45 protein-coding genes (1 of these 45 cut by a window edge) are annotated in these 49,314 nt (G+C 55.7%); 23 read left to right on the top strand and 22 right to left on the bottom strand.

What is annotated here, in order from left to right; all coding sequences use genetic code 11:
* Nucleotides 1-545: 545 nt before the first annotated feature.
* The gene (locus SADFL11_RS20280; protein WP_008196821.1) at nucleotides 546-2,399 is read left to right on the top strand and encodes a peptidoglycan DD-metalloendopeptidase family protein; all 1,854 of its coding nucleotides are present in this window, start codon (nucleotides 546-548) and stop codon (nucleotides 2,397-2,399) included.
* 93 nt (nucleotides 2,400-2,492) lie between these two features.
* Here the strand turns inward: SADFL11_RS20280 and clpB are convergent, their stop codons facing one another.
* The 6 genes from clpB to SADFL11_RS20250 all read right to left on the bottom strand — a co-directional run bounded on the left by clpB (nucleotide 2,493) and on the right by SADFL11_RS20250 (nucleotide 11,956).
* A complete protein-coding gene (gene clpB / locus SADFL11_RS20275) occupies nucleotides 2,493-5,090 on the bottom strand; it encodes an ATP-dependent chaperone ClpB (RefSeq protein WP_008188875.1) in 2,598 nt (865 codons plus the stop codon).
* Nucleotides 5,091-5,322: 232 nt separating this feature from the next.
* The gene (locus tag SADFL11_RS25775; protein WP_370735166.1) at nucleotides 5,323-5,991 is read right to left on the bottom strand and encodes a DUF4167 domain-containing protein; all 669 of its coding nucleotides are present in this window, start codon (nucleotides 5,989-5,991) and stop codon (nucleotides 5,323-5,325) included.
* Between the two features lie 391 nt (nucleotides 5,992-6,382).
* The gene (gene prmC, locus SADFL11_RS20265) at nucleotides 6,383-7,225 is read right to left on the bottom strand and encodes a peptide chain release factor N(5)-glutamine methyltransferase (protein WP_008196178.1); all 843 of its coding nucleotides are present in this window, start codon (nucleotides 7,223-7,225) and stop codon (nucleotides 6,383-6,385) included.
* 16 nt (nucleotides 7,226-7,241) lie between these two features.
* Nucleotides 7,242-8,315, bottom strand: a complete 1,074-nt coding sequence (gene prfA, locus SADFL11_RS20260; protein WP_008196788.1) for a peptide chain release factor 1 — start codon at nucleotides 8,313-8,315, stop codon at nucleotides 7,242-7,244.
* A 53-nt stretch (nucleotides 8,316-8,368) separates the two neighbouring features.
* Complete coding sequence (gene ptsP, locus SADFL11_RS20255; RefSeq protein WP_040451050.1) at nucleotides 8,369-10,636, bottom strand: phosphoenolpyruvate--protein phosphotransferase; 2,268 nt, start codon at nucleotides 10,634-10,636, stop codon at nucleotides 8,369-8,371.
* 69 nt (nucleotides 10,637-10,705) lie between these two features.
* Nucleotides 10,706-11,956 carry an aspartate kinase gene (locus tag SADFL11_RS20250; RefSeq protein WP_008196107.1) on the bottom strand — a complete coding sequence of 417 codons (1,251 nt, stop codon included), beginning with the start codon at nucleotides 11,954-11,956 and terminating at the stop codon, nucleotides 10,706-10,708.
* A 191-nt stretch (nucleotides 11,957-12,147) separates the two neighbouring features.
* On the opposite strand from SADFL11_RS20250, the gene ubiG reads away from it, so the two are divergent.
* The 3 genes from ubiG to SADFL11_RS20235 all read left to right on the top strand — a co-directional run bounded on the left by ubiG (nucleotide 12,148) and on the right by SADFL11_RS20235 (nucleotide 14,304).
* On the top strand, nucleotides 12,148-12,909 hold the full coding sequence (gene ubiG / locus SADFL11_RS20245; RefSeq protein WP_040452575.1) for a bifunctional 2-polyprenyl-6-hydroxyphenol methylase/3-demethylubiquinol 3-O-methyltransferase UbiG: 762 nt from the start codon (nucleotides 12,148-12,150) through the stop codon (nucleotides 12,907-12,909).
* Nucleotides 12,909-13,604, top strand: coding sequence for an alpha/beta fold hydrolase (locus tag SADFL11_RS20240; protein ID WP_008192389.1), 696 nt, complete (start codon nucleotides 12,909-12,911; stop codon nucleotides 13,602-13,604). Before ubiG ends, SADFL11_RS20240 begins: the two co-directional genes overlap by 1 nt.
* Before the next feature lie 205 nt (nucleotides 13,605-13,809).
* Nucleotides 13,810-14,304, top strand: a complete 495-nt coding sequence (locus tag SADFL11_RS20235; RefSeq protein ID WP_040451051.1) for a phasin family protein — start codon at nucleotides 13,810-13,812, stop codon at nucleotides 14,302-14,304.
* Nucleotides 14,305-14,385: 81 nt separating this feature from the next.
* Here SADFL11_RS20235 and SADFL11_RS20230 read toward each other — a convergent pair whose 3' ends face one another.
* The 4 genes from SADFL11_RS20230 to SADFL11_RS20215 form a co-directional block, all read right to left on the bottom strand.
* Entirely contained in the window at nucleotides 14,386-14,910 is a 525-nt protein-coding gene (locus SADFL11_RS20230) for a DUF1178 family protein (RefSeq protein WP_008193593.1), read from the bottom strand.
* Nucleotides 14,907-15,761, bottom strand: coding sequence for a carbon-nitrogen hydrolase family protein (locus tag SADFL11_RS20225; protein WP_008193828.1), 855 nt, complete (start codon nucleotides 15,759-15,761; stop codon nucleotides 14,907-14,909). Before SADFL11_RS20225 ends, SADFL11_RS20230 begins: the two co-directional genes overlap by 4 nt.
* Nucleotides 15,762-15,803: 42 nt before the next feature.
* Nucleotides 15,804-16,061 (bottom strand): glutaredoxin 3, encoded by a 258-nt coding sequence (gene grxC, locus SADFL11_RS20220; RefSeq protein ID WP_008195292.1) that lies wholly within the window; start codon nucleotides 16,059-16,061, stop codon nucleotides 15,804-15,806.
* Between the two features lie 113 nt (nucleotides 16,062-16,174).
* Nucleotides 16,175-16,918, bottom strand: coding sequence for a ComF family protein (locus tag SADFL11_RS20215; protein ID WP_228198293.1), 744 nt, complete (start codon nucleotides 16,916-16,918; stop codon nucleotides 16,175-16,177).
* A gap of 216 nt (nucleotides 16,919-17,134) precedes the next feature.
* Here SADFL11_RS20215 and SADFL11_RS20210 point away from each other — a divergent pair, with 216 nt between their 5' ends.
* The gene (locus SADFL11_RS20210) at nucleotides 17,135-17,989 is read left to right on the top strand and encodes a class I SAM-dependent methyltransferase (RefSeq protein WP_008190934.1); all 855 of its coding nucleotides are present in this window, start codon (nucleotides 17,135-17,137) and stop codon (nucleotides 17,987-17,989) included.
* Nucleotides 17,990-18,009: 20 nt separating this feature from the next.
* Here the strand turns inward: SADFL11_RS20210 and SADFL11_RS20205 are convergent, their stop codons facing one another.
* The 4 genes from SADFL11_RS20205 to SADFL11_RS20190 form a co-directional block, all read right to left on the bottom strand.
* Entirely contained in the window at nucleotides 18,010-18,228 is a 219-nt protein-coding gene (locus tag SADFL11_RS20205) for a Flp family type IVb pilin (RefSeq protein WP_008193098.1), read from the bottom strand.
* Between the two features lie 27 nt (nucleotides 18,229-18,255).
* The gene (locus tag SADFL11_RS20200) at nucleotides 18,256-18,657 is read right to left on the bottom strand and encodes a (deoxy)nucleoside triphosphate pyrophosphohydrolase (RefSeq protein ID WP_040451053.1); all 402 of its coding nucleotides are present in this window, start codon (nucleotides 18,655-18,657) and stop codon (nucleotides 18,256-18,258) included.
* A 71-nt stretch (nucleotides 18,658-18,728) separates the two neighbouring features.
* Nucleotides 18,729-19,970 carry a bifunctional glutamate N-acetyltransferase/amino-acid acetyltransferase ArgJ gene (gene argJ / locus SADFL11_RS20195; RefSeq protein ID WP_040451054.1) on the bottom strand — a complete coding sequence of 414 codons (1,242 nt, stop codon included), beginning with the start codon at nucleotides 19,968-19,970 and terminating at the stop codon, nucleotides 18,729-18,731.
* Nucleotides 19,971-20,119: 149 nt separating this feature from the next.
* On the bottom strand, nucleotides 20,120-20,983 hold the full coding sequence (locus SADFL11_RS20190; RefSeq protein WP_040451055.1) for a peptidylprolyl isomerase: 864 nt from the start codon (nucleotides 20,981-20,983) through the stop codon (nucleotides 20,120-20,122).
* Between the two features lie 269 nt (nucleotides 20,984-21,252).
* Here SADFL11_RS20190 and secA point away from each other — a divergent pair, with 269 nt between their 5' ends.
* The 7 genes from secA (at nucleotide 21,253) to SADFL11_RS20160 (ending at nucleotide 29,278) form a co-directional block, all read left to right on the top strand.
* Entirely contained in the window at nucleotides 21,253-24,021 is a 2,769-nt protein-coding gene (gene secA / locus SADFL11_RS20185; RefSeq protein WP_008188738.1) for a preprotein translocase subunit SecA, read from the top strand.
* A gap of 245 nt (nucleotides 24,022-24,266) precedes the next feature.
* Complete coding sequence (locus SADFL11_RS20180) at nucleotides 24,267-25,226, top strand: glycosyltransferase family 2 protein (protein ID WP_208981532.1); 960 nt, start codon at nucleotides 24,267-24,269, stop codon at nucleotides 25,224-25,226.
* The gene (locus SADFL11_RS20175; RefSeq protein WP_040452578.1) at nucleotides 25,216-25,647 is read left to right on the top strand and encodes a GtrA family protein; all 432 of its coding nucleotides are present in this window, start codon (nucleotides 25,216-25,218) and stop codon (nucleotides 25,645-25,647) included. The genes SADFL11_RS20180 and SADFL11_RS20175 overlap by 11 nt, the downstream gene beginning before the upstream one ends.
* Nucleotides 25,648-25,664: 17 nt before the next feature.
* Complete coding sequence (locus SADFL11_RS20170; RefSeq protein ID WP_008189082.1) at nucleotides 25,665-27,185, top strand: glycosyltransferase family 39 protein; 1,521 nt, start codon at nucleotides 25,665-25,667, stop codon at nucleotides 27,183-27,185.
* A 43-nt stretch (nucleotides 27,186-27,228) separates the two neighbouring features.
* Nucleotides 27,229-28,281 carry an adenylate/guanylate cyclase domain-containing protein gene (locus tag SADFL11_RS20165; RefSeq protein WP_008196789.1) on the top strand — a complete coding sequence of 351 codons (1,053 nt, stop codon included), beginning with the start codon at nucleotides 27,229-27,231 and terminating at the stop codon, nucleotides 28,279-28,281.
* Nucleotides 28,282-28,315: 34 nt separating this feature from the next.
* The gene (locus tag SADFL11_RS25880) at nucleotides 28,316-28,450 is read left to right on the top strand and encodes a hypothetical protein (RefSeq protein WP_008194511.1); all 135 of its coding nucleotides are present in this window, start codon (nucleotides 28,316-28,318) and stop codon (nucleotides 28,448-28,450) included.
* Nucleotides 28,451-28,480: 30 nt separating this feature from the next.
* A complete protein-coding gene (locus SADFL11_RS20160; protein WP_008194046.1) occupies nucleotides 28,481-29,278 on the top strand; it encodes an alpha/beta fold hydrolase in 798 nt (265 codons plus the stop codon).
* Between the two features lie 87 nt (nucleotides 29,279-29,365).
* Here SADFL11_RS20160 and SADFL11_RS20155 read toward each other — a convergent pair whose 3' ends face one another.
* Both SADFL11_RS20155 and SADFL11_RS20150 read right to left on the bottom strand, forming a co-directional pair.
* Complete coding sequence (locus SADFL11_RS20155) at nucleotides 29,366-30,550, bottom strand: NAD(P)/FAD-dependent oxidoreductase (protein WP_008196945.1); 1,185 nt, start codon at nucleotides 30,548-30,550, stop codon at nucleotides 29,366-29,368.
* A 116-nt stretch (nucleotides 30,551-30,666) separates the two neighbouring features.
* Nucleotides 30,667-32,673: a methyl-accepting chemotaxis protein gene (locus SADFL11_RS20150; protein WP_008197102.1), complete on the bottom strand. Its 2,007-nt coding sequence runs from the start codon at nucleotides 32,671-32,673 to the stop codon at nucleotides 30,667-30,669.
* 141 nt (nucleotides 32,674-32,814) lie between these two features.
* Here SADFL11_RS20150 and SADFL11_RS20145 point away from each other — a divergent pair, with 141 nt between their 5' ends.
* Nucleotides 32,815-33,690: a DMT family transporter gene (locus tag SADFL11_RS20145; RefSeq protein WP_008188641.1), complete on the top strand. Its 876-nt coding sequence runs from the start codon at nucleotides 32,815-32,817 to the stop codon at nucleotides 33,688-33,690.
* On the opposite strand, the gene SADFL11_RS20140 is transcribed toward SADFL11_RS20145, so the two are convergent.
* Nucleotides 33,687-34,571, bottom strand: a complete 885-nt coding sequence (locus SADFL11_RS20140; RefSeq protein ID WP_008193495.1) for a YihY/virulence factor BrkB family protein — start codon at nucleotides 34,569-34,571, stop codon at nucleotides 33,687-33,689. The two genes, SADFL11_RS20145 and SADFL11_RS20140, sit on opposite strands and share 4 nt — an antisense overlap.
* Before the next feature lie 155 nt (nucleotides 34,572-34,726).
* Between SADFL11_RS20140 and SADFL11_RS20135 the strand changes: the two genes are divergently transcribed.
* A complete protein-coding gene (locus SADFL11_RS20135) occupies nucleotides 34,727-36,415 on the top strand; it encodes an acyl-CoA dehydrogenase family protein (RefSeq protein WP_040452581.1) in 1,689 nt (562 codons plus the stop codon).
* A 33-nt stretch (nucleotides 36,416-36,448) separates the two neighbouring features.
* On the opposite strand, the gene SADFL11_RS20130 is transcribed toward SADFL11_RS20135, so the two are convergent.
* Nucleotides 36,449-36,856, bottom strand: a complete 408-nt coding sequence (locus tag SADFL11_RS20130) for a DUF4399 domain-containing protein (RefSeq protein WP_008194593.1) — start codon at nucleotides 36,854-36,856, stop codon at nucleotides 36,449-36,451.
* Between the two features lie 199 nt (nucleotides 36,857-37,055).
* Here SADFL11_RS20130 and SADFL11_RS20125 point away from each other — a divergent pair, with 199 nt between their 5' ends.
* Nucleotides 37,056-37,436 carry a YkvA family protein gene (locus SADFL11_RS20125; protein ID WP_040451057.1) on the top strand — a complete coding sequence of 127 codons (381 nt, stop codon included), beginning with the start codon at nucleotides 37,056-37,058 and terminating at the stop codon, nucleotides 37,434-37,436.
* On the opposite strand, the gene SADFL11_RS20120 is transcribed toward SADFL11_RS20125, so the two are convergent.
* On the bottom strand, nucleotides 37,431-37,895 hold the full coding sequence (locus SADFL11_RS20120; protein WP_209002660.1) for a hypothetical protein: 465 nt from the start codon (nucleotides 37,893-37,895) through the stop codon (nucleotides 37,431-37,433). The two genes, SADFL11_RS20125 and SADFL11_RS20120, sit on opposite strands and share 6 nt — an antisense overlap.
* Before the next feature lie 305 nt (nucleotides 37,896-38,200).
* On the opposite strand from SADFL11_RS20120, the gene infC reads away from it, so the two are divergent.
* On the top strand, nucleotides 38,201-38,740 hold the full coding sequence (gene infC, locus SADFL11_RS20115) for a translation initiation factor IF-3 (RefSeq protein ID WP_081450511.1): 540 nt from the start codon (nucleotides 38,201-38,203) through the stop codon (nucleotides 38,738-38,740).
* Between the two features lie 50 nt (nucleotides 38,741-38,790).
* On the opposite strand, the gene SADFL11_RS20110 is transcribed toward infC, so the two are convergent.
* Nucleotides 38,791-39,705, bottom strand: coding sequence for a GlxA family transcriptional regulator (locus tag SADFL11_RS20110; protein ID WP_008195034.1), 915 nt, complete (start codon nucleotides 39,703-39,705; stop codon nucleotides 38,791-38,793).
* A 94-nt stretch (nucleotides 39,706-39,799) separates the two neighbouring features.
* On the opposite strand from SADFL11_RS20110, the gene SADFL11_RS20105 reads away from it, so the two are divergent.
* Nucleotides 39,800-40,639: an MBL fold metallo-hydrolase gene (locus SADFL11_RS20105; protein WP_209002659.1), complete on the top strand. Its 840-nt coding sequence runs from the start codon at nucleotides 39,800-39,802 to the stop codon at nucleotides 40,637-40,639.
* Here the strand turns inward: SADFL11_RS20105 and SADFL11_RS20100 are convergent.
* Together SADFL11_RS20100 and ppk2 are read right to left on the bottom strand one after the other, a co-directional pair.
* The gene (locus tag SADFL11_RS20100; protein ID WP_008193951.1) at nucleotides 40,636-41,655 is read right to left on the bottom strand and encodes a Gfo/Idh/MocA family protein; all 1,020 of its coding nucleotides are present in this window, start codon (nucleotides 41,653-41,655) and stop codon (nucleotides 40,636-40,638) included. The genes SADFL11_RS20105 and SADFL11_RS20100 overlap by 4 nt on opposite strands.
* A gap of 71 nt (nucleotides 41,656-41,726) precedes the next feature.
* A complete protein-coding gene (ppk2, locus tag SADFL11_RS20095) occupies nucleotides 41,727-42,632 on the bottom strand; it encodes a polyphosphate kinase 2 (RefSeq protein WP_008196635.1) in 906 nt (301 codons plus the stop codon).
* A gap of 187 nt (nucleotides 42,633-42,819) precedes the next feature.
* On the opposite strand from ppk2, the gene SADFL11_RS20090 reads away from it, so the two are divergent.
* From SADFL11_RS20090 to SADFL11_RS20065, 6 genes are all read left to right on the top strand, one after another.
* Nucleotides 42,820-43,464 carry a TetR/AcrR family transcriptional regulator gene (locus SADFL11_RS20090; protein ID WP_008190540.1) on the top strand — a complete coding sequence of 215 codons (645 nt, stop codon included), beginning with the start codon at nucleotides 42,820-42,822 and terminating at the stop codon, nucleotides 43,462-43,464.
* Entirely contained in the window at nucleotides 43,461-45,068 is a 1,608-nt protein-coding gene (locus SADFL11_RS20085; RefSeq protein WP_008196175.1) for a carboxyl transferase domain-containing protein, read from the top strand. The genes SADFL11_RS20090 and SADFL11_RS20085 overlap by 4 nt, the downstream gene beginning before the upstream one ends.
* A gap of 4 nt (nucleotides 45,069-45,072) precedes the next feature.
* Nucleotides 45,073-45,495, top strand: coding sequence for an ASCH domain-containing protein (locus SADFL11_RS20080; protein ID WP_008190270.1), 423 nt, complete (start codon nucleotides 45,073-45,075; stop codon nucleotides 45,493-45,495).
* Nucleotides 45,496-45,497: 2 nt separating this feature from the next.
* Complete coding sequence (locus SADFL11_RS20075; protein WP_008196454.1) at nucleotides 45,498-47,492, top strand: acetyl-CoA carboxylase biotin carboxylase subunit; 1,995 nt, start codon at nucleotides 45,498-45,500, stop codon at nucleotides 47,490-47,492.
* Nucleotides 47,479-49,125, top strand: coding sequence for an acyl-CoA synthetase (locus tag SADFL11_RS20070; RefSeq protein ID WP_008197141.1), 1,647 nt, complete (start codon nucleotides 47,479-47,481; stop codon nucleotides 49,123-49,125). Before SADFL11_RS20075 ends, SADFL11_RS20070 begins: the two co-directional genes overlap by 14 nt.
* Nucleotides 49,126-49,300: 175 nt before the next feature.
* Nucleotides 49,301-49,314 carry the 5' portion of a hydroxymethylglutaryl-CoA lyase gene (locus SADFL11_RS20065; RefSeq protein WP_008192893.1) on the top strand. It continues 847 nt past the right edge of the window, so only the first 14 of its 861 coding nucleotides appear in the window; it begins with the start codon at nucleotides 49,301-49,303; its stop codon lies beyond the right edge, outside the window.

Below are 49,314 nucleotides of genomic sequence, written 5' to 3'. Positions count from 1 at the left end.
AAAAGATTCATAAAAATCAGAAATGCCAGAATTGTGATATTTTACAATATTTTATGAAAATACACGGAGGTCTTTCCGGCTCGTTTCACATGTATATACCGCAGACTGCTTTCACACCCGGCAAAAGCCCAGCCCCAGGGACCTATATAAATAAAGTCGGGCCTGTTCACCACCTATCGGCCTAATTGGATTTTCCGGTTTCGCCACACAAGCGCCGGTTTTCTTGTAACATATTTATGCCGGATTTCAGACATAGGCCCTTAATTTCTCGGGCAAGCAGGTTAGTCTCTAAAGATGAATGTTTGACGTTTTTGCCGAAAACCGGCATTTAGCGTCTTCAGCTGTTCACCTGCAGGGCGCAAACCGCTTAATATTTGCAGCACCGCTTCATTGAGCGATTGAAAGGACCGGACCGGTTACAAATGCATCTTGGGCCCTTCCATAACCATCATCGATCGCAAATCGACCTCGGAAATGAACCTCCCCTTCGTTCCTATGAGGCAGGGCAAGGTTTGCCGGACCGTCGGCAAGTCTCTTTCAGGTGGTTGACCGGAACTGTTCTGACCGGCGTGACATCACTGGTTTTGATGGGCGGCGCCCTTACGGCCGCATTGGACGGTCAATACAGTGTTGCGGCCACACCGTCATTTGAACTTGGCGCGAACGGGTATCTCGAAACTGGTGGCCGTGGGTCGAAAGGTGACCGGGTGCTCCGATCCGCCACCGAGTACTCCAACAAACAGGTGCTTGATGTAAATGTGGTGACCCGCGTTGGGGAACGCGAAAATATCCGGGTGCAACCACATATTTTCGTAAGTGCCAGCCTCGCGACACGGTCCGATCCGGATCTCGCCCAACTCATCCCCGATTTCAATCCGATGGCGATGTTTGCAGACAATCAGGATTTGAACGAAGAAGGCGGGGTGCCCGGAGCTGAAACGTTACTCTTGGCCGACTCCAGCTATGGGGCAAAACTTGAAAGTGAAGTCAGCATCAGCCTGACCGCATTCCCATCACAAAGTCGCTCGATTGCCTTGGACGCAACGCCCACTGAAACCGAGATTGAACTTTCCGTGCGCGAAATCGCAAGGACAATGTCGATCGACACGGTTGAGATGGCCGCAAAGACACTGGTTGATCCGGGCCGATTTGACTTCAACCTTGCGCTTCAGCCCGATCTTGAACGGTTCGCCGTGCGCATCACACCGGAGAACGTCTCCTTCGTCTCAAAACGAGAGGAAGAAATCCGGTTTGCCGGCATGGATGAAAAAATCATCCCGTTGAACTCGGGCCAAAACATTGCTGATCTGTTGCTGGATCACGAGGCCACTGAAACGGAAGCAGCCATCATCAATGATGCATTCCGAGATGTTTTCGGCTTTACAGAAATCGAGGATGGTCAACGGCTGCGGATCGCGTATGCACCGGATCCGGAAAACCTGGAACGGATGCGTCCGGAACGGATCAGCCTTTACACCGATACCGAACACCAGGCGACTGTGGCCCGCTCCGACAGTGGATCCTATATCGAAGCCAAAGAACCCGACACGTTTTTGGCGAACGCCTTTGAAGAAGCCGACCGTATTTCCTATGGCGGCCCGACGCCGGCAATTTACGACAGCCTCTACCAGACGGCCCTCGAACAGGAAATGCCGGAAGCAATCATCGACGATCTCATCCGGATGTTCTCCTTTGATGTCGATTTCAATGCCCGCGTCCAGCCTGGTGACGCACTAGAGCTGTTCTTTACGGAAAGCGAAGCCGGCGGCCCTCCGAAGATCCTTTATGCATCTTTGAAAACCGGAAATACCAGCCGCGAATTTTACCGCTACCGGACACCGGATGACAATGTGATCGACTTTTATGACGACTCTGGCCAGAGCGCGAAGAAGTTCCTAATCCGGAAACCGTTGAACGGTGGCAAATTCAGGTCCGGCTTCGGAATGCGCCGCCACCCGATCCACAGATATACCAAGATGCACCGTGGTGTGGACTGGGCAGCCCCACGTGGCACCCCGATTTTCGCAGCTGGCAATGGAACAATAAAGAAATCTGGTTGGAGCTCCGGATACGGGCGGCGTATCGAGCTGCAGCATACGAACGGCTATGTAACCACATACAGCCACTTAACCGGTTTCGCGAAAGGGATACGAGAGGGGGCCAGGGTCAACCAGGGCACCGTTATTGGATATGTCGGCTCCACTGGCCTGTCGACCGGTCCGCACCTGCACTACGAAGTTCTCGTCAACGGCCGCTTTATGGACCCAATGCGGATCAAGCTGCCTAAGGGGCGGACCTTGGACGGCGAACTGCGCACAACCTTCGAGGCGGAACGCTACCGGATTGACACCTTGCTCGACAGAGCCCGCAAGCCTTCCCGGATCGCATCATTGAATTAATACGGCCTTCTTAAAAAGCTGGGTTCGGATAAATGAAAAAGCCCGCGGAGCAGCTGCTTCGCGGGCTTTATCTTACCTCAAGCTGCGCTTCGGTTATGCAGCCTGGCTGTCAGCTCCTGCCAACTGAAACAGCAGGCGGTCCGTACCGGCGGACACATTCACTGTTTGCCCATCCAGTACATCACCGGCGAGAAGCTTTTCCGCCAATGGATCCTGGACATCTTTTTGGATCACCCGCTTCAGCGGGCGCGCACCATAAGCGGGATCGTACCCTTTTTGAGCCAACCAGCCGAGGGCTCCATCGTCCAGATTGAGTGTAATCTTCCTGTCAGTCAGAAGACCGCGCAAGCGCTCAAGCTGAATTTTGACGATCGCCGACATCTGGGACCGCTGCAGCCGATGGAAGAGAACAATCTCATCAAGCCGGTTCAGGAACTCCGGACGGAAATGCCCGCGCACCACAGACATCACTTCAGTGCGAACCGCATCGCTGTCTTCGCCTTCAGGCTGATTAACCAGGAACTCTGATCCGAGGTTCGAGGTCATGATGATCAGCGTGTTCCTGAAATCCACAGTCCGGCCCTGACCATCAGTCAAGCGACCATCATCAAGGACCTGGAGGAGCACGTTGAAGACATCGGAGTGCGCTTTTTCGATCTCATCAAAGAGCACGACCTGATAGGGGCGCCGCCGAACCGCTTCGGTGAGGGCACCACCTTCCTCGTATCCGACGTATCCGGGAGGGGCACCGATCAACCGGGCAACAGAGTGTTTCTCCATGTATTCCGACATATCAATGCGCACCATTGCGCTGTCATCGTCGAACAGAAAGCTGGCCAGAGCCTTGGTGAGTTCGGTTTTGCCAACCCCGGTAGGTCCAAGGAACATGAACGACCCGATTGGCCGGTTCGGATCCTGAAGGCCGGCCCGCGCCCGCCGCACAGCGGTCGACACTGCATGTATCGCTTCACTCTGACCAATTACACGGCCAGCGAGAACGTCTTCCATCCGGAGCAGCTTTTCACGCTCGCCTTCAAGCATCTTGTCGACCGGAATACCCGTCCATTTGGATACGACCTGGGCGATGTGTGATGGGGTGACCGCCTCATCGACCATTGCGTCACCGTCCTCGAACGCTTCTGCGTCAGCCAGTTTGCGTTCAAGATCCGGGACAACCCCGTAAGCCAGCTCTCCGGCCTTCGCCAAATCACCTTGACGCTGTGCAATCTCCAGATCGATCCTGGCTTGTTCCAACTGCTCCTTGATCTTCTGCTCAAGGTTCAGTTTTTCCTTTTCGCCAAGCCAGCGGCTGGTCAAGGTCTGGGATTGCTCTTCCAGATCGGTCAGTTCTCTTTCAAGTTTCCCTAGACGGTCTTGGGCAGCTTCGTCGCTTTCTGTCTTGAGGGCTTCCCGTTCGATCTTGAGCTGGATAATCCGCCGGTCCAATTCGTCGAGTTCTTCCGGTTTGGAATCCACCTGCATGCGCAAGCGGCTTGCCGCCTCATCGACAAGATCAATTGCCTTGTCCGGCAAGAACCGATCTGTGATGTAACGGTTAGACAGAGACGCCGCCGAAACGATTGCCGAGTCGGTGATGCGCACACCGTGGTGCAATTCATACTTCTCCTTGATACCGCGCAGGATCGAAACCGTGTCCTCCACGGTCGGCTCTGTCACGAAAACCGGCTGGAAACGGCGGGCAAGCGCTGCATCCTTTTCAACGTGTTTGCGGTATTCATCGAGCGTCGTGGCCCCGACACAGTGCAGCTCTCCGCGGGCGAGCGCAGGTTTCAGGAGGTTTGATGCATCCATAGCACCATCCGCCTTACCGGCACCCACAAGCGTGTGCATCTCGTCGATGAAGAGAACAATGCCACCCGCTGCGGCCTCAACCTCAGACAAGACGGACTTCAAACGCTCCTCAAACTCGCCGCGGTACTTCGCACCGGCGATCAGAGCGCCCATGTCGAGTGCCAGCAGCTGCTTGTCCTTCAAGGACTCAGGAACATCGCCGTTGACGATCCGGAGCGCCAAACCTTCAGCAATCGCGGTTTTGCCGACGCCCGGCTCACCAATCAAAACGGGGTTGTTTTTCGTCCGCCGTGACAAGACCTGCATTGTGCGGCGGATTTCCTCGTCCCGGCCAATTACCGGATCAAGTTTTCCGTCCCGTGCCACCTCAGTCAGGTCCCGGGCATATTTTTTCAAAGCTTCATACTGGTTTTCAGCCGTCGCACTGTCAGCCGTACGGCCTTGCCGCAACTGATTGACAGCCTCGTTCAAGGCATTCGGTGTGATGCCGTGACGCTTGAACAACTTGCCAGCTTCGCTGTCTGCATCCATGGCCAGGGCCAGCAACAAGCGCTCAACAGTCACGAAACTGTCGCCAGCTTTGTCAGCTATCTTTTCCGCCTGATCGAACAGCCGCGCGGTCGCCTGGTGCATGTAAAGCTGACCAGTGCCACCAGAGACTTTCGGCATTTTGTCGAGAATGCCTTCAAGATCGCCCTTGAGCGCCTTCGCATCTCCGCCAGCCCGGCTGATCAAACCGCTCGCCATACCTTCCGGATCATCCAGAAGGACTTTCAGAACATGTTCTGGAGTAAACTGCTGGTGGCCACGGCCCAATGCAAATGTCTGAGCGGATTGAACGAATCCGCGGGCCCGTTCAGTGTATTTTTCAAAGTTCATGTGCAATCCCCTTCCCGTCCACACCACCCGAAGCGTGGGGAACGTTTTTGAGTTTCAGACCCCTTAGCGGGCATCTGCGCAGCCTCGTAAAGCACTGCCTACTCAATATAGTGTTGCATTTTCACCACAAAAGACCCTTGCACCAATTTACCGCCCGATTGCCGGGCAAAATAAAAACGGCGCCCGTATGGGCGCCGTTTTCTTATCGTTGAGAGCTTGTTTGACGCTGGCGTCATTCACCAGCCGCAGCCGTTTCGGAAGGTGTATCTTCCGTTGCTTTGGTACGGCGTGTCCGGGTCGTCCGGCGGCGCGGCTTGGGTTGCTCTTCGCCCTCATCCGCAGCTTCAGGACCGTCAGCACCAGCTTGTGCTTCACTTTCGGATCCAGCTTCTGATGCAGCTTTGCGCGGGGACCGGGCCCTTGGTGTCCGGGTCTTACGGCGCGGCTTCTCTTCAGCTTCGCCAGATTCGTCAGACGACTGAGCTGCCCCGTTCACCTGACCTTCCTGGTCAATCACCGGCATGTTGTCGATAAACGGCTGCGGAGCATCCCCATCAACAACGGTGTTGTCTGCGGTTGGCTTTGACGGCTGGTCACTGCCTTGAGATCCGCCAGAGCCATTTACGGCTGCCTGATCCTGATTGTCATCCGCCTCATTACGCGCAGTGTGCTGCGTGTTCTGCTGCGGCGGCTGTGCAGCCGCTACAATACGGAGATAATGCTCAGCATGCTGATTGTAATTCTCGGACATCACCCGGTCGCCCGATGCCTGTGCATCGCGGGCAAGCTGCTGGTACTTCTCCGCGACATGCATCGCTGTGCCGCGGATTTTCACATCAGGACCGTTGGATTCATAAGTCCGGGTTAGCGGATTAGGTCCCTTACGGCCCCGTCCGCGCATACGCTTATTGCTTTGATTTCCTGGTCTCATCCTGCCGTTTTCTCTTAAGGAACGGCGGTCAGCCCATGGCCGACCAAACATCGGAATATCTTTAAACCGATACGAAATACGCGCCGAAACCAACCCGTGATGGCCTGCAGCTGCCAATGAAAAGTCAGACGCTGGGAGCCCGGCTAAAGCCAGTGCCCATGTCTTTTTCTCCGACAGTCCAAAAACCGGTTTGCCCGATTGACAACTACATTCACTGCGCAAGTCAGCACATATTGTGAAGTTGCCGGATGCGTGTGCCCCGCTTAAACGCTTATCACATCTCCGGTCTCGGCAAGCAGAACGTACCCCGTTCCGCTACGATTTCCAAGTGCTTTTTCACAGCAAGATTAAATCATGATCATTAAACCCGGCGGGCTGTTGCAACCCGGTCACGCCTGCCAAGATCCTGAATGATATCAATTGCCTCAAAGCCATGATGACGCAGCTGGTTTTTCAACTCTTCGCCCTGATCACGGCCTATTTCCAAAGCTATTCGCCCACCCGGCACCAAAACGGAAGCCGCCTGCGAAACGATCTGCCGATAGCCTTCCAGACCGTCGGCACCGCCATCCAAGGCAAGAATCGGATCGTGCTGCAGAACTTCCTTGGAGAGTTCGCGCAAGACTGGCGTGCGGATATAAGGGGGATTGCTTATCACCCAGTCAAATCCGTGCTGAAGCGCGGCAGCATAATCGCTGCGAACGGGAAGAAAGCGCGCGCCAACCCCATGATTTTCGGCATTGCTTACTGCACAGCCCAGCGCATCTTCGGAGATGTCGACCGCAACCATGACCGCTTTTTGCAACTCGGCAAGCAGGGTCACGGCAATGGCCCCGGTTCCCGTCCCAATGTCACACATTGTCAGAGGCCGAGTTGGATCGCAGTCTTTTAGAACAGTTTCAATCAGTGTTTCCGTGTCCGGACGCGGCTCAAGGGTTGCATGATTTAGCCGGAAGGTCCGGCCGTAGAACTCACGCTCTCCAAGTATCCGGCCAACCGGTTTTCCGTTCAACCGCTGCGCTGCGTACTCCAACGCGATACCAGCTGCTGCATCCGGGACTTCGCCGCTTTCTCTGAGCAACAACTCGGAGACAGAAATCCGCAAAGCGGCGCTAACCAAGAGTTTCGCATCCAGCTCAGGTGTTTCCAGTTTACCGGTACGGAACTGATCGCGAATCTGCCGATAAAGCGCTCCGGTATTCATAAACTGCCCTCTTGAATCAGGCTTCTTCCGACGCCAAAAGATTCGCCTGATAATCCAGGATCAAGGCTTCGATCACTTCATCGAGGCTTTCTCCGGCGATGATCTGATCAAGCTTATAGAGCGTCAATCCGATCCGGTGATCGGTGACCCGGCCTTGCGGGAAGTTGTAGGTGCGGATGCGCTCTGACCGATCCCCGGACCCAACTTGCAAACGGCGCGCCTCGGTGCGCTCGCTCGCAGCCCGCTCACGCTCTTCGTCATAAATCCGGGCGCGCAGAAGCTGCATTGCCCGCGCCTTGTTCTTGTGTTGCGAACGTTCGTCCTGAACCGCAACTACGATCCCGGTTGGGATGTGCGTTATCCGGACTGCAGAATCCGTCGTATTGACGTGCTGGCCGCCCGCACCGGAAGCCCGGAAAGTATCGATCCGTAAATCGCTATCCTGAACGTCGATATCAACGTTTTCCGCTTGAGGAAGAACCGCAACAGTAGCAGCAGAGGTGTGAATCCGCCCGCCGGATTCGGTCGCAGGCACACGTTGAACGCGGTGAACCCCAGATTCGAATTTCAGCCGGGCAAAAACATTCTCGCCGGAAACGGAAGCAATGACTTCCTTGAAGCCGCCAACCTCACCTTCACTGGCGGAGAGAATTTCAACTTTCCATCCGCGCAATTCGGCATAGCGCTGATACATGCGGAAAAGATCACCGGCAAAAAGCGCGGCCTCATCACCACCGGTACCGGCACGGACTTCCAGGATCGCATCGTTGGTATCGGCTTCGTCCTTGGGAAGTAAACCGATGCGCACATCCTGGGTCAAACGCTCAACGTTCTCGGAGAGCTCGTCGCGTTCGAGTTCCGCAAGCTCCCGCATCTCGGGGTCGGTGGCCGGATCTTCGATCAGATCCTCAGCGCCCTTCAGGTCTTCCTCTGCCTTGACCAAAGCCCGGATTTTCAAAACCAACGGCTCAAGCCCGGCATATTCACGGGACAGTTTGACATAAGATGCCGGGTCCGGATTGGCGGACATCATATGCTCAAGTTCGGCAAACCGATCGAGCAGGTTATCGAGTTTATGACGCGCCAGCATACGCGCTGTGTCTCCTGATTTCCCAAAATGGGGTGGCTAGGTTCGGCAAGCTGCTAAAGCGCAACATCCATTTCTTCGGCAAAGCGGGTCAAAAATGCCCGAATATCGCTATCACGATGCCCAGGCTCCATTCTTGACAGCAGCCGCGCGCTCAATCTGCCGGCATCCAAGGTCCGAAGCATGGCTTTGACAGGCCCAAGGGATGCGGGCGACATCGACAAGTTTCGATATCCGAGCCCGATCAGTGCCATGGCCGCCAGCGGATTACCAGCCATTTCGCCGCACAGTGTCACCGGTACATGTGCTTTATCTGCCGCATCCACAATTTGTTTCAAGGCCCTCAAGAACGGAGGGCTCAAGGGATCAAAACGATCCGCAACGCGGGTGTTGCCGCGGTCCACCGCGCAAAAGAACTGGAACAGATCGTTGGAGCCAACGGAAATGAAGTCCACATGGCCCAGCAGTTCCTCAAGCTGGAACAGAAGGGATGGCACTTCCACCATCACTCCAAGACGGATGGTTTCCGGCACCGGGTGTCCGTGACGGCGCAGGTGTTTCAGTTCTTTCTCGACCAAACCGCGGGCTTGGAGAAATTCATCGACTTCCACAACCATTGGAAACATCAGCTTCAGATCACGGCCGGCTGCCGCGTGCAGCAGCGCCCGGATCTGCGTGCGCAGTAGGCCTGGCCGGTCGAGGCCAAGCCGCAGGGCGCGCCAGCCCATGGCCGGGTTTTCCTCCAAGATGGAACGGAGATACGGAAGAACCTTGTCGCCGCCAATATCGAGCGATCGGAACGTGACTGGTTTGCCGCCGGACGCATCCAGAATTTGCGTATATTGAGCTTGCTGATCGCGCATCCTGGGAAACGACGAAGCAACCATGAACTGGAGTTCTGTGCGAAACAGCCCAATCCCGGCAGCACCGGCCTCTTCCAGATGCGGCAGATCCACCAGAAGGCCCGCATTCATTTGAAGGGCGACTTCAACGCCGTCTTTGGTGACCGACGGTTTGTTTCGCAACCGCCGGTATTGAGCCTGACGCCGGGCGCGGAAGCGGACCTTCTCTGCATACGCATTTTCAAGATCAGCGGCCGGGCGCAGATGAACCTCACCTGTGTCCCCATCAACGATGATTGCATCACCGCCGTCAGCGAGGCTAACAATATCATCGACCAAACCGACAGCTGGAATGCCGAGCGCTCTTGCGACAATTGTCACGTGGCTGGTTGGACCACCCTCTTCAAGAACGAGGCCCCGGATCCGGTCGCGGCCGTAATCCAGAAGCTCGGCGGCGCCCATGTTCCGGCCGATAATGATGGCATCCTGCGGCAGCTCGTCGATCCCGGGGCCGTGCTCACGGCCCATCAATTCACGGATCAGCCGATGCGCAAGATCATCAAGATCATGTAGGCGCTCGCGAAGGTACGGGTCCGTCTGCCGCAACATCCGGGCGCGCGTGTCGCTCTGCACTTTTTCAACGGCGGCTTCCGCCGTCAGGCCGTTTTTGATCGCTTCTTCAATCTTCCGGATCCATCCGCGGTCGTATGCAAACATGCGATAGGCTTCGAGCACTTCCCGGTGCTCGCCGGTTGCCGCGATTTCGCCGCTGGCCAAAAGGTCGTCAATCGATAACCTCAGACGGTTTATTGCACCGTCAAGCCGTTGCTTTTCCTTGTCCGAATCTTCTGAGATGAGATTGGTGACAACAACTCTCGGCTCATGAAGAACAACGTGCCCCAAGCCGACACCTTCGGCCAAACCAACGCCTGACGAGGCGATCGGCCGGGACATATCCAACCCGGTCGCCTTCTGTGAAATCGCCTCAAGCTCTCCAGCCGCGACCATCTCCGCGATCACCATGGCCGTGGTCTGAAGGGCTTCTACCTCGTCTTCGAGATATGTGCGGTGGGACTGATTCTGGACAACGAGAACGCCGAGCGTCCGCCCTGCCCGCAAGATCGGCACACCCAGGAAGGAATTGTAAGCCTCTTCCCCCGTTTCAGGCAGATAGGCAAAGCCGGGGTGCGCACTTGCATTTGGGAGATTGAGGGGACGGGCCTCTGCCGCAATCAGACCAACCAGGCCTTCCCCAACGCGCAATGAAGCATTGTGGACAGCTTCGCGCTTCAGGCCCTCGGTAGCGTAGAGCTCAAGAACCCCATCAGCGCGCAGAATATAAACGGAACACACTTCGGCGACGACGTTCGACGCGATCAGAACAACGATCTTGTCGAGACGCTCCTGCGCCTTGATGGGCTCCGCCATGACTTCCCGGAGCCGGCGAAGCAATAGGCGCGGTCCTGCTAGGTTGCTTCGCATTCCGCCCCCGAGTAATCCCGCTAAGCAAAAATCCGATCTCGACTACGCCAAGACCAGACTCACAGATTCTTATCCGTCCAACCCGTATAGCGAATGGAGAGTCCGGACTGCAAGTTCCGCATAGGCGGAATCAATGAGAACGGAAATCTTGATTTCCGAGGTTGTGATCGCACGAATGTTGATGCCCTTGCTCGCCAAACCGCTAAAGCACTGGGCAGCGACACCAGCGTGTGACCGCATCCCAATGCCGATGACGGACACTTTCACGACGTCAGCTGCGCCTTCGAGGTTCTGGAAGCCGATCTCATCGCGATTGTCTTCCAATACTTTTTTCGCCCGGGCGAAATCCGCCTCAGGAACAGTAAACGTGATGTCGGTCGTCTTGCCATCTGGAGAGATGTTCTGAACGATCATGTCCACGTTGATGCTGGCATCCGCCAACGGACCGAAAACGGATTGAGCGACCCCCGGCTTGTCCGCCACGTCACGGATAGAGATCTGAGCTTCGTCCTTGGCATATGCAATGCCGGTGACAACCTGCTGTTCCACGAGTTCATCCTCGTCGCAAATAAGAGTACCTACCGGAAGGCCGTCCTGGCCAGTCTGCGGCGCATCCGGGTCATCAAAGCTTGACCGGACAAAAGTGCGAACACCATGCACCATCGCCATTTCAACGGACCGCACCTGGAGAACCTTCGCTCCAAGAGACGCCATTTCGAGCATTTCTTCAAACGAAACACGATCAAGGCGTTGTGCCTGCGGAACGATTCGTGGGTCGGTCGTGTAGACCCCGTCAACATCTGTATAGATATCACACCGGTCAGCTTTAATGGCTGCTGCTATCGCAACCGCGCTGGTGTCAGAGCCGCCCCGGCCAAGTGTCGAAATCCGATTGTCCGGCGAAATGCCCTGAAAGCCAGCGAGAACAGCCACCTGCCCTTGCTCAAGCCGCTCGGTCAAAAACGCGCCATCAATCTCACGAATGCGGGCGGCACCGTGATTTTCGTCCGTCTTGATCGGCACCTGCCATCCCTGCCAGGAGCGTGCATTCACTCCCATGTCCTGCAGGACAATGGCCAGGAGGCCGGATGTTACCTGTTCGCCTGAAGCAACGACCGCGTCATACTCGCGGGCATCATGCAGCGGTGAAGCGTCACGGCAGAACTGAACCAGCTTGTTGGTCTGCCCGGACATTGCTGACACAACAACAGCAACCTGGTGACCTGCGTCCACTTCCCGTTTGACGTGGCGCGCGACATTGCGGATGCGATCGAGGTCAGCAACCGATGTCCCGCCAAATTTTAAAACCAGTCGGGCCATACCACTCGTATTCTAGTTATGACTTCCCGGGGCGCCGCTCGCGCCTGTTGGATCGGCGGACATGCATACAGGGTGCGTCGCGATGCTGCAACAGGTTGGCTTGACAAATAGGCTGCGACCTTGGAACCACAGAGAATACTTTTGAGATGTACGGAGTGGCGCTCTTCGGCACTCTGATGAAGGGTCTTCATATGACAAGTACGGCACAAAAAACCAATGGAACGATCGACAGTGATGAAGTTGCCCGGTTTTCAGCGTTGGCCGATCAATGGTGGGATCCGACCGGCAAATTCAAACCACTGCACAAATTCAACCCGGTACGGCTGTCCTACATCAAACAGGAGGTCTGCCGCCAATTCGACCGAGATCCAAACTCACCGGACGCGTTTAAGGGCCTGAGGTTTCTGGACATCGGATGCGGCGGAGGTCTGTTGAGCGAACCCATGGCCCGGCTCGGTGCCGATGTCGTCGGCGCAGACGCGTCTGAAACCAACATAGAGGTTGCCAAACTCCACATGCAATCATCGGGCTTGGACATCGATTACCGCGCTGAAACAGCGGAAGCATTGGCCGAGGCCGGGGAAAAATTCGACGTCGTTCTGAATATGGAAGTCGTTGAACACGTCGCCGATGTCCCGCTTTTCCTCAACGCGACGAGCCAGATGGTCCGCCCAGGTGGCCTCATGTTTGTTGCGACAATCAACCGGACTATGAAGGCTTATGCTCTGGCGATTGTGGGGGCGGAATACGTTTTGCGTTGGTTGCCGAAGGGCACGCATTCCTACGAAAAACTGGTCAAACCGTCCGAAATCGAGTCTCCTCTCAATGCGGCAGGTTTGACCATCATCGACCGGTCCGGTGTTAGTTTTAACCCAATCACCGACACCTGGGCCCGTTCACGCGACATGGATGTCAATTACATGCTGCTCGCCGAACGGCCCAAGGCGTCCTGATGTGTGACCCAATTCTGTTTGTCCCGGGTCTTCTGTGCACCGAAGCCCTGTACGCACCACAAATTGTTGCGTTTGCGGACCGCCCGATCATGGTTGCCAATCACCGCGAGCATGACAGGATTGAAGCGATCGCGGCCGACATCTTGAAACATGCGCCCGAGCGGTTCTCTCTGATTGGCCTGTCCATGGGCGGTTACATCGCCATGGAAATCATGCGCGAGGCACCGGAGCAGGTCAGCAAGCTCGCACTGCTGGATACGAACGCGCGTGCCGACACTCCGGAACAGACAGAACGGCGCGAGTTCCTGATCAAACTGGCCAGGGAACGGAGCTTTGAGAAGGTTCCTGAACTGCTCTTTCCCGGTTTTGTCCATGAGAGGCGGCAGGACGACCACGATCTCAAACAAATCGTTGTCGAGATGGCATCAGACACTGGTCCAGAAGCCTTTGTGCGCCAGCAAACAGCGCTGATCCATCGACCAGATGCACGGCCACGGCTTCATGAGATATCCTGTCCGTCGCTCGTTTTGGTCGGAGATGGGGACACACTGACCCCGCCTGAGCTTGCGCATGAGATACATTCGCTCATTCCGGAAAGCGAACTCGCCGTTATCGAAGGTAGCGGACATCTTTCCACGTTGGAAAAACCGGATGAAGTGACCGGCGCACTGCGCAGCTTCTTAAAAAATACCTGAGAACCAGTTCTGGCCTTTGCTCAGTGTCCAAAATGCCGCAGTGAAAAATTGACCTGCATCAAAGTTAGGCCGCATATCTGCCGTAAGGTCAAGGAACGTCACGGCGCTGCCCACACTGCAGTGTCCACGAACCGGAACTGACGCCGGCTTAGAGAAATTGCCCCGCCGGCGTTCGCGGAACAGCCATTCTCAAGCGGAGGGTCCAATGCCAACCAAACGGAATACCACAAGTTTCGACTTCACCGGCATGATGCCGGAATGGCCCATGCCTGCATTTTCCAATTGGGCTTTTGCCGAACGTGAAGACCGTATGGAAGCCAAGGCCGTCGCCAGTTTCCAGAAAATGGGAGAAACCATGTGGACACATGCCGGAAAGGCCTTCGAAGGCCATATGGATTTTGTAAACCACCGGCTTCATGAGGATTTTGAATGTGCGAAATCACTGAGCCAGTGCACGGCACCAGAGGAAACCTTTGCCACGCTGCAGGCTTTTTATTCAAAAATGACCAGCGAGTATCAGGCACACTTTGAGAAGCAAGCCACTTTGATGCGTGAGAGCTTCACCGAGAACGCTGCGGCCGCTGAAGAGTTGAACGAAACAGCGATGGAGACCGTGAGCGAACTCAGCAAGGCGGTCGAAGAAAGCATGCAGGAGGTTGAGAAACCGAAGGCACGCCGGAAAACAGCTGCAACATTATAAAACTGAGGTTTCGGAGAGGTTCAGCGCAACAGCGGCCTCTCCGGTTCTGAGGACCGCCGAGTTTCGCGGCAGATGGCCCTGTCAATTTTTTTCGTCAGGCAGCTCAGGCAGAGGAAGAACAGAAATTCCTTCGTCGATGAGGTCCATCGCTTCCTTAGGTGATGTTTCACCGTAAATGTTGCGTTCTTCGGATTCGCCGTAATGGATTTTCCGCGCCTCCGAGGCGAATTTCGTACCAACGTTTTCCGAGTTTTCGGTCATTTTCGCCCGAACGAGCCGCAAAGCTTCCACGATCTCCTTCTGACGAACGTCGTTGGGCAAAAGTGCAGACACTTGGGATTTGCCGCTTTCTGGTTTTGCCGGGGCCGGTTCTGGAGCCGATTGTGTCTCGATTACATCTGCGCTTGGCATCTGCGGAACCACCATGGCGTCCTTTTTCCGCGACGTTGACACAGCAGGCGCCATCAAACCCTTCTTGATATCTGTGCTGTTGCAAACCGGGCATGTCACAAGGCCGCGGCCGCATTGCACTTCGAAGTCTTCCGAATTACGGAACCAGCCTTCAAACGTATGCGGTGTATCGCAAACAAGCGTGTATTTGATCACGCAGGTATCTCCTTCAAGCCATCGGCAATACGAGACGTGAATGCCCGCTCGTTTGTGATGGCGGGAATACGCGTTCGTGCCTTGGCGACATTCTCAGTCTCAACTTCTGCGACAACGAATCCCGGCTCGTCATGATCCAGCTCTGCAATAACCTCTCCCCAGGGATCGGCCATCAGACTGTGCCCGTAGGTCTCACGGCCGTCTTCGTGGACACCGCCTTGGGCCGCGGAGATCATGTAGGCGCCGTTTTCGATTGCGCGGGCGCGCTGTAGCACATGCCAGTGCGCTTCACCAGTCTGCCGGGTGAAAGCTGCCGGTGCAGTCAGGATCTCAGCACCGCGCCGTGCTTGTTCCCGAAAGACGGCTGGGAAGCGGACATCGTAACACACAGCCATGCCGACACGCCCAAAGGGCGCGTCCGTCAGTATCGCTTCCTGACCCGGGTCATAAGTTGCCGACTCCCGCCAGCTCTCGCCATTCGGCAGATCCACATCGAACATGTGTATCTTGTCATAGGACGCTTGAATTGCGCCATCTGTGCCAATGAAATAAGCCCGGTTGGCGACTTTGCCGCTGTCTTTCAGGACCGCCAAAGATCCGAGATGAAGAGACACATTAAGCTCCGAAGCCACAGTTTGCGCCATCTTCAAGAACGGATCGGCAGAACCAGACCCGATCCGTGCCATCAACTCATCGCGGCTGCGGACCAGAACATTCGACATTTCAGGTGTCTGAATGTAGATCGCTCCAGCTTCGGCTGCTTGCCGGATCAGCTCCTCAGCAACGCTTGCATTTTGCTCAATGGACTTACCGCTGCGTAGCTGAATACACGCCGCTTTGAAGGTGGCCATTCGTTCATCCTCAAAAGGAAATCAGTCACTGCTCCTTTGAAGTCAGGAAGCCAGCAACTGGTCCAGTTTGCCTGCACGTTCCAGGTCATGCAAATCATCGCACCCACCAACGTGTTTTGATCCGATAAAGATTTGCGGGAATGTGGCCCGGCCATTGGCCTTCTGGACCATCTCCTGGCGCAGTTTTGGGTCAAAGGTGGCGTCATGCTCGGTGAACGAAACACCCTTCTTTTCCAGAAGGCGCTTCGCGGCCGTACAGAACCCGCAGAGTTGCCGTGTGTAAATCGTGACGTCGGACATTCCTGATTTCCTTTTCTCGCACAGTAGATCGTCTCCATAGTGCGCAATGGAAGTTGCTTGCAGCGGTATATGCGTTTGATAGCCCGAAAACTCAAGAATTTCGGGCGGCTTGCTTAATCTGAACGGTCAACGTCTTCGTGATTGGCAGGGTCTGCCAAGGCAAAAGTCAGGACGTCAACGGTGCCAGCACCTGCGGATTTCAGCACTTTGGTACACGCGCTGACTGTCGACCCGGTCGTGTAAACATCGTCGACAAGAACCACACGTCGCCCAGCGAGCTTTTGCAGTTGATCGCCCGACACTTGAAAGGCCCGCCGCACGTTACGTATGCGTTCTTTGGCGGGCAGCCCGACTTGCTGCTGCGTCCGTTTCGTCCGTTTCAGCACGAACGGTGCATACTCTGCACCTGAGATATCCGCGGCGACGCGCGCAAGATCCGCAGCTTGATTAAACCGGCGCTGCCAAAGGCGCGTCCAATGAAGTGGAACCGGTATGACCAGGCTATCACCCAGAAATTCATTGCCTGAACGCGCCATCCATATGCCCATGGCTTCTGCCAGCTCTCTACGCCGTGCAAACTTTAACGCCAAAACCAAATCCTTTGCCGGCCCTGAGTAGAAAGCAACCGCTCGCAAACGATCGAACTCTGGCGGGTCGGCAATGGCTCGCGGGCTCAGTGCGTTCTCGCCGACATCATGTGTAAACGGTGTTCCCATCCTCTGACACCACGGCCGTTCTAAAAACCGGATTTGCCGCCAACAGGTGCCGCACAAACCCAGACCACTGGCCACACCTCGATCGCAACAAGGGCAGCGCCTCGGCAAAAGGGCATTCAGGAGGTATTCTCCTACTGCCATCACAGGCAAAGTCACAACGGTTTTGACGGTCATGGACACCTCACTCAATCAAAAATTGAGCATAATGCACTAAGCTACACAAGATGGAGACTAGCCCCAGACCTGCCGATGGTTTTGACGCATCTTGGCAATTGACCTATGTCGACGGAGAGAAAGCACAAGAAGGCGAAATCCGTGACCGCGCAACCCGAATTGTTTGACCGCGAATTGCTGAGGATGAGACGCAGAACCGCTCTGGTGAATGCAAACCCCGGTTCCGACTTTTTGTTGAAGGCGGTCGCCGAAGATCTCGGCGAGCGGCTGTCTGCGATCACACGGACCTTCGAAACGGCGATTGATCTGGGCGGACACTGCGGTCATGTCGAGGCACTGCTTCAAGCAACCGGAAAGGTTAAAACGCTATATAGGGCTGACCTCTGGCAACCGGACCCGCAGCTGACCGCTCCGGCATTTGTAGCAGATGATGCCGTGCTTCCTTTGAAGGATCAGTCGGTGGATCTCATCGTGTCAGCGCTTTCACTTCAGTTCGTCAATGATCTGCCTGGCACCCTCATTCAGATCCGAAGAGCATTGCGGCCCGATGGATTGTTTCTGGCGACACTCGCCGGTGCCGGCACGCTGACGGAATTGCGTGATTGCCTGACCCGTGCGGAACTGGAGCTCAAGGGCGGAGCAGCAGCCCGTGTGCTGCCTTTTGCAGATACCAGAGATTTGGGCGGCCTTATGCAGCGTGCCGGTTTTGCCTTGCCAGTGACTGACATGGATCCTCTGACCGTCCGCTACAATTCCATGTTTGATTTGATGGCTGACTTGAAGGCGATGGGAGCGATAAACATCCTGAGAGAGCGCAGTAGAACACCTCTACCTAAGACGGTGTTTTTGAGGGCTGCTGAGTTGTATTCCCAGGACTATGCAGACTCAGATGGGCGGGTCCGCGCAACCTTCAACATGGTCACATTGCTCGGATGGGCACCGCATTCAAGCCAGCAAAAGCCGCTCAAACCAGGGTCAGCCCAAACCCGGTTGGCAGATGCTTTGGGGACAGAGGAAGTTGGGTTGAAACAGGATTGAAAATCAGGAATTCACCGGTTTTAGTTTTGCGCGGCTTCGTTTGCTCCCGTCAGCATTACATTGGAAATAACTTGGAAAATGTCATCCCGGACCGTTTCTCCAATGCTACCAACAGTCAGAAGGATTGCGATACTAAGTGTTGCGACAAGCAGGCCATACTCAACCATTGTTGCACCGCTACGATCATGGATTAGCCGGGTGAACTGGTTGACTAGGAACTGCTTGGTCACTGAATACATTTCGCTAATCCCAAAAATTCACCGGTACTAGACTGCGTCCATAATATGCGGGATCAAAGGTTCATCCGCTGCTGGCATCGGATAATCCCGCAGCCTCAGGGCACGAACCCACTTGAGCGCCTGATTTTCCCGGCCGCGGGGAGTACCTTCCCATCTTCGGCATATGTAAAGTGGCATGAGAAGATGAAAGTCCTCATAAGCGTGGCTCGCGAAAGTCAAAGGGGCAAGACACGCTTCGTTAACCTCGATGCCGAGTTCTTCGCCGAGCTCACGGATCAAAGTCTCCTCTGGGCGCTCACCAGTTTCCACCTTTCCGCCCGGAAACTCCCACAAACCCGCCATCGATTTACCTTCAGGACGCTGCGCAATCAGGATACGTCCATCAACGTCGACAAGCGCACAAGCAGCAACAAGTACGATCTTGGTCATTGTTCTTTGTCCGATTTTGAAACAGTTCTGGCGGGAATTGATAAATCCGTCGCAAGTCAATTAATCGACGATCAACTTCTATAATCGCCGTTTATCTCTACATATTGCTTCGTCAGATCGCATGTCCAAACGATTGCTTCACCTGTTCCGATGCCGAGATCTACGCGGATCGGAATCGTTTCTTCTTTCATTACTGCGGAGGCAGCCTCTTCGCTGTAACCCGGGTCGCGCTCACCCTCCATGGCGACACGGACATCGCCAAACCAAATCGCCAGCCGGTCGCGATCGGCCGGTTCCCCTGCTTTGCCAACAGCCATAACAACCCGCCCCCAATTGGCGTCTTCACCAGCAACGGCGGTTTTCACGAGTGGGGAATTGGCAATCGAAAGGGCAATACGCTTTGCCGACTGGTCGCTCTCTGCGCCTTCAACAGAAATTTGAACAAACTTGCGCGCGCCTTCACCATCTTTGACGATTTGGTGCGCCAGATCTGTCATCACATCTGCGAGCGCTGCCCGGATCACGTCAGTCCTGGGGTCATCGATCTCGGAAACTGCTTCCACGCCCCGTTTTTCTGCGGCGCCGGTCGCAAAGAACAAAACGGTGTCAGAGGTCGATGTGTCACTGTCGACCGTAATCGCATTGAACGAAGTCTCGGTGTTTTGCCCGAGAATTGTCTGAAGGACACCAGGCGCTATGGGCGCATCAGTAAAAACAAATGACAGCATCGTCGCCATATCCGGCGCGATCATGCCCGCACCCTTGGCAATGCCGTTGATCGTCACGGTCTCGCCATCGAGCTCCACGGTAGCTGTCGCAAGTTTCGGATAGGTATCCGTTGTCATTATGGCCTTGGCCGCATCCAGCCAGCTTGCCTGTCCCTGCGCTGCCACCAAGTCATCTGCAACCCCTGCAAACTTTTCTGCTGGGAGCGGCTCCCCGATCACTCCGGTCGATGCCAGATATATTTCGTTCTCAGGACAGGACATAGCGCTGGAAACAATCTCAGCAGATCTGGCAACCGCGGCCTTACCCTTTTTTCCGGTGAACGCATTGGCATTTCCTGAATTGACCAAAAGTGCCCGGGCATGCCCTTCACTCAGGATCCCTTTGCACCAGTCAACTGGAGCGGATGAACATTTAGACTTCGTGAAAACGCCTGCAACTGCAGTCCCTTCAGACAGCGACGCGAGCAATACGTCCGTCCGGCCGGAATACTTGATACCAGCGCCAGCTGTCGCAAAAGTAACACCCTCGATGTCCGGCATATCCGGATAGGATTTAGGCGCAAGAGGTGAAACGGTTGTCGACATTGGATCGGCTCCAGACTGCGTAAAAAAGCTGTCGTTGTCCCTAGCCAGAGGCAAGCGGGTCTGCAAGCCTTTTCAGAAACACGCCATTGCAGGCAAACAATAACCCGGCGGCCTCGAGGCCACCGGGTGTTCCTCAATGACAGCTCTGTTTACTCAGCTGCTGGCTTCTCAGCGTCAGCGTTGGCGAGTTGCTCATCCAAGATCTCGACAGCATACTCGTCCTTCAGCTCAACCATACGGGCTTCGTAACGCTCCCGCGCAAGCTGCTGACGCAGGTTTGCCTCAACGGTATCCAAAGCAGGTTTTTCCTGCCGGCGCTTGTCTTCCACTTTGATGATGTGCCATCCGAATTGTGTTTCAACTGGCTCTTTGGTGAAGGAACCCGGCTCCAGAGCGAAGGCAGCCTCCTCAAATGGCGGCACCATTTGGCCTTTTGCGAAATAACCAAGATCACCACCGTTTGGCCCTGAAGGTCCTGTGGATTTTTCCTTGGCGAGCTCAGCGAAATCTGCACCGCCATCCAGTTCAGCAATCAGAGCCTCGGCCGCAGCCTTGTCCTCGACCAAAATATGACGGGCATTGATTTCTTCCGGGCCTTCAAACTCCGCGAATTCTTTGTCGTAGGCGGTCTTTACGTCAGCATCGGTAATGGAGGCATTGATCTTCTGGCCAAGGTAGGCATTACGCAGGGCGCGAAGTTCCAGAAATTCCAGCTGTTTCTTGAAATCAGGGTCCTGATCAAGTCCATCGTTCTTGGCGGCCAAAGCCAGCAGCTCCATATCAATCATGACGTCGAGCAGCAACTGGCGCCATTGTGCCGCCGGAAAACGTTGCAGCTCTTGACCCAAGTCCTGAGCGGCAAACGCAATATCGGCTTCCGTGATGACCGCATCGCCAACCTTGGCAACAACATCGTCCGGCTCGGCCGCCGACAAAGAAGCCGATCCGAGCGTCAGGGCCATGATGGAAACGGCAAGAGCCTTGATTGGCCTGCGCATCGAATTTCGGAGCATGAGAAAACCTTTACCTATGGGAACATATCTCTTTTATCCCTCTGAACTCGAGGGCTCGGGTACATTGCCTATTCCAGCAGCGTTGACAAGCATTCACCCCCCTCTTATCTCTCGGGCGGCCCTGCTGCGAGGCTGGGATGGCATCTTTTCGGCCACATGAGTTGGCCAACGCATTGCGCTACGTGTGCAACGTGTACAACAAATTGAGACGATTTCATGGGCAGGTGTCAGATTGCCAGTGACACCGACCGTAAAGGAAGGACCGCCACATGGCTGGCCTCGGCGCAATAGCACGTAAGTTATTCGGATCTTCAAATGACCGGAAAGTAAAGTCATTCCGGGCAGGAGTTGAGCAAATCAACGCTCTGGAAACAGAGATCCAGGCTTTGTCGGACGAGGACCTTCGCGCCCAGACGGAGAAATTTCGCGAACAACTGAAAAATGGCGCGTCTTTAGATGACATTCTTGCGCCAGCTTTCGCAACGGTTCGCGAAGCGGCCAAACGGGCGCTCGGACAACGTCATTACGATGTCCAGCTGATTGGCGGCATGGTGCTGAACTCCGGTCAAATCGCGGAAATGCGGACGGGTGAAGGTAAAACCCTTGTCGCGACGGCCCCGGTCTACCTGAACGCCCTGTTGGGCGAAGGGGTTCACGTGGTCACTGTGAACGACTACCTTGCACAGCGCGACAGTGAATGGATGGGGCAGGTCTACAAGTTTCTGGGACTGTCTGTTGGCTGCATCACACATGGCCTGTCGGATGAAGAGCGCCGTGCAGCCTATACCGCTGATGTCACCTACGGAACGAACAACGAATTCGGCTTCGATTATCTTCGCGACAATATGAAACACGACCGTGCCTCAATGGTGCAACGTGGGCATGCCTTCGCAATTGTCGATGAGGTCGATTCAATTCTAATCGATGAAGCGCGGACGCCGCTGATTATCTCCGGCCCCCTGGAAGACCGGTCCGAATTCTACAACACCGTTGACGCCTTCATTCCCAGCCTCACGGAAGAGGATTACGAGCTCGATGAAAAGGCGCGGTCAGCGACATTCACCGAGGCTGGCAACGAGAAACTCGAAGGACTTTTGGCGGAAGCCGATCTTTTGAAAGGTGATTCGCTGTATGATGTCGAGAACGTCTCAATCGTTCACCATCTCCAACAAGCTCTGAAAGCTCACAAACTCTTCCAGCGGGACAAAGACTACATTGTCCGCAACGGTGAAGTGGTCATCATCGATGAGTTCACCGGCCGCATGATGCCGGGCCGCCGATTCTCGGAGGGTCTTCATCAGGCACTGGAAGCACGCGAGAAGGCACGCATTCAACCTGAAAACCAGACGCTCGCATCTATCACGTTCCAGAACTATTTCCGGATGTACGGCAAACTCGCTGGCATGACCGGCACGGCTTCTACTGAAGCAGATGAATTTGCCGACATCTACAAGCTGGAAGTTGTTGAAATCCCAACCAACGTCACCGTTCAGCGGATCGACGATGACGACGAGGTGTACCGGACTTTCCAGGAAAAGTTCAACGCCATCGTGAAACTGATTGATGAGTGTAAGGAACGCCGCCAGCCGATCCTCGTCGGCACGACGTCAATCGAAAAGTCGGAGATCCTGGCCGAACTGCTCAAGCAACATGGCTACAAGCAAATTGATTTGAGTGATCCCGCGGCTTTTGCCGCCGCGCAAAAGACTGACGACGGCAAGTCCAAGGTCTTCGCTGTTTTGAACGCACGTTACCATGAGCAGGAAGCCTTTATTGTTTCACAGGCCGGCCTGCCAGGTGCAGTGACGATTGCCACCAACATGGCCGGCCGAGGCACCGACATTCAGCTGGGCGGCAATGCCGACATGCAGATTGAAATGACCCTCGGCGACATGCCGGCCGGTGAAGAACGTGCAGCGAAAGAGGCGAAAATTCGCGCGGAAGTCGAAGAGCTGAAGAAAGAGGCCCTTGGCGCTGGCGGCCTCTACGTAATCGGTACGGAACGGCATGAAAGCCGCCGCATCGACAATCAGTTGCGCGGCCGTTCTGGCCGTCAGGGCGATCCGGGCCACTCCAAGTTCTTCCTGTCGCTTGACGACGATCTGATGCGGATTTTCGGCTCAGAGCGCATGGACTCAATGCTGCAGAAGCTGGGCCTGGAAGAAGGCGAAGCGATCATCCATCCGTGGATCAACAAAGCCCTTGAGAAGGCGCAGCAGAAGGTCGAAGCGCGAAACTTCGATATCCGTAAAAACCTCCTGAAGTTCGACGACGTCATGAACGACCAGCGCAAGGTCGTCTTCGATCAACGTATCGACCTGATGGACAGCGACGCGATTCAGGATGCTGTCACTGACATGCGGCACGACGTGATCGATAATCTGGTCGCAAGCCACATTCCAGAACGCGCTTATCCGGAGCAATGGGATACCGAAGGACTTCAGGAGGAAGTCCGTAAGTACCTGAACCTTGATTTGCCGATCAAGGATTGGGCCGCCGAAGAAGGTATCGCGGATGAAGAGGTCAAGGAACGGCTGACACGGACGGCTGACGAGGCCATGGCCCAAAAAGTCGCCAAGTACACGCCGGAAGTCATGCGCCGCGTCGAAAAGGCGATCCTGCTTCAAACGCTTGATAATTTGTGGCGGGAGCATCTGGCCAACCTCGACCATCTGCGCTCGGTCGTCGGGTTCCGCGGATACGGCCAGCGCGATCCTTTGCAGGAATATAAGACCGAGTCCTTCACCCTGTTTGAGTCGATGCTGGCACAACTGCGCCAAATCACGACAGCCCAGCTGCTTCGCGTAGAGTTAGTGACCGAACAGCTGCCGGAAATGCCGCAGATGCCGGAGATGCATGAGCATCACATCAACCCGCTGACCGGCGAAGACGAGATGTCGCAGCCGAGTGCTCACCCCCAAGCAAGCCGGGAGCGCGATCCAAACAACCCTGCGACTTGGGGAAAAGTTGGCCGTAACGAAGCTTGCCCGTGCGGGTCTGGCAAGAAATACAAGCACTGTCACGGAGCGCTGGTCTAACCGCACGCAATTTTAACGTATAACAAGGGCCGGCGCTCATAAATGAGCGCCGGCCTTTTGCGCTCTGAAGCCCAACGCAAATGCCAAAGCACTATTTTGCTTCCGCAGATTTCTAAAAGCTGGTGTTTCCCTGTCTTTTCCGGCAGGTTGCCGCGAACAACCAAACAGCCGTCATAGCAATGCAACCGAAAAAAGCCCCCAAGATATACATTTCCCGCCGGAGAGAACTCCGAACGGAAACCCCAATGGTCAGCGTCATAGTCCCGGTCTACAACGAAGAAGACGTTATCGGCCACTTTCTGGAGGAGACCGGACGCGTTCTCGAAGAGACAGGGCTGCAATACGAGTACGTTTTTATCGACGACGGCAGCCGCGATACAACGGCCGACATCCTGACGGATAGGCTCGCCAATGGCTTACCGGGGCGGCTGCTCGGCCTTTCTCGGAATTTCGGCAAGGAGGCGGCCCTGTCAGCCGGTTTGGAGGCCGCCAAAGGAGACATTGGCGTCATCATCGATGCGGATCTTCAGGATCCACCCGAATTGATCCACCAAATGATTGACGGCTGGCGGGCCGGCTATGATGTGGTATATGGCCTGCGGGTAGACCGAACATCCGACACGCTCATGAAGCGGTCGACTGCAGGCATGTTCTACAAGGTCTTCAACAAACTCTCGAACGTCGACATGCCGCCGAACGCCGGCGATTTCCGCTTAATCGACCGCGCGGTCATTGATGCGCTTTTGCGGTTGCCGGAAAGAAACCGTTTCATGAAAGGTCTGTTTGCCTGGGTGGGTTTTCCCTCCATGGCGGTTCCTTATGAACGCCCCCCGCGGAAGGCAGGCGACGGCAAGTTCAACTACTGGAAACTCTGGAACTTCGCACTCGACGGCATCACGGGCTTTACAACGATGCCCTTGCGGATGTGGTTTTACGGTGGCGCACTGGTGTCAATCCTCGCCTTCGCCTATGCCATCTATCTCACGATCAGGGGGATAATTTTCGGTATCGATGTTCCGGGTTACACCTCCATCATGGTTGCAGTGCTGCTCTTTTCCGGTATCCAGCTGCTCTCAATCGGAATGATCGGTGAGTACGTCACACGGCTGTTTAATGAATCAAAACAACGGCCGGTCTACCTGCTGCAGGATGTCATTGAGAGCACTCCATTGAAAACCCATCAGCAAGATGATCATGATCACTGACCGCAAACGTCAAACACTGAAAACGGAAGCCAATGCTGCCGGGAAATTTGCGGTGGTCGGCGTTGTTGCAACGCTCACCCATGCCGCAGTGGCCGGCTTTCTCCTGGAAAGCGGGCTGCTTCCGCCAATGCTGGCAAATTTCGCCGGCTTTCTGGTTGCGTTTGGCGTTTCCTTTTCAGGCCACTTTTACTGGAGCTTCTCGCATCTCCGCCAAGAAAAGACCGCATTGAAGGCAATGCTGAGATTCTTATTGATCGCGGCATCAGGCTTTGCGCTCAACTCAAGCGTATTGGCTCTGTGGCTGAACCTTACGCCATGGCCGGATCTGCTCGGTTTGATGTTTTCAATCGCAATTGTTCCATCCCTTACATTTATTGGCACCCGCTTCTGGGCTTTTTCGCACCCCGAAGTTGATCCGTGATTGGACTGGAGTAATTGATGAACGCCAGCCGCGCTGCGCTTCTGTATGGTGGAACCCTGTGCCTTCTTTATGCTCTGCTCCCAAGCTTGAGCTTCCCCAATCCGCCGCTGGATGTCGTTGAGGGATTTGCATGGGGCAGAGAATTTCAACTCGGCTATACCAAACACCCGCCCATGCAGGCTTGGCTGCTTGAGTTGAGCTATCACCTGACCGGTGGGTACGCGTATGGCGCCTATTGGCTGAGCGCAATAAGCATTGGCATCGGGTACTGGTTCATCTGGTTGATAGGAAAAGAGCTTGGCTTCTCAGAACAACAACGGTTCTGGGCAATCGTGCTTACAAGTGTAACGTTTTACTTCACCCTCCCCGTGCCAGAGTTCAATCCAAACATCCTCCAGATACCGGTCTGGGCCGGGATGATCTATTTCTTCTTGCGCGCGTTGAACTCAGGCGCAGCCCGGTACTGGATCCTGTTGGGGGCACTCGCCGCAATTGGCTTCTACACAAAATACTTTGTCTTCCTATTGATCGGCACAATTGGACTGTACACCCTTGTTTACGCAGACGGTCGCAGGTATCTCGCAACCTCCGGGCCATGGATTTGCTCAGTTTCGTTTCTTCTTCTCGTGGCCCCCCATTTATACTGGCTTTATGAAACCGACTTTCTGACCTTCCGTTATGCCATCGGCCGAAGCAATGCAGCAGGCTCGTTGTTCGACCACGTCTACAATCCGGTAAACTTCCTTTTGGCACAGGTCGCCAATCACGCCGGGCTTTTGATGGTCGCGTTGCTTGGTCTTAGCTGGCAAAAGTTGAAAACGGCAAAGACGTCATGGTCCTTCAGCCGCGGATCTGTACCCACGCTTGAGGCCGACAGATTCCTTATCTGGTTCGCTTTTGTGCCCCTTTTCGTGGTGCTTCTGGCATCTGCTGTAACCGGTAATGAATTCAAACACATGTGGGGCACGCCACTCTTCGTGCTGTCCGGGTTGGTGGCAGTCCGGTATTTTCATCTTCCGGCTTTTTGGTCTGCGCCCAAACGCGCATTTGCAGGTGCTGTCGGCATACAGGTACTATTTCTTGGCATTCTACTTGGCCAGGCTGTTCTGGAGCCCTTCTGGAAGACCAAACAGTCCCGTATTCATTACCCAGGCAAGGCAACAGCGGAAGTTCTGTCTGATGTCTGGAAAAAGGAAACAGGGACGGAGCTGGCATATGTCGCCGGAGATGAGTGGACGACAGCCAATGTGACCCTTCATGCCCCATCGCGGCCTTCGATGTTCTTAGAGCACAATGCCAAATTGAGCCCTTGGATTGATCTAGATGACGTTCAGAAAAAGGGCATGATGATTCTCTGGCGCGGCGAGAACTCGGCACCTGCCGGACAGATCCTGGAGCTTTACCCAAATGCAGTCCTTCAAGGACAGCAAACCCTGCCGTTTCACTCGTATGGCACATTTCCAGACCTGACGATCAATTGGATTATTGTACTGCCAGGAAGCGTCGCCACATCTGTAGACGAAGAACTCGCTGACTAGAAAGCCTGATGGCACAAGCACGAAAAGGGTCTAACCTCCCCGCATGATCGACATGATGGAAATCGATGGCATCGAGGATTGGCTGATCGGCGAGGCACTCGGCGACCCTGATATGACCAATCTGTTTGCAGAGTTGTGTGAGCGTTTGCGCCAATGCCATGTTCCAGTCGATCGCGCCATTCTTGTCTGGTCGACGCTTCACCCCATGATTGAGGCGGAAATCGCCTTCTGGGAAAACGGCGGCGAGGTCTACCATGAAAAGATCGAGCATTCGGAAGAAGATACGGAAGATTGGCTGCAAAGCCCTATTCGTGCCGTTTTAATCAATGAAGAGCCGATGCTTCGCCGGCGCTTGGCCAACGGAAATGCACAAACCGAATTTCCGCTTCTGAAGCGTTTGGCCTCAGAGGGTTATACGGATTATCTGGTGATCCCGACCCACATGGAGATACCTGCGATCAAAGGTGAGTATCCAAACACCGGGATCATCCTAAGCTGGGCAACACGGGAAGAAGACGGGTTTTCCGAAGATGCCCTCAACGCGATACACTACATCCAGAAACGGCTCGCACTCGCCGCAAGAGCCGTGCTTCAAGGCCACATCACAAAAATCATCGCCGAAACATATCTCGGCAGCATTGCAGGAACCAAAGTACTGAATGGACAAATCCGCCATGGAGATGGTGAGACCATCGACGCGGTGATTTTTTACAGTGACATGCGCAATTCCACGGCAATTGCAGATGCCCTGGGTCCGGAAGACTATCTCAAGTGGCTCAATACATATTTTGAAGCAACCGCCGGGGCGGTCCTCCAGCAGGAGGGCGAAGTTCTGGACTTTATCGGCGATGCGGTTCTAGGTGTTTTCCCGACGCAAAAGGAGTCGCTCTCAGAAGCGGTTCAAAGGGCCATTACAGCGGCTGATGAGACCCGGAGGCGCCTGCATGACATCAACAAAACCGTCTCTACCGGTCACAAAATTGAACGCAGGCATCGCTCTTTCGACCGGCCGTGTCATGTTCGGCAACATCGGCGTTGCAAACCGGCTCACCTTCTCGGTAATTGGCCAGACAGTTCACGCCGCCGCCCGGATTGAGGATCTGACCAAGCGGATCAAATCCGATGTTCTCATGACTGGTGAAATCGCTGAATTTGCGGGCGATCGCGCACAAAATGCGGGAGCCTACGAACTGGACGGCTTTACCGACCGCCAACCGCTCTTTTCACTTGAACCTCTGCCAGTTCCGGGCGCACCAAACTCCTGATCCCAAATTCTTGATACTAAACGGATACCCATGACAGACCTTCGTCCAAATCCCTGTACGACCCTGCCCTTTCGCGAACAAGTCTGCGAGATCGGAGATGATGGAGCACCTGTCATCTTGCTGCACGGCTTCGGAGGAGACCGCCAAACCTGGGTGAGTATTCAAACTGGTCTCGCCAACCGCAAACGATCTCTCGCGTTTGATCTGCCGGGGCACGGGGAGGCTTTGGATTGGCCCAAAGTTGGCCACGCTGGGATTTCGGCGAAGGCCGTCGCACAATCCATTGAAGCGCTGGAATTGAAGCGGGTGCATCTGGTTGGCCATTCCATGGGCGGCGCTGTTGCAGCTTTGGTTGCCCTGCGTGCACCCGAGCTGGTTGCCAGCCTCACGCTTTTGGCGCCCGGTGGATTTGGGCCGGAGATCAATCATCGACTGTTAAGGCGCTATGCGGTTGCCTCCGAAACAGCGGAAATGGAAGTTCTTCTGGAGCAGTTCTTCGGCTGGGAATTCAAGCTTCCCAAGTTCCTCGCCAAAACCGCGGCAGAAAGCCGGGCCCGGCCAGGGGGCGCGGCAACTCTGTCGACGATCGCCGACGAAATCATCGACGGCTCCGTGCAAAAAACCTTGCCGCGTGACGACATGGCGGCGCTTCCAATGCCGATTAAGGTACTTTGGGGGACACAGGACCGCGTCCTGCCAACACGGCAGGCGCACAAGCTGCCCGGCATTGTTGCCACTCACATCTTTGAGCGGGTTGGTCACATGGTACATCTGGAAATACCAAAAGAAACAACCCGCCTCATTCTGCAGAATGCGGCCACAGAATAGGCAGCGCTAGGCAGGTGACGCTAGATGTCATTGTGGGAGCGCCGAGGGCTTGAGCCGTTGCCGCTCCCGTAATTGGCGGCTAATTCTCTAGGCTTCCGGAAGGAGGTCGTCACGCCAAGTCTCGCCGATCACCCGGCGCGCCATCATGTGCGAGCGCGGCGAATTAATACTGTCGACCGCAATCAGTGCATTGTCTTTCAGGTAGGCGACGTAGAATTTTTTGGCAGCCGGGTCGCCGACAACAACTGTCTTGTCATAACCTTCGGACAATCCAGCGATCTGCAGCTTGATTTCATACTGATCCGACCAGAACCAAGGCAACGGGTCATAATCGACGTCTTGCCCGAGCAAGGCCTGCGCTGCGATTTTGGCCTGATCAATGGCATTTTGAACGCTTTCCATCCGCACGGATCTTGAATACCGCCCAGAATGAAACCGGGTGCAATCGCCAACGGCATAGATGTCCGGATCACTTGTCTGCGCTGCGCCATCAACAAGAATACCGTTGTCTGTATCCAGCCCCGCATCAGTGGCCAGTTGATCATTTGGCTCGGCGCCAACTGCAACAAGCACGAGGTCAGCCAGAACACTGTCCCCGTTGTTCAGCTTGACAGATTCGACCCCCTCTCTTCCTTCAAGCGCTTCAATGCCTGTGTTCAAACGCAGTTGAACGCCATTGTCAGCGTGAAGTTTCGCGAAAAAGTCCGACACAGTTTCACTCACGACCCGCTTCATTGGCCGGTCCTGAGCTTCAATCACGCATACGTCCTTGCCGAGCGCGCGGGCCACTGCAGCGACCTCCAGACCGATGTAACCGGCACCGATGATGACGAGGTTCTGGCTCTTCGACAAACGGTCACGGATCGCATCAACATCGCCAATGGAGCGCAATGTGACCACGCCGTCTTTGTCAGAGCCCTTGATTGGCAGCAGACGCGCTTTGGTTCCCGTCGCAAGGACCAGTTTTCCGTAAGATATGGTGTCGCCGTTTTCCAGCTGAACACGTTTTGCCGACCGGTCGATCCCAACGACTCTTGTGTTTGGGATGTGGTCGATAGTGTTGGTCGTGTAGAACGCTGGCGGCCGGAGCCAAAGCCCCTCGGCGCCAATTTCACCAGCCAGGAATTTTTTGGACAGTGGCGGGCGTTGATAAGGTGGATGAGCCTCGTCGCCGATGAGCCGCAACGCACCTTCAAAACCACCTTGACGAAGCGATTGAGCGACCTGGGCACCAGCTTGACCTGCCCCGACTATGACGATCTCTTCCTGCATCCCGTTTCACCTTCTTCGTGCAATCAGCCTCGTCCCTAGCACGAAGAAAAGCCGCCCGCCAGCGGGGCATTAAGTCCCGGTTGGCAAAGCGGCTTTTGAAACTTCAAGCCTACGCGTTAGGCGCTGCGAACACCTTGCAGGAATGTCGCGATTTCCTGACGGATAAGCCCACCCTGCTGAGACAGGGATTGCGCCAGGTTATCAACCTCAGCGCCATTGGTTCGGGCGAGTTCCGCAGCGGACCCAACGCTCGTCATACGATCGGCGGCTTCATCGGACCGCTGAGACGCACTGGAAACGTTGTCGGAAATCTCTCGGACCGCCTGATCCTGATGCTGAACAGAATCTGCAACCGACGATGCAAGGTTTTCCATGTCGGAGATAATTTTGCTGACATCTTCGATGGCCTGCACGGCGTGACCGGACGATCCCTGGATGGCTTCAATTTGGATCGCAATCTCTTCCGTCGCTTTCGATGTCTGATCAGCCAATTGCTTGACCTCAGCAGCAACAACCGCAAAGCCCTTACCTGCTTCACCTGCACGCGCCGCTTCGATGGTCGCGTTAAGAGCGAGAAGATTGGTTTGACTTGCAATGTCCCGGATCAGGCTCATGACTTCGCCGATCCGTTCTGCCGCGCTGGAGAGCTCCTGCATGGTCGAAACCGTTGTCGACGCACTCAAGACGGCTTGCTGAGCAACTTCCGTTGACCGTGTCGCCTGATTCGAGATTTCAGCAATCGAGGCTGCCAACTCGTCCGCAGACTGGGCTGCCGATGTGACATTTTCTGCAGCTGTTCTGACCGCACCTGTTGCACCAGAAGATTGATCGGCCACATCGTCGGCCGCCTGTTCCATTGATTGTGAGGTCTGGCGCAATTCGTCATTGGCACGATCCAGACTGCCAAGGGCGTCAGTAACCGTGCCTTCAAACCGGCCGATAATGTCTTCCAAACGTGCCACGCGTTCTTCCCGGGCCTGGTTTTCCTGTTCCTGCGCCGCTGCAAGCTGCGACCTCTCGACCGCATTGTCCCGGAAGACCAAAACGGTCCGGGCAATGGCGGCAAGCTCAGTTTTGCCTTTTGCTTCCGGCAAGGCGATGTCAGTTTGACCACCGGCCAATGCTTCCATCGCTTTCTGCAGATGCGCCAACGGTCTTGCCACCGACTGGCCCACCAAAAACGCGGTTGCCGGCAGCAAGATCAACAAACCGAGAATGGTGCCGCCAATTGCATAGGTTGCGATGGACCGCGCGGTCTCAAGCTGATTTGCGGCTTGCCCTTGCAGGGTATTTGCAGCGGCGTTCAGGGCGTCAATATGCGGCGGCACCAATTGAAAGAGATTTTCCAGAAGAGCGGTGCTGCCCGTCTCCTGCTCGACCGCTGCCGTATATTGAGCGAACGTCTGGTGATATGCCGTCATGTTGTCGGCGAGTTCTTTCTTGATCGCATCTTGAATGTAGACCCTCTTGAGCAACTTTTCGAACGCCGCAAACTGCTCATCGAACACGCCGATAGCTTCTGGCGTGCTGTTGAGGGTGAATTCTTTTTCCGCGAGCTGCACAGCGAGAATAGCGCGCGCCAGCTTTTCAAAGTCCGGGCCCCCGCCAAACTTCATTTCTTCAAACAAACGATCTTTCACTGCGCCGGTGAGCGAATCAAGGCGTGCAAGCTGCCCGTCCTGGTTTGTATATCCGATTTGCTGCCGGACACTGTCCAGCATCTCGAACGCGCCGCTGGTGCCCTCCAGCGTGTCCTTCACATCGGCTACCTGGGCGGTGTAGCTGGCAGCGGCAGGATTGTTTTCAAGTTTGGTCACCAGTTCTATCGCGGTCACCATTTCGGCAGAAAATCTTTGAAACGCTTCGGCAGAGGGTGCTGCAAAGTATTGATTTTCAATGATCTGCAGCCCTGCGGCTGTCTCAGAGAGCGCCGCCACTTCTTCGGCAAGATCGGCGCTTTGGTTCATCCTGCTGAAAGCCGAATTCAGCTCGCCCTGGCTCCAGAAATAAACCCCGCCGATGATGACGAGGCCAACGACTGTCACAAGGCTGAGCGCCATAACCCGCACTTTGACCGAGAGTTTGGACAAAACCCCAAAAGTTGATTGCGCACCGATTGCCACTGGCTTATGTCCCCTGAGAGAAATAGTGTTTCCTCAGAGTTAGCTAAAATTGCCAATTTCCGGTTAATCTGAAAATCATTCTTTTTCATTTCCCCTCATCGACCACTTTGCTGGTTTGGCGAACCACCCCCGGAGATTGACTTGGCGTATCTGGCCAAAATTGCCCCTTCTCTTTTTGTTCTTCTATGGTCGACCGGATTTATCGGTTCAAAGCTGGGTGCGCCGTACATCGAACCAATGGCTTTCCTGACAGTCCGGTTCGCTGCGGTCCTGCCCATACTGTTCATTCTCGGTCTATTTTGGGTAAAATCCTGGCCTAAGGACAAAAAGGCAATCGGCCACTGCATTGTGACCGGCATGCTGGTCCACGGCATCTACCTGGGTGGTGTTTTCTGGGCCATCAAGCAAGGGATGCCTGCTGGAGCTTCAGCCATTATCGTCGGATTGCAGCCGGTTCTAACCGCGATTTTTGCAGTTGGTATGATCGGAGAAGTGATCAGCCGCAAACACTGGATCAGCATGGCGATTGGCCTCAGCGGCCTCGGTCTCGTTCTTGGACCCAGGTTTGATCTTGCCGGGTCTGGCATCACCCTCGTTACGATCAGTGTTGTCTTTTTTTCCGTCATCGCGATCAGTGTTGGCACGGTTTATCAAAAGCGCTTCGTGCCCAACACGGATCTTTTGGCGGCAACCTTCTGGCAATATGTCGGCGCCCTTTTGGTCACAACACCACTCAGCCTTTTCGAGACTTGGCAAATCACGTGGTCGGGCGAGTTGATCGTAGCGCTTGCCTGGCTTGTTTTGGTGCTGTCGATCGGCGCGATCATGTTGTTGATGCTACTCATCCGCCAAGGCGCGGTTTCGCAAGTGGCTAGCCTGTTTTACCTCGTGCCGGTCGCAACAGCCATTGAGAGCTACTTCCTGTTTGGAGAAACCCTCTCAATGATCCAGATAGCTGGCATGGCTTTGGTGGTCGGCGCGGTCTTGATGATCCGCGCGGCTCCTAAACGAACCTAAGCCTGCTGCTGCCGACCCAATTGACGATCGCGGAAGGCACGTTGCCGCGCGATCGCGGCATTGAGCTCGCCGCCCAAGATGAAGGCGAGCGAGCAGATATATAGGAAGATCAGCGCGGTCATGATCCCCGCCAGGCCGCCATATGTTGAGACATAATTGGCAAACCGGGCGAGATACGCCCCGAAGGCACTGCCTGAAACGATCCACAAGAGCAGGGTGGCAATCACGCCCGGCCAGATGTCTGAAAACGACCGCTTTCCAGAGGGCAGCAACCAGTGCGTCATGAAAAGCCCGACAATCAACAATGACCCGGCCAGCGTGTAGCGGGCAATGTTGATCGACAACAAAAATGGTTCGACCTGAGGCACAAATCCTCTGAGAGCCTCGATCCCAAGCGGCGCAAGAACAACAAGAAACGTGTAGGCCAGCAGGATCACCGCACCCAGGATCACAAGAGCCAGCGATTGAATGCGCAACAGGATAAAAGACCGCTTTTCAATTTGGCGGTAAGCCCGATTAAGTGCCGTTCTGAGTGCCTCGACCCCGTTTGACGCAAACCACAATGCGGCAACCGCACCGAAGGTGAGCAAGTCGCTGCGCGGAACTGTCAGTACATTTTCGATTTCGCGCACAACAGGCGCTGCAACTGTTTTCGGCCAGGCATCGAACACGAGCTCAGATACCGTGTCCGCCGCACCGACCATGCCGAAAAAACCCGCAAGAGACGCAATGAAGATCAGCAATGGGAAAATCGCGAGCAGGCCGGACAAGGCCACGTGACTGGCCATTGCAAAGCCGTCATCACGCGAAAAATGACCGATTGCATCTTTCAGCACAGCCAAAGACGCCTTGGCAAAAAGGTAAAGACTCATAGGTTTCATGTTGCTTGGCCGGGAGCTGTCGTCAAGTCTGTGCCCTCGTTATGACAGCCCCCTTCGAAAGACCAACAAGTTTTGGCTCGACAAAGGCCGGTGTGCGACGCAACATAGCTTCAAGAAAAAGCGCGCGCGCGCAACAAATGAAAACGGAGATGCCAATGTCCACCGCAGCCGTGAAGGCCGCAGAAATGCAGCCGACTCTTTCTGAGCGAACCAACGCGATCGTCCGTGAATTGGACGGTCTCCTTAATCTTGCAGCGCAGCGTGTGCGCGAGCGCGTTACGGTGGACGGCCGGATTTCTTCCAGCCGGATGGAAGCAGAACAACGTGCAACACATGGACTGGCGTGGTTTGCAACATACGTCGAAGCACTCCGCCAGCTTGATGCCTATGCACAGCGTTTGACGGAAAGCGGCCGCTACGGCGATCTTGAAGACAAGATCGTTCAACTGGGTTTCGCGGAATACGTGGCGCAGATCTTCGGCGGCATCCCGATGAACCAGGGCGAATTCGTCCGACTTGCCGATCTTGGCATCACCGATGACGAGGCCCGCTCGTTCCGGACCGCAGACATGGATGCTGTCATTGCGACAGGCAATACGATTGAAGTTCGCGAAGGTCTCACGGAGCTGATCCGGGCTCAAGCAGGACAGTCGACCTTCGGCGATGGTGGTCTTGATGAAACCATGGAGCAGATCCGCAACGAAATGCGGAAGTTTGCTGAAGACACCGTCGTACCCAATGCCCATGAGTGGCATCTGAAAAATGAATATATTCCGCTCGAAGTCGTCAGCCAGATGTCGGAACTCGGCGTTTTCGGCCTGACCATCCCGGAGGAATATGGCGGTCTCGGCCTCGGTAAAGAGGCAATGTGTGTTGTCTCCGAGGAGCTCTCCCGTGCCTATATCGGTGTTGGCTCGCTTGGCACCCGGTCGGAGATCGCAGCTGAACTCATCTTATGTGGCGGCACCCAGGAGCAGAAGGAGCACTGGCTTCCGAAAATCGCCTCCGGAGAAATCCTGCCGACCGCCGTCTTTACAGAGCCAAATACCGGGTCCGATCTTGCCTCGCTCAAGACAAGGGCGGTGAAGGACGGCGACACCTGGAAGATATCCGGCAACAAAACCTGGATCACCCATCCAGTGCGCGCGGACATTATGACCCTCTTGGCCCGAACCAATCCGGCTGAACCCGGATACAAGGGCTTGTCGATGTTTATTGCCGAAAAGCCGCGCGGAACAGACGAACATCCGTTCCCGGCAGACGGCATGACCGGCGGCGAGATTGAGGTTCTCGGCTATCGCGGCATGAAGGAATACGAGATCGCCTTTGATGATTTCGAAGTAAAGTCGGAAAACCTGCTTGGTCAGGTTGAGGGCGAAGGCTTCAAGCAGTTGATGCAGACATTTGAGGGGGCCCGAATCCAGACCGCTGCTCGCGCCATCGGCGTTGCCCAATCGGCCCTGGATATCGGACTGCGCTACGCAGAAGATCGCGTTCAGTTCGGCAAAGTATTGATCAGTTTCCCACGCGTTTCCGACAAGCTCGCACTGATGGCAACCGAGACCATGATCGCCCGTCAGCTGACATACTTCTCAGCCTGGCAGAAGGACTCCGGCAAGCGCTGCGACCTGGAAGCCGGCATGGCCAAACTGCTTGGGGCCCGTGTCGCGTGGGCCGCTGCGGACAATGCACTGCAGATCCATGGCGGCAATGGCTTCGCTCTTGAATACGCCATCTCCCGCGTGCTGTGCGATGCAAGGATCCTGAACATCTTTGAAGGTGCAGCCGAGATCCAGGCACAAGTTATCGCACGCCGATTGCTGGAAACCCGCGGCAACGCATGATCAAACGAAAGGGCGCCAATCGGCGCCCTTTTTCTATTCAACTGTGATCGTGATCTGCTCGGACATCACTGGCGGGTTGTGCGGAATATGGCTCCAGTCGCCCAAAACCAGCTGCAGCGTGTGTTCACCGGGCGCTAACTCTACTGTGGTTTCGGTCTGCCCGCCGCCAAAGTGTTTGTGATTGTCATCGGCTGGGATGGCTTCGTTGAGTTCTTCGCCTTCAATTGTTTCATCGATAATCAGATGATGATGGCCAGTTTTTTCTTTTTCAACACCGGCCGGCGCAACACCCATACCCTCCAGGCCGAACTGGATGGTTACAGGGCTCTTGACCGTGTCACCGTCCTTCAAATTGATGAAATAGACCTTCGCGCCGTCCGGGGATGGGGTTTCACCGGCATTTGCCGAAAACGCTAATGGCAAGACGAGGCACAAAGCCATCGCAGCAGATTGAAAATATGATCTCATAACGATCCTCCCGTTGAAGAAAACGCCCCTCAGCCTGAACCTTAGGCTTCTCGTCCCTGACGAAAGTGACAACAATCACACAAAGGCGCCAGGAACGCTTGGTAAACTTTATTTGTAATTCTGGCTCACATGCCCATATCTTCCTTATGCTGCGAACAGGAATTACGTTGAAATGACCTCCTCATCCCCATTTGAAGATCTGGGTTTCGACCCGGAAATTCTCGGACCGGAAGAGGAACAAAATGAAACGGTCCGTCAAAAACTGTTAAAAACAGCCCGGAAGGCGGCACGCCAAATTCCGTTCATGGAAGATGTTGTCGCCGGGTATTACTGCGCCCTTGATCCCGCAACGCCAACAAAGGTGCGCGGGACATTGCTGGCTGCTTTGGCCTATTTTGTTTTACCGCTCGACGTGGTGCCGGATTTCATTCTTGGCGTGGGATTTGGAGATGATGCAACGGTTCTGATGGCCGCGATTTCGATGATCCGGGCCCACATCCGGCCGGACCATTATCAGGCTGCCAGAGATGCTTTGGAGGACGGAGAACTATAAGTCTTCGTCCGTTGCTTTTTCTTCATGCGGTGCGGTTTTTGTACGCAAGAGCCAGTTCCCGGCAGTCCGTCCGGCAATGATCCAGTAAACAGCCCCGGAAACGAAGCCCGCTGCCAGCACAACTGGACTACCGGGCCGTAAACCAGCGTCCGCTGTACCATCAAGAGTCCAGAGCAGGAATGCGATCGCACCGGCGCTTGCAACATGAAAAACAATCCCTGACCACCGTGCTATTTCGGAAACCAGGATGACGCAAGCTGCAGGGACAAACGCAACAGCACCCAGGACACTCGCAGTGACAAACGCCGCTCCGATCATAGCCGCAAACGCTGCCGGATCAGCCCCCGGAGATCCAGGTTGAAACAGCCCCCAGGACAAAAACAATCCGCTGGCGGTAACCGCTATAACAAAGCCCACGATGATTTTGATGAGCTGCCAGATGAACAACGTTCCGTTCAATCGGATCTCCTGTTTCGGCAATGAGAAATCAAATTGACGCCCGGACCATCCAATTGCAAGACGTCACTGATTTCCTGCGTCGAGCAAGATTGAAAATGTAACAAGATCGCGCGCCGCTCAAAAAAGATCTGTCAAAGGCCCAAGATCGGTGTTTTTGGTTGACTTTTTGGGCGTTTGGCACGAGCTTGGGACTCGGTGTTCAAGAAAACGTGGCGATACCCTTGGAGCGAACGTTCCAGGGCTGTTTGCGTATAAACAATTACTTGAAAGCCGACTAAACTGAAACCGCAGAGGAGTTTGCGACCATTCGCCGTCCGTTCCGCGCCCCGCCTCCCACGAAGGAAGGCCCGCGCACAAACCAAGAAATTCGCGTTCGCGAAGTCCAGCTTATTGACCACGAAGGCGCCAACCGCGGCGTTATATCGACCGAAGAGGCGATGGGTATCGCCATGGATGCCGGTTTGGATCTTGTAGAAATCCAGCCGAATGCCAATCCGCCGGTCTGCAAAATTCTGGACTACGGCCGATACAAATATCAGGCACAGAAGAAAGCTGCAGAAGCCCGCAAAAAGCAGAAGACCGTCGAGATCAAGGAGATCAAGATGCGTCCGAACATCGACACCCACGATTACGAGGTGAAGATGAAGAACATGCTGCGCTTCTTCAACGACGGCGACAAGGTGAAGGTCACGCTCCGTTTCAGGGGCCGCGAAATGGCGCACCAGGATCTCGGCATGAAGCTCTTGCACAAGGTTCGTGACGAGACATCCGAGATTGCCAAGGTGGAGTCCCACCCGAAGCTGGAAGGCCGCCAGATGGTGATGGTCTTGGCTCCGATAAAGTAAACCATCTGTCAGAAACGTTTCAAAGCCCCGCCACTCGGCGGGGTTTTTTGTTACCCATCGCGGCGGGCAAAGTGCTTACGGAACGCGTTCGGTGTTAGCCCAGTCAACTTTGTGAAAAGGCGGCTAAACGACGGCGGATCCTGATAACCGACGGAAAAGCAGATCTCCGACACAGTCCGGCTGGTTTCGATCAATAGATCCCTTGCCCGCTCTATGCGCAACTCCTGCAGGTAGCCATTGGGTGTCATCCCCGTCGCAGCCTTGAACCGCCGCAAAAACGTTCGGTCAGGCAATCCGGATGCGCCTGCAATGTCCTTCACACTCAAAGCATCTCCGTAGCGGACTTCGATCAAGTGTTGCGCTTTCAAAACAGCCGCATCGCCATGCCGTAAGTGCGGCGAAAACCGCCTGAACCGGCGCTGATCCCGGCGGCGCATATCCACGATAAAGTAACCAGCAGTGCGCGCCGCCACGCCGTACCCAAGAAATCGTTCAATGACCACCAGACCAAGGTCAACCCAGGCCATCAAACCACCGGCCGTGATGAGGTCACTGTATTCGATCAACAATTGATCTGTATCGAAGGACATCTCCTGATAGCGCTTGGACAATCTCTGCTCCAGCCCCCAATGCGTGGTTACCGGCCGGCCGGCAGCAATTCCAGCTTCAGCGACAAAGGTAATCCCGGTGCAGGCAGAACAGACAACCGCGCCCTTGCCATGCTGGTCAGCAGTGTATCCAGGCAATTCCGGAACATCAGCCGCACGCACCTCCGCCGCTGAGGGCGGTAGGATCACTGCGTCGAATGAAGGCCCGCCCGGCTCAAAGGCAGAGATCGTCTCAACAGCAACCGGATGCTCCGAAATACTTGCCGCATACCCAAGCACATCCTGAAGCCCCAGGACGGCCGATTGAAGACATCCCGGATAAGCCAGAATCGCCAAACTGTAGGAGCGTGACACCATCTGGCGTATCTACCACATGATTTGTCATTTACGCCAATCGCGCCTATCGGTGCCTACTCTACATTTGAGAGCAATGGAAATTCATGGAGCCCTCATGTCAATTACAAGCACCACACGCCCTCTGCACGTCGGTGACATCGCCATCATGTCGCTTTCTGACGGTCACCTCGATATACCGGCAGCCTATTTCTCCAACGCAAGCGATGAAGAGATCCAGGCGGTCAGTCCGACCACCCGTTTTGGCGCAACATGCTGGCTGATCGAAACCGGATCCAGGAAAGTCCTCGTGGATGCCGGGTCCGGGTCTTGGCTGAAAGAGCGCTTTCCCGAGACCGGCTTCATCACGGCGGCGGGGTCATCCCTGATAAACGCATCCAACGAGATCACAGACATCATCCTCACTCACTTGCACGCAGACCATATCGGCGGCCTGATTGCGGACGGCCAGAGCCTGTTTCCAAATGCAACTGTCCACCTTCAGAACACCGAGTGGGCATTCTGGACCGACGAAAACCTGGTGGAGGCCGTGCCGGAGGACAAAAGACCAATCGCCCAACTGATCCAGACATTGGCTCGCCCAATCGCCTCCCAAATTAAACTTCATGATGGGGATGCCGACCTCGAAAATGGGATTCATGTCACGAGTGCCCCCGGACACACGCCCGGCCATCAGATCGTCAGGATCTCAAGTGGCGGCGAACAGGTGATGCTGCTGGGAGATGCCTTGGTGTCCGGCGTTCTGCAGTTTGCAAATCCTGACGTCCACTATGCGTTGGACAGCGCTCCTGAGACAGCGGCAGAAACCCGGAAAACTCTATTTTCAGAACTCGCCGCCGAACGGATCCCTTTGGCAGCAACCCATCTTGAATCTCCGGGTTTCGGTATGCTGACGGCAACCGGTGGAGGCGGATACCACTTCGAGCCTTTGGCTTAGGTGCTCTGGCTGAGAGACACCCAACCGCCCTCCTTTGCGGATTGAAACAGCGCATCCAGAATTGTCATGTTCTGGATTGCGTCCTCGACCCCATAAGGCAAAGGCGTTTCGCCAAGAATGGCACGGCCAAATACATCTGCCATTTCGGCGTACTGATCGCAGGGTGCGATGGTCTCAGTCACCGCGGACCCATCGCCGAGCTTTGAACCGTCATCGAGCCTTATTTCGGTTGCCCCGCCTTGCGGAGCGTTGACGGGGATAAGAAGTTCGAGCCGTTTCGTTGTGCCGACAAGCTGGAAACGCTGGTGCGGCGTCAACTGGGTGGACACGGTGAAACTCAGATGACGGCCCTGCCTGAAGTCCAACATGGCACTCGTCGTCCGGTCGGTCCCGAATTCCGGATCCCGGTCGATCATCGCAACAACGCGTTGCGGCTCTGCGTCAAAGAAATACCGGCCCGCGAGCATGGTGTAGCAGCCGATATCAAGCAGCGCCCCACCCCCGATTTCCGCATCGTTGCGAATGTTGGCCGGGTCTGCATTGAAATAGCTGAAGAAGCCCTGGATCGCCTTCAGCTCTCCGAGCGCACCGGATCGGACCAGATCACGGGCCCGGATCCATTGGAGATGAGCCCGCACCATAAAGGCTTCCGCAATCAACCGGCCTTCCTGCGCACTCAGGAGCTGACGCGCCTCGCCCGCGTTGAGGGCGACCGGTTTTTCGCACAGCACGTGTTTTCCGGCGTCAGCCGCCTGCAAGGTCAAAGGCACATGCAAATGGTTTGGAAGCGGATTGTAGATCGCGTCGATATCCGGATCGGCCAGAAGGTCCTCATAGGTCCCATAGGCTTTCGCAATACTAAGCTGATTAGCCGCGTGTTGGGCACGCTCGAGGCCCCGAGAGGCAATGGCAGCGACATATCCGGTTCGGGATGACATTATCCCTGGGATAACCTTCTCCCGGCCAATCTTTGCCGTCGAGAGAACGCCCCACCGGATTTTCTTCGCGCCGCTCATGTTTGCCTCCTACAACTCAAACAAAAATCCCGGCCAATGGCCGGGATTGCCAATTTCTCCTGCCAAAACAATCAGTATTTATCAGGCACGTAAAGGTGTTCCGGAAGAACTTTGCGCTCGTAGTCCGGGTTAAACCGGCGTTCCGGCAGGGTAACCGGATCATGCGGCACGTCTTCGTACGGCAACATCGACAAGAGATGGCTGATGCAGTTGAGACGGGCCTGCTTCTTGTCGTTTCCTTCCACGATGAACCACGGCGCTTCGGGAATATTGGTTCGCTCGAACGTTTCTTCCTTGGCCTTGGTGTAGTCTTCCCAACGCACGCGGGATTCCAGATCCATCGGCGACAGCTTCCACTGCTTCAGCGGATCATGGATGCGCATCAAAAAGCGAAGCTGCTGCTCTTCATCGGTGATGGAGAACCAGTACTTGATCAACCGGATGCCGGACCGGACCAGCATGCGCTCAAACTCCGGAACGTCATTGAAAAATTCCTCGACCTGATCTTCGGACGCAAAGCCCATAACACGTTCAACGCCGGACCGGTTGTACCAGGAGCGATCGAATAGCACCATCTCACCAGCCGCCGGCAGATGCGGCACATAACGCTGGAAGTACCACTGGCTCTTTTCGCGGTCTGACGGTGCAGGCAAGGCAACGACACGCGCCACCCGCGGATTAAGACGTTGGGTTATGCGCTTGATCACACCACCCTTGCCCGCAGCATCCCGGCCTTCGAATATCACGACGATCTTTTCGCCGGTATGCTGGACCCAGTCTTGCAGCTTTACCAGCTCGGCCTGGAGCATCAACAGCTCATGGAAATAGGTTTTCCGGTCGAGGGGGGACTTGTGCTTCTTGTCAGCAATGTAATGAAGATCCTTGGCGATCAGGAAATCATCGATTTCCATCTCGAGTTCTTCATCCATGCTGTCTGCCCACTCGTTTTCCACCCAGGTCTTGGCGTCCTCACTCATCCGGCTGTTCCTTATGCATAATTTAAACGCGTCTCACCTGCACTGAGAGCCCGAAATCCATGACAGGAGTTTGACAGTAGCGTCAGTCGATGGATCGTCGCAATGCGCTCCCTCAAAGTCCATGCCTCGGAATCCACTTGCTAAATGAATGAACGTTCATTAATATGATGAAAGTGGAGGAGACGTAATGGCGCTTTCAGCACGCCCGCAGCCGCGGCAACGCGGCCTGGAAACCGCGGAAAAAGTCCGGAAAGCAGCGCTTCGCCTTTTTGCTGCGTCTGGATACGCGGCTGTATCCATGCGGGACATCGCAACCCAGGTCGGCGTTCAGCCGGGTGCGCTTTACAATCATTTCCCCACTAAGCAGCATATTTTAAAAGACTTGATGCTGAGCCACATGGCCGACTTGCTGGCTGCTTGGGACACTGCGGACTTCCCGGATGAAACCGACCCGATCGAACGCTTTGTGCGCTTTCATATCCGGTATCACCTGGAACGCGCAGATGAAGTCTTCATCGCCTATATGGAATTGCGCAGCCTTGATGCCGAGAACTTCGCGATCGTCGAGGCCGAACGCCGCCGCTATGAAACCGTTCTGGCAGATATCTTGAACGAAGGCGCAGCAAGCGGCCGCTATCACATCGACAACGCCAAAGTTACAACCCGCGCGATCATCGCGATGTTGACCGGCATTCCGGCCTGGTACCGGTCCGGCGGCGATTTGTCGAAAGAAGAGATTGAAACGCTTTACCTCAACATGGTGCGCAAAAGCATCGCCCCAGAACCGACTGATAATCCTGGCAATCCAGACACCGGAGACCGGATGGCATGAGCATCCTCAAATCAAGCCTATCGCCCAAGAGCGCCGAGTTCACCGCCAACAAGGCCGCGCATGAAGACGCCATGGCGCAAATCAAGGCTGCCGCACAAACAGCGCTGGACGGCGGCGGGGAAACCGCCCGTGAACGCCACGTCTCCCGCGGCAAGATCCTGCCGCGCGAACGTGTGTCCCGCTTGCTGGATCCGGGCTCCCCGTTTCTGGAAGTCGGGATGCTGGCCGCCCATGACATGTATGACGGCGCAGCACCGTCGGCCGGCATGATTGCCGGCATTGGCCGTGTCGAAGGACAGGACGTCATGATCCTGGCCAATGACGCTACGGTCAAAGGCGGCACCTACTATCCATTGTCGGTGAAAAAGCACCTGCGTGCCCAGGAAATCGCCGAACAGAACAACCTGCCGTGCGTCTATCTGGTCGACAGCGGCGGCGCCAACCTGCCCAACCAGGACGAGGTTTTCCCCGACCGCGACCACTTTGGCCGCATCTTCTTCAATCAGGCCAACATGTCGGCGAAAGGCATTGCCCAGATCGCGGTCGTGATGGGCTCATGCACGGCGGGCGGCGCTTATGTTCCGGCCATGTCGGACGAAACCATCATCGTCAAGAACCAGGGCACCATCTTCCTTGCCGGCCCCCCGTTGGTGAAAGCAGCTACCGGTGAAGAGGTGTCCGCAGAAGACCTTGGCGGTGGTGACGTCCATACCCGCCTTTCCGGCGTCGCCGATCACTTGGCCCGCGATGATGCGCATGCGCTTGCCATCGCCCGCCGGTCCATTGCCAGCCTGAACCTTACCAAGGCCTCGCAGCTCGCACTGCAGACGCCTGAAGATCCGCTCTACGATCCGGAGGAAATCCTCGGCGTTGTCCCGGCAGACCTGAAGACCCCCTACGACATTCGCGAAGTCATTGCCCGCGTGGTCGACGGCTCAAGGTTTGACGAGTTCAAGGCCCGCTACGGCACCACACTCGTCTGCGGCTTTGCCCATATTCACGGCATGCCGGTCGGCATCATCGCCAACAACGGCGTTCTCTTCTCCGAAAGCGCGGTCAAGGGTGCACACTTCGTCGAGCTCTGCTCGCAGCGCAAGGTGCCTCTGGTGTTCTTGCAGAACATCACTGGCTTTATGGTCGGCCAGAAATACGAAAGTGGCGGGATTGCGAAGGATGGCGCCAAGCTGGTGACTGCCGTCGCCACCACAAAGGTTCCGAAAATCACAATGCTGGTTGGCGGGTCTTTTGGTGCCGGCAACTACGGCATGTGCGGCCGGGCCTATTCGCCGCGTTTCTTGTGGACGTGGCCGAACTCACGCATCTCCGTGATGGGCGGGGAACAGGCCGCTGGCGTTTTGGCAACCGTCCGCCGCGACGGTATCGAGCGCAAGGGCGGCAGCTGGTCCAAGGAAGACGAAGCCGAGTTCAAGCAGCCGATTATCAACCAGTTCGAGGAACAGGGCCATCCGCTCTATGCCTCCGCCCGGCTTTGGGATGATGGCATCATCGATCCGCGCAAAACCCGCGACATTCTGGGTCTTTCCTTGTCGGCGTCCCTGAACGCCCCGATCGAAGACACCAAGTTTGGCCTGTTCCGGATGTGATGTGATGACCTTGGAAGAACTCAAACAGAAATATCCGAGCGCAGAAACCTTCAAGTTCGGCGACGGACCCGAACTCAGCAGTTTCCTGATCGGCTTGGTCCGCGCAGGTAAAAAGACTGCGACTTGTGGTGCATTGCGCGATTTTGAAGGTGGCGGCGAGGCCATGCCCAAAGTCGGACGCACGGATATCGTTCTCAACTGGGATGGGTCTCCGGCCCTCGTCATTGAAACGCTCGAACTGACCCAAACCCGTTTTTGCGATGTGTCGGCAGACTTTGCACTTGCAGAAGGTGAGAACGACACACTCGAAGGCTGGCAACAAGATCACCAAAACTATTTCGAGCGAAACGGCGGCTTTGATCCGGAAATGGTGCTCGTTTGCGAACGATTCAAAGTGGTTGAAGACCTTAAGACGGAAGGCATCTGACAATGTTCAAGAAAATCCTCATTGCCAACCGTGGCGAAATCGCCTGCCGGGTCATGGAAACAGCCCGCAAACTCGGCGTTAAAACCGTGGCCGTCTATTCCGACGCCGATGCAAACGCCAAACATGTTGCGATGGCCGATGAAGCGTACCGAATCGGTCCAGCTCCAGTCTCTGACAGCTATCTGCAGATCGCCAAGATCATCGAGGTCTGCAAACAAAGCGGCGCAGAGGCGGTCCACCCGGGATACGGCTTCCTGTCGGAAAACCCGGACTTCGTTGACGCGCTGGACGCGGCCGGGATCACCTTCATCGGCCCGAGCGCAGATGCCATCCGAGCCATGGGCCTGAAAGACGCCGCCAAGGCGCTGATGGAAAAGGCTGGCGTTCCGGTCGTGCCGGGCTACCACCGGGAGACCCAGGACCCTGGTTTCTTGCAGATCCAGGCCGGCAAGATCGGCTATCCGGTTCTGATCAAGGCGCGCGCTGGCGGCGGCGGCAAAGGCATGCGCAAGGTTGAACGGGCGGAAGACTTTATCTCCGCGCTCAAGTCCGCCCAGCGCGAAGGCGAGGCAAGCTTTGGTGATGGCCGGGTCCTCATCGAAAAATATGTCGCCAAACCGCGTCACATCGAAATCCAGGTCTTCGGCGACAATCATGGCAATGCCGTTCATCTGTTTGAGCGCGACTGCTCGCTGCAAAGGCGCCACCAGAAGGTCATTGAGGAGGCTCCGGCCCCCGACATGCCGGAAGAGATGCGCACGGCCATGGGTGAGGCGGCCGTTAAGGCGGCCAAGGCGATCAACTATTCCGGTGCCGGCACAATCGAGTTCATCGTTGACGTCTCCGAAGGTCTGCGCGCCGACCGCTTCTATTTCATGGAGATGAACACCCGTCTGCAAGTTGAGCACCCGGTAACAGAGCTGATCACCGGACAGGACCTCGTCGAGTGGCAGCTGCGTGTTGCTTCCGGAGAGCCTCTGCCAAAGGCGCAAGAGGAACTTTCGATCAACGGTTGGGCTTTTGAGGCCCGCCTTTATGCAGAAGATGCACCTAAGGGCTTTCTGCCAGCGATTGGCACATTGGAGCACCTCGTTCTTCCCGAAACCCAGGCCCGCGTCGACAGCGGCGTCCGGGCAGGAGACGAGATTTCCCCCTTCTATGATCCAATGATCGCGAAAGTGATCGTACACGGTCCGTCGCGTGATGCCGCGCTTGGCAAGTTGCTCGCCAGCCTGGAGGCGACGGAAGTTGCCGGTTGCGTGACCAACGCCGGGTTCCTGGCTGCGCTTTGCCGCCACGAAGGCTTTGCCAACGGGGACGTCGACACCGGCCTGATCGACCGCGATCTGGAAAGCCTGATCGCCGAGCCGGAGATGCCGGAAGACGCAATCGCGCTTGCGGCGTTAACCGCGCTTGGACTCACCCGTCCAGCCGAGGGCAACGATCCGTTCGACACGCTTGCAGGATGGCGGATTTGGAGTGCCTCACGTCAGTTCGCGCTTCTCGAAATTGCCAGTGAGCGCAGGGATGTTGAAGTTCACGCCCAGGGCCAAAACAAGTTCACCGTGCATCTGGAAAGCGGTCCGAAAGATTTCACCCTGGTTGAGGTGGATGGCAGCACCATCACCTATGACAGCAACGGCCACCGGGCTTCCGGTTCCGTGGTTCACGATGGCAAAGGGCTCACGGTCTTCATGTCCGGCCATGCCTTCACGGTTGGACTGCCGGACGCGCTGAGTTCTGACGAGGAAGCTGCCGGTGCGGGCGATCAGCTGATTGCCCCAATGCCAGGCCTTGTCAAAATGCTAAACGCCAAGGCCGGCGATGCCGTCACCAAGGATCAGCCCTTGATCATTCTGGAAGCCATGAAAATGGAGCACACGCTGAAAGCACCGCGCGATGGGGTCATTGGTGAAGTGATGGTCAATGAAGGTGAACAAGTGACCGACGGCACGATCCTACTGGTTCTGGCGGAGGAAGCCGATGCTGCTGCCTGAGGCAAAAACCTACAAGGAGCTGACCGAGAGGTTTTCCTGGCAGATCCCGGAACGGTTCAACATTGGAGTCGCGATTTGTGACGCCTGGGCCGACAAGGAACCACGCCGCGAAGCTCTGGTCTATGCCGAAGAAGGCCAACCCGCTCACAGCTATTCCTATGGCGCGTTGAAGCGGCTTTCCAATCAGCTGGCCAACCTCCTGAAGAGCCGGGGCATTCAGCAGGGCGACCGGATCGGCGTCCTGATGCCGCAGCGCCCGGAAACTGCTTTTGCTCATATCGCAGCGCTGAAACTCGGCGGGATATCCATCCCGCTGTTCGTACTGTTCGGCGAAGAAGCCCTGGAATACCGGCTCAAGGATTCTGGTGCCAAGGCCGTCATTACGGACGAAAGTGGCGCGGCGAAGCTTGAAAAAATCCACGGCAGCTTGCCCGAACTGACAACCGTCTTTTGCGCAGATGGCGCGCACCATGGCGCTGATGATCTTTGGGCCGCAATGGAAGGTCACGAAGAGACCTTCAAACCCGTCGATACGCGCCCGGATGACCCAGCCATCATCATTTACACCTCCGGCACGACCGGGCAGCCAAAGGGCGCACTCCACGGGCACCGAGTTTTGCTCGGACACCTTCCCGGGGTTGAGATGAGCCATGACTTTCTGGGTCAGCCAGAGGACCGCATCTGGACACCTGCAGACTGGGCCTGGATTGGCGGCCTGCTGGACGTGCTGATGCCGGCGCTTTATCTCGGTGTCCCGGTGGTCGCTTGCCGTTTCAAGAAGTTCACCGCAGAGGCGGCCTTCCAGCTGCTTCAGGACCACACCATCCGAAACGCCTTTATTCCCCCAACGGCGCTGAAAATGATGCGCCAGCTGGACGCCCCGGAAGACCGCTGGCAGCTGAATTTGCGCACCGTTGCCTCCGGCGGAGAAACCCTCGGTGCTGAGCTTATTGACTGGGGCCGAAAAACCTTCGGCCGGACAATCAACGAGTTCTATGGCCAGACCGAATGCAACATGATCGTCTCGAGCTGCTCTGAAATTATGGACGCACATCCCGGCATCATGGGCAAGGCTGTTCCGGGTCATGAGCTGGCCATCGTCAATGACGCCGGTGAGGTTCTGCCCTCCCGCACATTCGGCAATATCGCCGTCAAACGGCCCGACCCAGTTATGTTCCTGAAGTACTGGAACAACGAGGCCGCCACGCAGAAGAAATTCGCCGGTGACTGGTTGCTCACGGGCGACACTGGCGAGATGGATGAGGACGGCTGGATCCGTTTCGTAGGCCGGGACGATGATGTCATCACTTCATCCGGCTACCGGATCGGACCCGGCGAGATCGAAGACTGCTTGATCAAACATCCCGCCGTTGCAATGGCCGGTGTCATCGGCAAACCAGATGCCCAGCGCACCGAGATCGTCAAGGCCTACATTATCCTTAAACAGGATGTCGAACCGTCCGATTCGTTGGCCAAGGAGATCGCCGACTTCGTCAAGATCCGGCTTGCCGCCCATGAATATCCGCGTGAAATCGAGTTCGTTGATGCTTTGCCGATGACCACAACCGGCAAGGTCATCAGGCGTGAGCTCCGCGCCCGCGCGGTTGAAACTGATGACACCGGAACACTATGACGGGGAGCAGATCCCTCCACCGTCATGCCCGGGCTTGATCCGGGCATCCATTCCGTTTCCCATCCGCACACTTCTGCTGCGCCGGGGTTACCGCATGGATTGCCGGGTCAAACCCGGCAATGAAGGATTGAATGATAAGTTTTGAGCTACTGAAACGCAGGTTAAACACCACACCATGTCCGAGTTTGT

Origin of the sequence: Roseibium alexandrii DFL-11 (assembly GCF_000158095.2) — a bacterium.
In the GTDB taxonomy this organism is placed as follows: domain Bacteria; phylum Pseudomonadota; class Alphaproteobacteria; order Rhizobiales; family Stappiaceae; genus Roseibium; species Roseibium alexandrii.
This window is presented reverse-complemented; position numbering and strand designations above follow the sequence as displayed.

Excerpts from the sequence above, each read along its gene's own strand:
- SADFL11_RS20105 (WP_209002659.1), top strand. The coding sequence starts at position 39,800 with ATGTCAATTACAAGCACCACACGCCCTCTGCACGTCGGTGACATCGCC.
- SADFL11_RS20250 (WP_008196107.1), bottom strand. The coding sequence starts at position 11,956 with ATGGCCCGACTGGTTTTAAAATTTGGCGGGACATCGGTTGCTGACCTC.
- SADFL11_RS20080 (WP_008190270.1), top strand. The coding sequence starts at position 45,073 with ATGACCTTGGAAGAACTCAAACAGAAATATCCGAGCGCAGAAACCTTC.
- SADFL11_RS20190 (WP_040451055.1), bottom strand. The coding sequence starts at position 20,983 with ATGCTCCGAAATTCGATGCGCAGGCCAATCAAGGCTCTTGCCGTTTCC.
- SADFL11_RS20130 (WP_008194593.1), bottom strand. The coding sequence starts at position 36,856 with ATGGCTTTGTGCCTCGTCTTGCCATTAGCGTTTTCGGCAAATGCCGGT.
- ptsP (WP_040451050.1), bottom strand. The coding sequence starts at position 10,636 with ATGCGAAGCAACCTAGCAGGACCGCGCCTATTGCTTCGCCGGCTCCGG.
- grxC (WP_008195292.1), bottom strand. The coding sequence starts at position 16,061 with ATGTCCGACGTCACGATTTACACACGGCAACTCTGCGGGTTCTGTACG.
- SADFL11_RS20215 (WP_228198293.1), bottom strand. The coding sequence starts at position 16,918 with ATGGCAGTAGGAGAATACCTCCTGAATGCCCTTTTGCCGAGGCGCTGC.
- SADFL11_RS20235 (WP_040451051.1), top strand. The coding sequence starts at position 13,810 with ATGCCAACCAAACGGAATACCACAAGTTTCGACTTCACCGGCATGATG.
- SADFL11_RS20070 (WP_008197141.1), top strand. The coding sequence starts at position 47,479 with ATGCTGCTGCCTGAGGCAAAAACCTACAAGGAGCTGACCGAGAGGTTT.
- SADFL11_RS25775 (WP_370735166.1), bottom strand. The coding sequence starts at position 5,991 with ATGCGCGGACGGGGCCGTAAGGGACCTAATCCGCTAACCCGGACTTAT.
- SADFL11_RS20155 (WP_008196945.1), bottom strand. The coding sequence starts at position 30,550 with ATGCAGGAAGAGATCGTCATAGTCGGGGCAGGTCAAGCTGGTGCCCAG.
- SADFL11_RS20125 (WP_040451057.1), top strand. The coding sequence starts at position 37,056 with ATGACCTCCTCATCCCCATTTGAAGATCTGGGTTTCGACCCGGAAATT.
- SADFL11_RS20175 (WP_040452578.1), top strand. The coding sequence starts at position 25,216 with ATGATCACTGACCGCAAACGTCAAACACTGAAAACGGAAGCCAATGCT.
- SADFL11_RS20100 (WP_008193951.1), bottom strand. The coding sequence starts at position 41,655 with ATGAGCGGCGCGAAGAAAATCCGGTGGGGCGTTCTCTCGACGGCAAAG.
- SADFL11_RS20085 (WP_008196175.1), top strand. The coding sequence starts at position 43,461 with ATGAGCATCCTCAAATCAAGCCTATCGCCCAAGAGCGCCGAGTTCACC.
- ubiG (WP_040452575.1), top strand. The coding sequence starts at position 12,148 with ATGACAAGTACGGCACAAAAAACCAATGGAACGATCGACAGTGATGAA.
- SADFL11_RS25880 (WP_008194511.1), top strand. The coding sequence starts at position 28,316 with ATGACTGGTGAAATCGCTGAATTTGCGGGCGATCGCGCACAAAATGCG.
- prmC (WP_008196178.1), bottom strand. The coding sequence starts at position 7,225 with ATGAATACCGGAGCGCTTTATCGGCAGATTCGCGATCAGTTCCGTACC.
- prfA (WP_008196788.1), bottom strand. The coding sequence starts at position 8,315 with ATGCTGGCGCGTCATAAACTCGATAACCTGCTCGATCGGTTTGCCGAA.
- SADFL11_RS20240 (WP_008192389.1), top strand. The coding sequence starts at position 12,909 with ATGTGTGACCCAATTCTGTTTGTCCCGGGTCTTCTGTGCACCGAAGCC.
- SADFL11_RS20205 (WP_008193098.1), bottom strand. The coding sequence starts at position 18,228 with ATGTATTCAGTGACCAAGCAGTTCCTAGTCAACCAGTTCACCCGGCTA.
- SADFL11_RS20180 (WP_208981532.1), top strand. The coding sequence starts at position 24,267 with ATGGTCAGCGTCATAGTCCCGGTCTACAACGAAGAAGACGTTATCGGC.
- SADFL11_RS20090 (WP_008190540.1), top strand. The coding sequence starts at position 42,820 with ATGGCGCTTTCAGCACGCCCGCAGCCGCGGCAACGCGGCCTGGAAACC.
- clpB (WP_008188875.1), bottom strand. The coding sequence starts at position 5,090 with ATGAACTTTGAAAAATACACTGAACGGGCCCGCGGATTCGTTCAATCC.
- SADFL11_RS20200 (WP_040451053.1), bottom strand. The coding sequence starts at position 18,657 with ATGACCAAGATCGTACTTGTTGCTGCTTGTGCGCTTGTCGACGTTGAT.
- ppk2 (WP_008196635.1), bottom strand. The coding sequence starts at position 42,632 with ATGAGTGAGGACGCCAAGACCTGGGTGGAAAACGAGTGGGCAGACAGC.
- argJ (WP_040451054.1), bottom strand. The coding sequence starts at position 19,970 with ATGTCGACAACCGTTTCACCTCTTGCGCCTAAATCCTATCCGGATATG.
- SADFL11_RS20170 (WP_008189082.1), top strand. The coding sequence starts at position 25,665 with ATGAACGCCAGCCGCGCTGCGCTTCTGTATGGTGGAACCCTGTGCCTT.
- SADFL11_RS20225 (WP_008193828.1), bottom strand. The coding sequence starts at position 15,761 with ATGGCCACCTTCAAAGCGGCGTGTATTCAGCTACGCAGCGGTAAGTCC.
- SADFL11_RS20110 (WP_008195034.1), bottom strand. The coding sequence starts at position 39,705 with ATGGTGTCACGCTCCTACAGTTTGGCGATTCTGGCTTATCCGGGATGT.
- SADFL11_RS20210 (WP_008190934.1), top strand. The coding sequence starts at position 17,135 with ATGAGACGCAGAACCGCTCTGGTGAATGCAAACCCCGGTTCCGACTTT.
- SADFL11_RS20135 (WP_040452581.1), top strand. The coding sequence starts at position 34,727 with ATGTCCACCGCAGCCGTGAAGGCCGCAGAAATGCAGCCGACTCTTTCT.
- SADFL11_RS20165 (WP_008196789.1), top strand. The coding sequence starts at position 27,229 with ATGATCGACATGATGGAAATCGATGGCATCGAGGATTGGCTGATCGGC.
- SADFL11_RS20140 (WP_008193495.1), bottom strand. The coding sequence starts at position 34,571 with ATGAAACCTATGAGTCTTTACCTTTTTGCCAAGGCGTCTTTGGCTGTG.
- secA (WP_008188738.1), top strand. The coding sequence starts at position 21,253 with ATGGCTGGCCTCGGCGCAATAGCACGTAAGTTATTCGGATCTTCAAAT.
- SADFL11_RS20160 (WP_008194046.1), top strand. The coding sequence starts at position 28,481 with ATGACAGACCTTCGTCCAAATCCCTGTACGACCCTGCCCTTTCGCGAA.
- SADFL11_RS20075 (WP_008196454.1), top strand. The coding sequence starts at position 45,498 with ATGTTCAAGAAAATCCTCATTGCCAACCGTGGCGAAATCGCCTGCCGG.